Source organism: Mannheimia kashgarensis (genome assembly GCF_041807705.1).
GTDB lineage: Bacteria > Pseudomonadota > Gammaproteobacteria > Enterobacterales > Pasteurellaceae > Mannheimia.
Genome location: NZ_JBGTYY010000021.1, coordinates 1 through 42,328, shown reverse-complemented (window position 1 = coordinate 42,328; position 42,328 = coordinate 1). Strand labels below are relative to the sequence as shown.

Annotated in this window: 36 protein-coding genes, 1 tRNA gene and 1 pseudogene; 16 read left to right on the top strand and 22 right to left on the bottom strand. The window is 40.0% G+C overall.

Annotation, left to right across the window (positions count from 1 at the left end):
• Nucleotides 1–189: EF-Tu C-terminal domain-related protein (locus ACERCF_RS08945; protein WP_456152434.1), on the top strand; the 189-nt coding region annotated here is incomplete at its 5' end.
• 168 nt (nt 190–357) lie between these two features.
• Here the strand turns inward: ACERCF_RS08945 and pdxY are convergent.
• Nucleotides 358–1,218: a pyridoxal kinase PdxY gene (gene pdxY, locus ACERCF_RS08940; protein WP_373625361.1), complete on the bottom strand. Its 861-nt coding sequence runs from the start codon at nt 1,216–1,218 to the stop codon at nt 358–360.
• Nucleotides 1,219–1,329: 111 nt separating this feature from the next.
• On the opposite strand from pdxY, the gene ACERCF_RS08935 reads away from it, so the two are divergent.
• Nucleotides 1,330–1,405: transfer RNA gene (locus ACERCF_RS08935), tRNA-Thr, on the top strand.
• A 98-nt stretch (nt 1,406–1,503) separates the two neighbouring features.
• Here ACERCF_RS08935 and accA read toward each other — a convergent pair.
• The 3 genes from accA to ACERCF_RS08920 are packed head-to-tail and all read right to left on the bottom strand — an operon-like array spanning nt 1,504 to nt 4,668.
• Nucleotides 1,504–2,457, bottom strand: coding sequence for an acetyl-CoA carboxylase carboxyl transferase subunit alpha (gene accA / locus ACERCF_RS08930; protein ID WP_373612017.1), 954 nt, complete (start codon nt 2,455–2,457; stop codon nt 1,504–1,506).
• 53 nt (nt 2,458–2,510) lie between these two features.
• Nucleotides 2,511–3,935 (bottom strand): multicopper oxidase domain-containing protein, encoded by a 1,425-nt coding sequence (locus ACERCF_RS08925; RefSeq protein WP_373625360.1) that lies wholly within the window; start codon nt 3,933–3,935, stop codon nt 2,511–2,513.
• Between the two features lies 1 nt (nt 3,936).
• A complete protein-coding gene (locus ACERCF_RS08920) occupies nt 3,937–4,668 on the bottom strand; it encodes a 1-acylglycerol-3-phosphate O-acyltransferase (RefSeq protein ID WP_373612019.1) in 732 nt (243 codons plus the stop codon).
• A gap of 220 nt (nt 4,669–4,888) precedes the next feature.
• Here ACERCF_RS08920 and tpx point away from each other — a divergent pair, with 220 nt between their 5' ends.
• Nucleotides 4,889–5,386, top strand: coding sequence for a thiol peroxidase (tpx, locus tag ACERCF_RS08915; RefSeq protein WP_373625359.1), 498 nt, complete (start codon nt 4,889–4,891; stop codon nt 5,384–5,386).
• A 121-nt stretch (nt 5,387–5,507) separates the two neighbouring features.
• Here the strand turns inward: tpx and yidC are convergent, their stop codons facing one another.
• From yidC to ydiJ, 3 genes are all read right to left on the bottom strand, one after another.
• Nucleotides 5,508–7,136, bottom strand: a complete 1,629-nt coding sequence (gene yidC, locus ACERCF_RS08910) for a membrane protein insertase YidC (RefSeq protein WP_373625358.1) — start codon at nt 7,134–7,136, stop codon at nt 5,508–5,510.
• A 152-nt stretch (nt 7,137–7,288) separates the two neighbouring features.
• Nucleotides 7,289–7,714, bottom strand: a complete 426-nt coding sequence (locus ACERCF_RS08905; protein ID WP_373612022.1) for a hotdog fold thioesterase — start codon at nt 7,712–7,714, stop codon at nt 7,289–7,291.
• Nucleotides 7,715–8,047: 333 nt separating this feature from the next.
• Nucleotides 8,048–11,140, bottom strand: a complete 3,093-nt coding sequence (ydiJ, locus tag ACERCF_RS08900) for a D-2-hydroxyglutarate dehydrogenase YdiJ (RefSeq protein ID WP_373625357.1) — start codon at nt 11,138–11,140, stop codon at nt 8,048–8,050.
• 422 nt (nt 11,141–11,562) lie between these two features.
• Here ydiJ and ompA point away from each other — a divergent pair, with 422 nt between their 5' ends.
• Nucleotides 11,563–12,660 (top strand): porin OmpA, encoded by a 1,098-nt coding sequence (ompA, locus tag ACERCF_RS08895; protein WP_373625356.1) that lies wholly within the window; start codon nt 11,563–11,565, stop codon nt 12,658–12,660.
• Nucleotides 12,661–12,727: 67 nt separating this feature from the next.
• Here the strand turns inward: ompA and matP are convergent, their stop codons facing one another.
• The gene (gene matP / locus ACERCF_RS08890) at nt 12,728–13,174 is read right to left on the bottom strand and encodes a macrodomain Ter protein MatP (protein ID WP_373612025.1); all 447 of its coding nucleotides are present in this window, start codon (nt 13,172–13,174) and stop codon (nt 12,728–12,730) included.
• A gap of 93 nt (nt 13,175–13,267) precedes the next feature.
• On the opposite strand from matP, the gene ACERCF_RS08885 reads away from it, so the two are divergent.
• From ACERCF_RS08885 to ptrA, 8 genes are all read left to right on the top strand, one after another.
• Nucleotides 13,268–14,905, top strand: coding sequence for an AAA family ATPase (locus tag ACERCF_RS08885; RefSeq protein WP_373612026.1), 1,638 nt, complete (start codon nt 13,268–13,270; stop codon nt 14,903–14,905).
• A 112-nt stretch (nt 14,906–15,017) separates the two neighbouring features.
• Nucleotides 15,018–15,548: a bifunctional 3-hydroxydecanoyl-ACP dehydratase/trans-2-decenoyl-ACP isomerase gene (gene fabA / locus ACERCF_RS08880; protein WP_373625355.1), complete on the top strand. Its 531-nt coding sequence runs from the start codon at nt 15,018–15,020 to the stop codon at nt 15,546–15,548.
• A gap of 95 nt (nt 15,549–15,643) precedes the next feature.
• Nucleotides 15,644–16,165 (top strand): pilus assembly FimT family protein, encoded by a 522-nt coding sequence (locus ACERCF_RS08875; RefSeq protein ID WP_373625354.1) that lies wholly within the window; start codon nt 15,644–15,646, stop codon nt 16,163–16,165.
• Nucleotides 16,125–16,823, top strand: a complete 699-nt coding sequence (locus ACERCF_RS08870; protein ID WP_373625353.1) for a hypothetical protein — start codon at nt 16,125–16,127, stop codon at nt 16,821–16,823. The genes ACERCF_RS08875 and ACERCF_RS08870 overlap by 41 nt, the downstream gene beginning before the upstream one ends.
• A gap of 2 nt (nt 16,824–16,825) precedes the next feature.
• The gene (locus ACERCF_RS08865) at nt 16,826–17,509 is read left to right on the top strand and encodes a DUF2572 family protein (RefSeq protein ID WP_373612029.1); all 684 of its coding nucleotides are present in this window, start codon (nt 16,826–16,828) and stop codon (nt 17,507–17,509) included.
• The gene (locus tag ACERCF_RS08860) at nt 17,502–17,795 is read left to right on the top strand and encodes a DUF5374 domain-containing protein (protein WP_373612030.1); all 294 of its coding nucleotides are present in this window, start codon (nt 17,502–17,504) and stop codon (nt 17,793–17,795) included. Before ACERCF_RS08865 ends, ACERCF_RS08860 begins: the two co-directional genes overlap by 8 nt.
• Before the next feature lie 47 nt (nt 17,796–17,842).
• Entirely contained in the window at nt 17,843–21,127 is a 3,285-nt protein-coding gene (gene recC, locus ACERCF_RS08855; RefSeq protein ID WP_373625352.1) for an exodeoxyribonuclease V subunit gamma, read from the top strand.
• Between the two features lie 114 nt (nt 21,128–21,241).
• On the top strand, nt 21,242–24,193 hold the full coding sequence (gene ptrA, locus ACERCF_RS08850; protein ID WP_373625351.1) for a pitrilysin: 2,952 nt from the start codon (nt 21,242–21,244) through the stop codon (nt 24,191–24,193).
• A 44-nt stretch (nt 24,194–24,237) separates the two neighbouring features.
• Here ptrA and ACERCF_RS08845 read toward each other — a convergent pair whose 3' ends face one another.
• From ACERCF_RS08845 to coaBC, 11 genes are all read right to left on the bottom strand, one after another.
• Complete coding sequence (locus ACERCF_RS08845) at nt 24,238–25,881, bottom strand: ABC transporter substrate-binding protein (RefSeq protein WP_373612033.1); 1,644 nt, start codon at nt 25,879–25,881, stop codon at nt 24,238–24,240.
• A 175-nt stretch (nt 25,882–26,056) separates the two neighbouring features.
• Nucleotides 26,057–26,818 (bottom strand): biotin--[acetyl-CoA-carboxylase] ligase, encoded by a 762-nt coding sequence (locus ACERCF_RS08840; RefSeq protein WP_373625350.1) that lies wholly within the window; start codon nt 26,816–26,818, stop codon nt 26,057–26,059.
• A gap of 11 nt (nt 26,819–26,829) precedes the next feature.
• Nucleotides 26,830–27,858, bottom strand: coding sequence for a UDP-N-acetylmuramate dehydrogenase (murB, locus tag ACERCF_RS08835; RefSeq protein ID WP_373612036.1), 1,029 nt, complete (start codon nt 27,856–27,858; stop codon nt 26,830–26,832).
• Nucleotides 27,859–27,963: 105 nt separating this feature from the next.
• The gene (gene crp, locus ACERCF_RS08830) at nt 27,964–28,638 is read right to left on the bottom strand and encodes a cAMP-activated global transcriptional regulator CRP (protein ID WP_373611544.1); all 675 of its coding nucleotides are present in this window, start codon (nt 28,636–28,638) and stop codon (nt 27,964–27,966) included.
• A gap of 62 nt (nt 28,639–28,700) precedes the next feature.
• Complete coding sequence (locus tag ACERCF_RS08825; protein ID WP_373625349.1) at nt 28,701–28,919, bottom strand: YheU family protein; 219 nt, start codon at nt 28,917–28,919, stop codon at nt 28,701–28,703.
• Between the two features lie 2 nt (nt 28,920–28,921).
• A complete protein-coding gene (slmA, locus tag ACERCF_RS08820; RefSeq protein WP_373625348.1) occupies nt 28,922–29,527 on the bottom strand; it encodes a nucleoid occlusion factor SlmA in 606 nt (201 codons plus the stop codon).
• Nucleotides 29,528–29,541: 14 nt separating this feature from the next.
• On the bottom strand, nt 29,542–29,997 hold the full coding sequence (gene dut, locus ACERCF_RS08815) for a dUTP diphosphatase (protein WP_373611541.1): 456 nt from the start codon (nt 29,995–29,997) through the stop codon (nt 29,542–29,544).
• A gap of 59 nt (nt 29,998–30,056) precedes the next feature.
• Nucleotides 30,057–30,800 carry a hypothetical protein gene (locus tag ACERCF_RS08810; protein WP_373611540.1) on the bottom strand — a complete coding sequence of 248 codons (744 nt, stop codon included), beginning with the start codon at nt 30,798–30,800 and terminating at the stop codon, nt 30,057–30,059.
• A 24-nt stretch (nt 30,801–30,824) separates the two neighbouring features.
• Entirely contained in the window at nt 30,825–31,391 is a 567-nt protein-coding gene (locus ACERCF_RS08805; RefSeq protein ID WP_373611539.1) for a hypothetical protein, read from the bottom strand.
• Between the two features lie 52 nt (nt 31,392–31,443).
• On the bottom strand, nt 31,444–32,052 hold the full coding sequence (locus tag ACERCF_RS08800) for a YcxB family protein (RefSeq protein ID WP_373625347.1): 609 nt from the start codon (nt 32,050–32,052) through the stop codon (nt 31,444–31,446).
• A gap of 8 nt (nt 32,053–32,060) precedes the next feature.
• Nucleotides 32,061–33,263, bottom strand: a complete 1,203-nt coding sequence (gene coaBC / locus ACERCF_RS08795) for a bifunctional phosphopantothenoylcysteine decarboxylase/phosphopantothenate--cysteine ligase CoaBC (protein WP_373625346.1) — start codon at nt 33,261–33,263, stop codon at nt 32,061–32,063.
• Between the two features lie 161 nt (nt 33,264–33,424).
• Between coaBC and radC the strand changes: the two genes are divergently transcribed.
• The 3 genes from radC to rpmG all read left to right on the top strand — a co-directional run bounded on the left by radC (nt 33,425) and on the right by rpmG (nt 34,801).
• Nucleotides 33,425–34,150: a RadC family protein gene (radC, locus tag ACERCF_RS08790; RefSeq protein WP_373611536.1), complete on the top strand. Its 726-nt coding sequence runs from the start codon at nt 33,425–33,427 to the stop codon at nt 34,148–34,150.
• A gap of 232 nt (nt 34,151–34,382) precedes the next feature.
• Nucleotides 34,383–34,619, top strand: a complete 237-nt coding sequence (gene rpmB / locus ACERCF_RS08785; protein ID WP_006251446.1) for a 50S ribosomal protein L28 — start codon at nt 34,383–34,385, stop codon at nt 34,617–34,619.
• Between the two features lie 11 nt (nt 34,620–34,630).
• Nucleotides 34,631–34,801: a 50S ribosomal protein L33 gene (rpmG, locus tag ACERCF_RS08780; RefSeq protein WP_005613503.1), complete on the top strand. Its 171-nt coding sequence runs from the start codon at nt 34,631–34,633 to the stop codon at nt 34,799–34,801.
• Between the two features lie 89 nt (nt 34,802–34,890).
• Here rpmG and ACERCF_RS08775 read toward each other — a convergent pair whose 3' ends face one another.
• The 3 genes and pseudogenes from ACERCF_RS08775 to ACERCF_RS08765 all read right to left on the bottom strand — a co-directional run.
• A complete protein-coding gene (locus ACERCF_RS08775) occupies nt 34,891–35,646 on the bottom strand; it encodes a DeoR/GlpR family DNA-binding transcription regulator (RefSeq protein WP_373625345.1) in 756 nt (251 codons plus the stop codon).
• A gap of 488 nt (nt 35,647–36,134) precedes the next feature.
• A complete protein-coding gene (locus ACERCF_RS08770; protein WP_373625344.1) occupies nt 36,135–36,263 on the bottom strand; it encodes a four-carbon acid sugar kinase family protein in 129 nt (42 codons plus the stop codon).
• Between the two features lie 47 nt (nt 36,264–36,310).
• Nucleotides 36,311–36,544: pseudogene (locus ACERCF_RS08765) on the bottom strand (2-keto-3-deoxygluconate permease); the annotation flags it as partial.
• A gap of 472 nt (nt 36,545–37,016) precedes the next feature.
• Between ACERCF_RS08765 and ACERCF_RS08760 the strand changes: the two are divergent.
• A partial coding sequence (locus tag ACERCF_RS08760) for an ESPR-type extended signal peptide-containing protein (RefSeq protein ID WP_373625343.1) occupies nt 37,017–42,328 on the top strand: 5,312 nt, incomplete at its 3' end.

The window sequence follows — 42,328 nt, the reverse complement described above, 5'->3', positions numbered from 1 at the left end:
TTCCGTACAACTGACGTAACCGGTACTATCGAATTACCGGAAGGTGTTGAGATGGTAATGCCAGGCGACAACATCAAAATGACTGTAAGCTTAATTCACCCAATCGCAATGGACGAAGGTTTACGCTTCGCTATCCGTGAAGGTGGTCGTACAGTAGGTGCGGGCGTTGTAGCGAAAATCATCAAATAATATTTGATAGTAATAAACGAGAAGAGAGGCATATCGAAAGATATGTCTCTTTTTTATTGCCTTTATTTCAGAAGGCAAAACCGATTTGCAAAGTTTTGAGAAAAAAACAACCGCTTGTAAATTTATTTTTACAAGCGGTCGAATTTTATCAATATTTTACAATTTCAATTAAGCAATTTTTACAGCTTTATAATTACATTGTGGATTAACGATTAAATCCCGTGAGCGAATAATTTGGAGTTCGTACAAGCCTGATTTTGAGGTTTGTTCCATTACTTCATTTACGGCATTGGCAGTATGCTCAAAGGCTTCCAGATCTGATTTCCCATTTAATAAGTTCGCTACAAATAAGCCGGCAGTTAAGTCGCCTACGCCCACCGGTTCTTTGTCGAAATGATAGAGCGGACGGCTAATGTGCCAAATACCGTCTTGGTTGGCAAATAACATCTCGAATTTGTTGCTATCTTTACCTACTCGACTTAAATGTTTAACCAATACTTTTTTCGGGCCTTTAGTTAAAATCACTTTTACCGCTTCTAAGGCTTGTTCAAAATTTTCTACTGTTAAGCCTGTCAGTTCTCGCAATTCCACTAAATTTGGCGTGATGATGTCGGCTTGTGCCATCGCCAGATTGATCAAGCCCTCTTTTACCCCGTCTGCCACAATGCAGCCTTTATCGGGGTGTCCCATTACAGGGTCGCACACATAAATTGCGTTTGGATTTTCCGCTGTGACTTTATGGAGTGCGTTGATGATCTCTTCAACTTGTTCAGCAGAGCCGATATAGCCTGATAATACGGCATCGCAACGATGCAGTTCACCGATATTGTGAACTCCCTCTACAATGCTGCCAATCTGTTCTTTTGGCATTACCATTCCGCCCCATTTCCCATATTGAGTATGGTTAGAAAATTGCACGGTGTTTAATGCCCAAACATCCACTCCTAAAAGCTGCATTGGAAAGGTTGCCGCTTTGTTGCCAGCGTAGCCATAGACAACGTGGGATTGAATAGAGAGTATGTTTTTCATTCGCTTGCTCCTTTAAAAGCTTAATGTGTATTATTTTTTAGTCATTTGAATGACTTGAGGGTTGAAGGTGGGAAAGAAATTGCTATAATTCTCCCTCGTTAAATCTTATATGCCGACTTAGCTCAGTAGGTAGAGCAACTGACTTGTAATCAGTAGGTCACCAGTTCGATTCCGGTAGTCGGCACCACTTTCAAATCTCTTTTATCTTTTTATTCCCTTAATGCAAAACAGCAAGATTTTGCAAATTTTTACAAAAATCTTACCGCTTGTTCTATTTAAAACCGATTAAACGTAGCCGTAGTTCATTAGGCGTTGATAACGACGTTCTAATAAATCGTCTTTGTTAAGTTGATCTAACTCCGTTAAATCTTCCACAATACGTTGTTTTAGATTTTGTGCAATTTCCTCAACATTTCGATGAGCCCCACCCAATGGTTCCGGCACGATGTTATCGATCAGTTCTAACTCTTTTAAACGTGGCGCAGTTAAGCCCATTACTTCTGCCGCAGTTGAGGCTTTATCGGCACTTTTCCATAGAATTGAGGCACAGCCTTCAGGAGAAATCACCGAGTAAGTTGAATATTGCAACATATTGACTTTATCACCCACTCCGATGGCTAATGCACCGCCTGAACCACCTTCGCCAATTACGGTACAAATTACCGGCACAGAGAGTTGCGACATTTCACGCAAGTTGCGTGCGATTGCTTCTGATTGACCACGCTCTTCAGCCCCAATTCCTGGGTAAGCTCCTGGTGTATCAATAAAGGTAATAATCGGCATATTAAAACGTTCAGCCATTTCCATTAAGCGTAACGCTTTACGATAACCTTCTGGTGCAGGCATACCGAAATTACGTTTTACCTTCTCTTTTACCGTACGACCTTTCTGATGACCAATAATCATCACTGGGCGACCATCAAGACGGGCAATACCGCCAACAATGGCTTTATCATCAGCGAATGCACGATCACCTGCTAATTCATCAAACTCAGTGAAGATATGTTCAATATAGTCTAAAGTGTATGGGCGATTTGGGTGGCGTGCCATACGGGAAATTTGCCACGCATCTAAATTTGCAAAGGTCTTTTTGGTCAATTCTTCGCTTTTCTTTTGTAAACGCTTGATTTCATCATCAAGGTCAATTTTGTCATCTTGCAGACTGACCGCTTTTAAAGACTCAATTTTAGCTTCAAGTTCGGCAATCGGCATTTCAAAATCTAAAAATTCTTGGCTCATTATTTTTTCCTTTTTATGGGCAAAATTATGGGGCATTATCGCCTATCGAAGGGTTATTGTCCATTTTCAATTACACTAAATTGACCCATCGTACCTCTATCACGCAACATAAAATCGCTCACGCCAAAGGTAAAAGGCAATTGCTCAGAAGCGGTATTATCGAAGCGAACTAAAAGTGTTACCTCTTGTTCTGCCTCTAGCCAAACCGTATCTCGCCAAGCAAGTTGCTTAATCGGAAATGGTTTACGGTTTTGAGTCTCAATAATAAATTTTGCACCTTGTAGGGTAAATCCGACCGCTTGTGTGCTGTGTAAATACCAACGCTCAACACTGCCTTTTTGAGCGGTAAAATCAACTCGTTTTGGGTCAAATCGCTTTTGGTTGATTAAGTAATCAGACGGACTAAGCATAAATCGGCGTTCTTGGCTGATTTTCAAATTAAATTCATCTAATGAAAAGGCTGGTAAACTTGGTTTTGTATTGAGTACCGCAGCCATTCCTTCAGGTCTGAGTTCTAAAATCACATTGTCGATTAATTCATCATCGCTTGAGAAAACTTGCCCGATTTTGTAAAAAATATCTCTTTTTTGACCGCTTATCAGTGAAACTGTTTTGCCGTCACTTAAATCAACCAGAACTTCCACTCGCTCACTTGGAGCAAGGCGGATAACGTCCATCTCCACAGGTTCGGCTAACATTCCTACACCTGTTGCAATAAGTCTAAGTGGTTGGTCATTATCTAGTCTTAAGTCATAAGCACGGGAGAGGGAGGCGTTGAGAACACGCAATCTGATCCAGCCGCGAGGCACATTGAAATAAGGTGATTCTTGTCCGTTTACAAACAGGCGTTTGCCTAAAAATTGGGGCGTGTTTTTATCTAAAACTTGTACACCTTCTTTATTGAGAAGCTGGTCTTGCAAAATCAGTGGAATATCATTCACACCGTATTTATTCGGTAAAGAGGTATTTTTGCTATGTTGATCTTCAATCATCCACAATCCAACCAATCCTCGATAAATTTGGAACGCTGAATTGAGCATCGTATCGGCGTGATACCAACAAGTACAAGCGGATTGATTAATTGAAACAATTGGCGACCAACTGCTTTTAGGGTCAAGAGAACGATGCACCGAGCCGATAATATCGCTTGAGGCTTGTAGCCCCTGAATATTCATTGAGATTTTTTGTGGCAAATTATTGAGATAAGTTAATTTAACAAAATCTCCTGATTTTACCCGTACAGTAGGAGCAAGATACTGTCCGTTCACGCCCCAAACATCGACCAACTTACCTTTATCAAATTGGGTTTGAGCAGGGCGTAAATCAAGCCGAACAGGTCTACCACGTCCAATATCCATAAGGGGTGGAATATTAAGGGCAGAGCGATCAGCTGCTAATGCAGCGTGAGGCAATGTCGCTAATGCACCTGCTAGGGTTGAACCTTGTAAAAATTGGCGTCGGGTTATCGCTTTTTTCATATTAGGCGTTTTTCGTTTTTTCTAGTTCTTTAACTTCTTGATTAAGCTCTTCAAATTTAGCGAGCATAATTTGGTGGCATTTTTCCATTAGTTCTTTCACGTTTTCACGGCTGTAACCTGATGTATCAATAGGCTCAAGCATTTCGCAGATCACAACGCCATTATCCCAACGGTTCAAATCAATTTTATTGTGTAAGTTAGAACAAACAACAGGCACAATCGGCACACCTGCGGAAATCGCTAAATGGAAAGCTCCGGTTTTAAACGGCAGTAAGCCACGTCCACGACTACGAGTGCCTTCAGGGAACATCCACACAGATACTTGACGCTCTTTGACGATTTGCCCTGCTTTATTCATTGTTTCAATGGCACTTGAACGCTTTTCACGATGAATAAAAATATTACCTGTTGCCCAATAAACTAAGCCGAAAAACGGAATCCAAATCAAGCTTTTTTTGCCGATACTCACGGTGTTTTCTGCTACCATTGAAGAAATCGTTGCCATATCGTAGTTGTTTTGATGGTTGCCGATATAGACAACAGGGTAGTTAATTTCAGGTTTTTTGCGGGTAATCAGTGTTACGCCCATCAATTTATGCAATGAGCCGAACCAACGAGCCACAACGCCCACACTGCTTGGGTGGCGTAAACGCACTAACGCATAAAGTGTGCCGACAATAGAAATGAAAATAGCCGCGAGGGCAACAAGCAAAATACGAAAAATTTTTAACATAATGGGAATAACCTTAGAAATAAATTGTCTAGAAGTATAGCAAAATCAGGCTAGTTTCTAAAGATTATCATAATTAAATTGATAGTTTCCTATTTTGCAAAAAATCGGTATATTTCTATTTATAATCTTTCGTTGGATTATTACAGTTTTACTTTAGGGTAGAACAAATTTGCAAAAAGCGGAGATTTTTCGACCGCTTGTTATTCATAAGGAGAAAAGAATGAGTAAAGTAACTTTAGCAGCGAACCCAATTGATGTTGCAGGTAGATTTCCACAACAAGGCGATGTGGTTGCAGATTTTACGTTAGTAAACAGTGATTTAGAGGACGTATCACTGTCTGATTTTGATGGTAAACGCAAAGTGTTAAACATTTTCCCAAGTATTGATACAGGTATTTGTGCGAAGTCTGTGCGTGTGTTTAACGAAAAAGCAACAAGTTTAGATAACACGGTTGTATTATGTATTTCAGCTGATTTACCTTTTGCTCAAGCACGTTTCTGCGGAGCAGAAGGAATCGAAAATGCCAAAGTATTATCAACATTCCGTAGCCGTGATACTCACGAAGCATTAGGGGTAAATATCGTTTCTGGCCCGTTAGCAGGATTAGCTTCTCGTGCGGTTATCGTGTTAGATGAGAACAACGAAGTATTACACAGCCAATTAGTACCGGAAATCAAACAAGAACCAGATTATGATGCGGCTTTAGCGGTATTATAATTTGTAATGTTTTAGTAAAATTGTAATGAGCAAAATAAAAGCCCGTTGAGTTAAACCAATGGGCTTTTTGCTATGTAGGGGCAAATTGTAATTTGCCCTACGAATGTTCTCGTTGTAAAAATTATTTCTTACGAGAATGTAACCCTTTTTTCTCAAGGTTACGGTAAATTAGCCATTGTTGTGCAATGGTAATTAAGTTTGAGGTTAGCCAGTAAAGCACTAAGCCTGACGGGAACCATAAGAAGAAAACCGTAAAGATTACTGGCATAAAGTTCATTACTTTTTGTTGCATTGGGTCAGCCACTGGTGTTGGCGACATTTTTTGTAACAAGTACATTGAACCACCCATTAATAGTGGAAGAATGTAGTACGGATCTTGTGCCGATAAGTCGTTAATCCAACCAAAGAATGGGGCGTGACGTAATTCTACCGCTTCCATAAATGTCCAATATAATGCGATGAAAATCGGCATTTGGATTAAAATTGGTAAACAACCACCCATTGGGTTTACTTTTTCTTCTTTGTAGAGCTTCATCATCTCTTGGCTCATACGTTGGCGGTCATCACCGAAACGCTCACGCATTTCTTGAATGCGAGGTTGTAACATACGCATTTTAGCCATTGAGGTGTATTGCGCTTTCGTTAATGGGTAAAGTAGTGTTTTAACTACAATCGTTACGCCAATAATTGCTAAGCCCCAGTTGCTCACAATTTTCTGGATCGCTGTTAATAACCAGAATAATGGTTTCGCAATAAACCAAGCCCAGCCATAATCTACGGTTAAATCGAGGTTATTTGCCGCTTCTTCCATCTCTTTTTGGTCTTTAGAACCCGTCCAAAGTTTGCTGTTTAAATTCGCTTCAGAATTTGGTGCGATGGTTGTTAATGGACCACGGTAACCAATTGTTGCCACACCGTTGTTTGTGCGAGAGTAAAGATTATTTTCCGCATCTTGATTTGGCACCCAAGCAGACACAAAGTAGTGTTGTAATACCGCAATCCAACCTGCTTTGGTATCAATGCTTAAGTTAGCTTTTTCCATATCTTGGAAGCTGTATTTTTTGTAGTTGGTCTCTGAAGAAGAGTAAGCACCGCCTGTATAAGTTGGCATTGTTAAGCTACCTGAACTTTCAACCACAGAATGTTTTAACTGACCATAAGGTTGAACTTCAATCGCTTCTGCAGTGTTATTTTTGATATTGAAGTTTACGCCAATATCATAGCTACCTCGTTTAAGTGTAAAAGTTTTGGTGTAGACTACGCCATCTTTCTCAAATGTTAATGGTACAGAAAGTTCGTTTTGCCCATCAGCTAATTTGAAATTGTCAGCCGTTACCGAATATTGTGGGCGACCAGCGTTAGTATCAATCCCGTTTTTACCCACTAAGCCACTTTGTGCGACATAAACTGTTTGCCCATTTTGCTGTAATAGCTTAAATGGCGTATTAGAATTTAATTCAGCATTATGTTTTAACAAATCTGAACCTACTACATCACCACCTAATGTATCAATGGTTAAGCGTAATACATCACTTTCAACAGTAATGGTTTTGCCTTGAGTAGCGCTGTCTGTAATTGGATTATTAGCATTAGAGGCAGCTGGCACATCGCCTGTTTGTTGTTGGGTTTGAGCCGCTACTTGAGCTTGTTTTTGAGCTTGAATTTCAGGGTCGAAATCTTGTTTCCATTGCATAAAAATCAGCATAGACACAAGAAGAAAACCCATTATCAGTAAGCCACGATTATTCATTTTGACATTCTCTTGTTAGTAATGGATAAAAAGAAAGGTATTTTATAATAGGTTAGCTTGTTTTCCAAACGCCTTTTATACACAAGCGGTCGGATTTTCAAAGAATTTTGCAAAACTTTGATCAAATCCGACCGCTTGTTATGGATAATAAATTAACGTTTATCTAATTTTTTGGTTGAAAGGCGAGCTACCGCACAAAGATTGTCTTGCTCGTCTTTGATATCAATATTCCAAACCTGCACTTCACGCCCTAATTTTAGGGGGAAGGCTCGGGCAATCGCTTTTGTGCCGGCAGGGATTGATTTTAAATGGCTGATATTCAGCTCCATTCCCACCGCAATTTGCGTTTCTTCACACACCATTAATGCACCTGCATTTGCAGTGGTTTCGGCTAAAGCGGCTGAAACACCGCCGTGCAACACACCAAAGGGCTGCTGAGTTCGTTCGTCCACCATAAGCTGTGCTTCAATCCAATCTTCACCGATTGCAGTAAATTCGATCCCTAAGTGCGATACTGCCGATTTTTGGCTAAGTGCATTTAATTGTTCGCAAGTTGCGGTTTGTTTCCAAATGGTCATTATGATTTCCTGTCTAATAAAAAAGCTGTCTATTTAGACAGCTTCTTTGGTATAATTCAACTCGTGCTATGGGCGAACAGTATGCTACGCCAATAGCACATTGTCTGATCGCCTTAGTATATAGCACTAAGGAGGTGATTTATGTGAAAAAATCAGAAATTTTCTTTCTGGTTGCGTTGCTAGTCTTAATAGCAACGTCCGCTAGCATTAAAGTATTAGCTGTACTCAATTTGCTAGCCAGGTTATTAGCTAGATAACCTATGTACTAGACAGAGGCAGGATAGCTACCTGTCTCACTTTTTATTCTAAGCCCTTTCTGCTGATATTTCAACCTTAAATCACTTCCAGCAATGCCTGAACAGGGTGCTTAATACCTTGTTGCTCAAAGCGTTTGACTTGTGAACGGCAAGAATAGCCTGTGGCTAAACAGCGTTCAAGCGGTTTGCCGTTGATTTTTTGCTGCCACGATTTCTCGTAAATTGCTTTTGACATCGCAAAATGTTTGGTCTCGTGCCCGAATGTGCCTGCCATTCCGCAACAGCCAACCGCTTCGGTGACTAATGTTTCGCCGAAGTAGGCAAAAATAGCTTGCCACTCTTTTGGTGAGCTAGGGAGTGCGGTAGATTCCGTACAATGGGAGAATAAATGCCATTGCAAGCGGTCAGAATTTTCTGATTTTTTGCAATTTTCTAACTCGCCGTTTTTGATTACTTCACTTAACCATTCGTGGGCTAGTAAAACTTTGAAATCGCCACGTGACTCTTTCAATACATCTTTATACTCTTCACGATAAATTAAGGTAAGAGCAGGATCGATAGATACCATCGGTAAGCCTAATTTCGCTACACGGTTTAAGAAATCCGACTGATTTTTCGCCGTTTTCGCAAATTTATGTAAGAAACCTTTTACTTGCTGTGCTTTTCCGCTTGGTTTAAACGGCAGAACAATCGGCTTGAAGCCTAATTTTTGGATTAAGGCGACAAAATCCGTAACTACTTTCGCATCATAATAAGAAGTGAATGGGTCTTGTACAATAAATAGCGATTTGCAATTTTTTGCGGAAAAATCACCGCTTGCAGCTTGTTGCTCAAGGTTTTCTAAACTCTCGCCTTGGTAGCCGATTTCGACTAATTGTTGTTGCAAATTCGGCACGGATAAAGCCGGCAAATAAGTCATACCGATGGTTTTATTAGCCACTTTTTCGGCGAGTGTGGAGGTGCTGAACAAGTTAAAGAACTTAGGCTGTTTTGCCATTGTTGGGGCGATAAACTCTAAATTCGCCACCACATAATCTTTGAACGGGCGTAAATAGCGGCCGTGATAAAGCTCGTTAAATTGCGATCTAAAGGTCGGCACATCAATTTTTATCGGGCATTGGCTGGCACAGGCTTTACAGGCAAGGCAGGTATCCATTGCTGCTTTTACTTCGTGCGAGAAATCGTACTCTTTCTTTTTATTGAGCGTATTGCGGACTTTCGCCACAAAATCAGTGAGTTTTGCCGTTTTTGGCTGTTTACTAAAAATCAAATCATCGGGTTTAACATTTTGCTCGGCTAATAAACGTAGCCATTCACGCATTAAGGCTGCTCTGCCTTTCGGCGAATAAAGACGGTTGCCTGACACTTTCATTGAAGGGCACATTGTACTGTGTACATCAAAGTTAAAGCACAAACCGTTGCCGTTACAGTTCATCGCTCCTTTAAATTCCTCTCGCACTTGGATTGGAATTTGGCGGTCAAAATCAGCTCGCATTTGCGAATCAATCGGGTAGAGGCTGGTTTTACTTTCTAATGGCGTACAAATTTTGCCCGGGTTGAGGCGGTTGTGTGGGTCAAATAATGTTTTGATGTAGCGAAGCTCTTGCCATAAGGTGTCTCCGAAGAAATGCTCGCCATAATAAGAACGCATTCCTTTACCGTGTTCACCCCAAATCAAACCACCATATTTGGCGGTGAGTTCAACCACTTGGTCGGAAATCTGTTTAAAGGTTTCTACTTGGGCTTTGTCGCATAAATCTAAGGCAGGGCGAACGTGTAACACACCAGCATCAACGTGCCCGAACATACCATAAGGCAAGTTATGGCTATCTAACAAAGCTCGGAACTCTGCGATGTAATCCGCTAAGTGTTCAGGCGGAACAGCGGTATCTTCCACAAAGGCAATCGGCTTTGCCCAGCCTTTTGCGTTGCCGAGTAAACCTACCGCTTTTTTCCGCATTGCGTAGATTTTTTCGATGGAATTTACATCGCTTGTAAGTTGGTAGCCGATAATCCCTGCTTCATTATTTGCAATTTTTTGATCAAGGCTTTCACATAATGCTCGAACCTGTGCCTCAATTTGGGCTTGGTCGCTTGAGGCATATTCCACAATATTAATGCCTAAAATCGGGTTGTTTGGATCTTCGGTTAATAAATCAGCCACCGAATGCCAAACAATATCTTGTTTAGCAAGGTTCAGCACTTTGGAATCAACGGTTTCAACCGATAACGCTTTTGCCTCTAACATAAAAGGAGCAGAGCGGAGGGCAGAATCAAACGAATTATATTTAATATTAATTAAGGTGCGATATTTAGGAATTGGGAGCAAATTTAGCTTCGCTTCACAAATAAAAGCAAGCGAACCTTCTGAACCCGTTAGAATGCGAGTGAGGTTAAATTCACTTTCATCATTATTAAACACATTTTTGAGATCGTAGCCAGTAATAAAGCGGTTAAGTTGCGGCAATTCACTTAATATGGTTGGGCGTAAGGTTTTACAGCGACTAAAAATTTCACGATGTAGCGTTTTTCCTAATGCCGATAAATTAAGATGTTCAACATTTGCAAAAAAATCATCAGATTTGACCGCTTGCGTTTCTAGAATATCCCCGTTAATAAGAACGGATTTAATCGCTAAAATATGATCAGAGGTTTTGCCATATTGCAATGAACCTTGCCCTGAGGCATCAGTATTAATCATTCCGCCTAAGGTTGCACGGTTACTGGTAGAAAGCTCTGGCGAGAAAAATAGCCCGTGAGGTTTGAGGAATTGATTGAGCTGATCTTTCACTACGCCTGCCTGCACTCGCACCCATCTTTCTTCTACATTCAATTCTAAAATCTGGTTCATATGGCGGGAGAGATCAACAATAATATTATTGTTAAGTGATTGGCCATTAGTGCCAGTACCGCCACCACGAGGGGTAAAGGTTAAATGTTGATATTCATGCTTTTGAGCAAGTTTAGTGAGAATCACCACATCAGAAACGGATGTCGGGAAAATAATTGCCTGTGGAATTTGTTGATAAACGCTGTTATCCGTTGCCAGTGAAAGTCTATCGGCGTAGTGGGAAGCGATATCGCCACTAAAATGCTGATTGACTAGCTCATCTAGGTAAGATTGCGTTGCCGGGTTGAGTTGTGGTACTTCAGAAAGTCTAGGTATCATAGCTGTGCTTGGTTTTATAAAATAATAAGATTAAACTTTAGCTATCTTAACAAGATTTCACACAATTTAAAATGGAATCAGAAGGCTCAAAAATTGTCCAAAAATACTTTAATTGATTAAAAATTGATCTGATATATGCATTTCTATACATTTTCTTAGGAAAAAATATTGATTTTTCGTAAACGAAGAAAGATAATGATGATATTCTTGCTCAAGCTAGAATTAGAACAAGAATGTGCCTCAGTAGATAATTTTTATACAAAAAATACTTTTTTAGAATATTTTTTATTGTATAATATCGCTGACATTAGCTATCTTGCTTCTTAATTATCATTGTTGAAGCATAAAGTTAAAGTTTTAATACCTAATTTAGGTGTTAATAATATATTTAACCGATGACAATATTTAAGAGGATCATCAAAATGAAAAAAACATTGGTTGCATTAGCAGTATTATCTGCTGCGACAGTAGCTCAAGCAGCTCCACAAGCTAACACTTTCTATGCAGGTGCTAAAGCTGGTTGGGCATCATTCCACGACGGTTTAACTCAATTTGACCATAAAGATAATGGTCATAATGGTCAATTCGGTATCAACCGTAACTCTGTAACTTACGGTGTATTTGGTGGTTACCAAATTGCAAACCAAAATAATGTTGGTTTAGCAGTAGAATTAGGCTATGACTACTTTGGTCGTGTACGTGGTAACGTAGGTGAAGATAAAGCAGTTAAACACGTAGCTCATGGTACTCACTTAAGCTTAAAACCAAGCTATGAAATTGCTCCTAACTTAGATGCTTATGGTAAAGTTGGTGTTGCATTAGTTCGTAATGACTATAAAGGTTACAATAACGGTTCTAACGTTAATTATGAAAAACAACGTGCTCACAACTTAAAAACTTCATTATTATTAGGTGCTGGTTTAGAGTATGCAATTACTCCGGAATTAGCAGCTCGTGTTGAATATCAATACTTGCATGCTGCGGGTAACTTAGACAGAGCTCGTCAGAAAGCAAATCTTGATTGGATTAATTCACAATATAGTCCGAAGATCCACTCAGTATCTGCAGGTTTATCATACCGTTTCGGTCAAGGTGCAGCACCAGTTGAAGCTCCAGAAGTTGTAACTAAAAACTTCGCATTCAGCTCAGACGTTTTATTTGATTTTGGTAAATCAAGCTTAAAACCGGCAGCGGCTTCTTCTTTAGATGCAGCTCACGCAGAAATCAGCAACTTAAACTTAGCTAATCAAGCAGTTCAAGTTAATGGTTACACAGACCGTATCGGTTCAGAAAGTTTCAACTTAAAACTTTCACAACGTCGTGCAGAAACAGTAGCTAACTACATCGTTTCTAAAGGTACTAACCCAGCTAACGTAACAGCTGTAGGTTACGGTAAAGCAAACCCAGTAACTGGCAACACTTGTGATGCAGTTAAAGGTCGTAAAGCATTAATTGCTTGCTTAGCACCAGATCGTCGTGTTGAAATCCAAGTTCAAGGTTCAAAACAAGTAACTATGTAATATAGTGCTTCAATTGTAAAATTGAACGAAAAAATGCCCGCTTGTTAGCGGGCATTTTACTTTTTGTTCACTTTAATAAATCTTTTAAACTAGATTTCATTTTTGCAACTTGTTCTAAATAAAGCTGTTTATTTTCAACCTCATCAGTTAATTTATTTATGGCTTCCGATAAAGTGAGGTTTTGGCTTTTCGCATATTTAGAGAGCTTTAACCAACTAGCGTATTCTAAATCAATAGACTTTTTCTTAGTTGTTTGTTTTTCTGCATTGAAAAAACGTTTTCGTTTTGCTCTAACAGATTGGCGCATTTTTTTACGTTGTTCGGCGGTCATTTCTGACTTGATCCATTTTTCTACTTCTTCAGGGGAGTCTTGCAAAGTGGAGAGAAATTGAACCTTTAAATCAATCAAACTTTGTTCTTCGTGTTTAGTAATGTTTTCCCCTTCCCGATGTTTTTTGAGAAGATATTGCCATTTCCAAGTGGTTTCTTGAGTGATGAGTTTTTGGTATCGCATAATCGTAAATAATGTTGGAAAAGATAAGCTATATTTAGCAAGTATAACGGAATTCTGTATAATAAACCAAATTTTCGATAACGAGGCAAATTTGTGACTATTTTTTTACTTAATAGCCCAGCATTAACTGTGGAATATCCTTTTTCTGATTTAACTAAGAAAGCCAATTTCTTAGATTTCCAGCCTAAAGCAAAACAAGCTCTAGATCAATTTATGCACGCTAAATTTGGCTCTTTATTGATACTGAAATCTGAGCTTTTTCCTGAATTTATTGATGAACTTGCCGATTATTTAAAACAAGATAATTTAACAAATTCTGTAGTAATAAAAATGGATTCTAATAAAAATAATTTGTTTGGATATTATATATTTTTAGAAAGAGAGCAGAAAACCGAATATGTAAAAGGGGCAATTCAAGAAGCGAATAATGGTATTTTAATTGTGAATATTAATTCATTATTATTGGATATTACCCAATGGGATAAATTAAAACAGGCATTATTATTTGGAGAATACGAACCTCATTCTGTTAATTATCCACCACATTTTTTAGCTAAAGAAAAATCAACATTTAAATTAATTCTAGTTGGCGAAAGAGAAGATATATCAACTCTTTCTTCTTATGATGACAGCTTATATCAAGTAGCACAATATACTGAAATTAAATCGTATTTATCGCTAAATAATAATGTAGATGAATGGGCAAATTATGTACAGACTTATGCGGAAAATATAATAAATAAAAGATTATCGCCACTTGCTCTTAATCAATTTTTACAGGCTTATATTCGAGAAAGTGAAAGCAGAGATTTAATTTCTATTTCACCTACATTATTAAGAAAACATTTATTAGGCATTCAGAATTTCTATCCAAATACAATAGAAATTAATGAAGTAAAAAGCTATTTTGATTATTTAGAGCAACAATCTTCCATTCTAAATGAATATACCGTAGAAGATATTCTCAGTAATCAGCTCTATATTGAAACGGAAGGCGAAGAAATTGGGCAAATAAATGGCTTATCGGTCATTGATTTTGAAGGTGTTCCACATAGCTTTGGTGAACCTTTGCGTATTAGCTGTAATGTGCAATACGGTGATGGTGAAATTCACGATATCGAGCGAAAAGTCGAGCTAGGGGGAAATATTCACTCAAAAGGAATTATTATTGCTCAATCTTGCTTGGCTAATTTACTGGAATTACCAACGCAATTGCCGTTTTCTGCCTCTGTTGCCTTTGAGCAATCTTACGGCGAAATTGATGGCGATAGCTCTTCTTTGGCGATTTTTAATGTGTTAGTCAGTGCATTATCTAAAGTTGCCCTGCCACAATCTATTGCGGTAACAGGGGCAATCGACCAGTTTGGAAATGTGCTAAGTGTCGGCGGCGTAAATCAGAAAATTGAAGGCTTCTTTAATATCTGTAAAGCTCGCAACTTAACAGGTAAACAAGGTGTGATTATTCCTGCTACTTGTTTAAGCCATTTGAGCTTGAAATCTGAGGTGGTGGAAGCTGTAGCCCAAGAGAAATTTAAAATTTGGGCGGTTGAAAATGTATTTGATGCGATGGAAATTTTATTCAATCGCCATTTCTATGATGATGAAAAATTACCAGTATCTGAACAAACATCGCTCTTCTCGCTTATTCATCAGCAATTAGAAGATCGTGATAATCAGGATACAAGCGGTTCATTTTTTAGAAAAATTTGCAAAAAATTAGGGTTTAACTGATCCGACAAGTTAGCGTACATCTGTTCACTGAGTTAAAAGTCTGTTACTATCCGACTAGTTTATCAGGTATTGATATAACAGGCTTTTTTCTATTTACAGGATTTTAAAAATAATGAACACTTGTACACCAATCATTAAACCAAGCTACACTTACGAAGAACTTTTACTTTCTGGCAAAGGTGAGTTGTTCGGCGAAAAAGGTCCTCAGTTACCTGCTCCTCCAATGTTGATGATGGATCGCATCATCGAAATGAATCAAGAAAAAGGCAATTTTGAAAAAGGTTATATTGAGGCAGAATTTGATATTAAGCCTGATTTGTGGTTTTTTGATTGTCATTTTATTAATGATCCTGTAATGCCGGGCTGCTTGGGTTTAGATGCAATGTGGCAGCTGGTCGGCTTCTATCTTGGCTGGATTGGTGGCGAAGGCAAAGGGCGTGCGTTAGGCGTTGGCGAAGTGAAATTCACGGGTCAAATTTTACCAACAGCGAAGAAAGTAACCTATCGCATTCATATGAAGCGTGTTGTAAACCGCAAATTAGTGATGGGGGTGGCTGATGGCGAAGTTGAAGTTGATGGTCGTGTAATTTACACGGCAACAGATTTAAAAGTTGGCTTATTCCAAGATACAACCTCATTCTAAAACTAATTTTGCGATCTGCATCGAAAAACTAACTTTTTTCCATTTACAAAACCTTCTTAAATTATAAGATACCTTCTGTTAAAGAGGGTATTTTTATGTATAAAGCAATAACATTAATTGAAATGCTAACCGCTATGGCAATTATGGTGATTGTTATTTATTTTATCTCGCCTGTTATTTTTACTTTTCAAGATAGAATTGCTTTAAATAGCGAAATTGAAAATATCCAATCTTTTATTTATCAAATCCAAACTAAGGCTCGTTATAGCAAACGAAATTACACATTAACGATTTCTCAGCGGAATAATCAATGGTGTATGGTAGCAGTAATTAAACCACGAAACAGTTCTAAACAAGTAATTTGCGATTGCTTAATAAAAAACAGCTGTGCTTCTAATGAAGAGCATCATCTTTATAGATCAAATAATCAAAATATTATATTGAGAAATAAGAGTTTATATCCAAAATCCTTTATTAATATTGATGGGGTGAGCGGTCAGTTAGAATCTAAATGTATTAATATTAGCTTAAATAATGAGAATGATATTCTACAATTTGAACAATTAGGACGAGTTTATGTGGCAGCCAAAAATAAACGTAGTACCTGTAAAGATTAACTTATCAGCATTCAGTTTGATTGAAATTTTAATTACTACCGCATTCGGTGCTTTTGTTTTATTTGTTTTCGCTTCTAGCTATACCGATTTTTATCGCTCTCAAACTAAACAACGAGCGTTATTGGCTCTACAAGCAGACGCTCACCAGCTAATAAACTACTTACAGCAGCACTTGCAACATAGTGGCTATCAAGGAAGTAAGCGAGCAGGCAGTAACTTTGATTTATTTCAGTTTGCTGGGAAAAGTATGAATATACCGAAGAAAAATTGTGTAATAAGTTTTTATGATTTAAACCAAGATGGTTGTTTGGGAAAACGTAGAACAAAAACGACCGCTTGTAAGTTGGGCGAAATTAATAATACCCGTGATGTGTTGAAAGAGATATTTGCCTTTAAACTAGAAAATAATGAGATTTATGTTTTTTCACAGAATTTAGACATTTGTACAAAAGAAAACTGCTCAAAAGTATTAGAAAATTGTAGTGGCTCTTGGAGTAAATTTACTGAAATAAATAGTGTGAAGGTAAATAAACTTGATTTTAGTTGGGAGCAACAAGATAAGTTAATTAAAGTAGAAATAGAATTAGAGTCAGTAAACGAGAATAATATTACTTATTCCACAAAAAGTTATATTTCCCTATTAAATCATTCGAGGTGACAGTGAAGATAGGTAAAAATGCTAGTGCATTATTAATTTCATTAATATTAATTTCCTCTATTCTAGCTACATTATTTCTAACAAAAGAGAAATGGATTGCTCAGCAGAATATAATTCATTTTTATAGCGAGAAATATCTTAATGATAAATATCATCTACTTTCTTTATATAAAGAAGATAAAAATATACTTTGCCAACAGGTAAAGAAGGAAAATGTTACTCAAGTAGATTTTTCATCGAATAAATTGATGTTTTTACAATATCAATTTGAATGTCAGTTTAATAGTGTATTTAAACAAGGAAGACCAACAAGGGAAAAATATATTCCTTTTACTCGAATATCCGATCATCTTGATTTCACTAATGTGCCTAAGAACGAAATTTATACTATCCAAAACTTATCAGAACTGCCCCTAAGTCGTGAAGATAACCCTAAAATCGTGATAGCTAAAAATGATATTAATGAAAGCTTGCCGAAAGATTTTTACGGCATTGTTATTACCGATTATCTATTTGATATTACAGGGAAAAAAATGTATGGCATATTGTATTCCTCCTTTAATAATGCACGAGAAGAACGCAATTTAACCTTTAAAAGAGAGGTTATCGCAAAACTGGAAGAAAAATATTCCTATTGGAAATATTTGACTCATTCTGAAAATATTATCGGAGCGGTAGATGAATAAATATAAAGCAGAAAGCACGATTTCGCTGTTAGTAGCTGTGGCTTTGTTTGCGATTGTTGTATTGAGTTTTAGTTATTGGCAATCTGAGCAGAATAGACGGGTGAATACTCACTTCCAACAGCAACAGGCAGCAGTAATATTAGAAAACCAAATTGCGTTACAGTTGGCAGGATTAGCTTGTGAAAAGCAGATAGAGCAAAATAACATTCGTTATGAAATTCAATGCTCAGAAAATAAGCTCAGCATTCGTTTTCCACTTGGGAAAATTGAGCTGAATAAGGATTGAATCCCCCCTCGCTTTATTGGACAATAATTCATTAGCGAGGCGTTATTATGTTTACACTTTACCAATCTAACCAAATTTCATCACTGGCTGAAATGCTGGTGAAAGTTCAGCAAGTTAATCCGCTTGAAGATCCGTTTGCGCCAGAAACCATCCTTATCCAAAGTCAGGGAATGGCACAGTGGCTGCAAATGCAGATTGCCGAACTAAACGGCATTATGGGCAACTGCCATTTTCTCTACCCCACCACGTTTTTATGGCAACAGTATCGTGTGCTGTTTCCCGAATTGCCAAAAGAGAATATTTTTGACCGTAGCTCAATGACTTGGCGCCTGATGCGTTTACTCCCAAATTGCCTGACTCAAGCGGAATTTGAACCGCTTCAACGTTATTTAGCAAATCAGCCGAGCGAAGAGCAGTATCAACTTAAACTTTATCAACTTTCTACCAAAATTGCTGAATTGTTCGATCAATACTTGGTTTATCGCCCGCATTGGCTAGTACATTGGGAAGAAGGCAACTTACAAGCGGTCGAAAATGAGCTAAAAATTGCAATTAAGGCAAAGAATGTTGATCCAAATTTGATTGCAGCCGATATCAAATGGCAAAGCCACCTATGGCAGCAAATTGTTCAAGATCTGCAAGCAGGGGCAGATGATCGCGTATTTACCACCTCGCACCGTGCTTATTTGCAGCAAAATTATTTTGAAAAGCTGGATAATCTCACCGAAGCGGAAAAAGCAAAATTACCAAAGCGTATCTTTATTTTTGGGATTTCTGCCTTCTCGCCGTTGCAGTTAGCGGTATTTAAAAAGTTGAGTGAGCATTGTGATATTCACATCTTTTTCTTTAACCCAAGCGAAAAATATTGGGGCGATAGTGTGGAAGATAAGGTATGGCAAGAGCTCGCTTTAACACGCAAAATTTCGCCAGAGGATCTGGAAAATTTATTAGCAGAGCAGAGCAATAAACTGCTCAATCTTTGGGGCAAACAAGGGCGTGATTTCTTAGCACAGCTAATGGAATTTGAGCCGCATACTATTGATGTGTTCGCTGAACCTGAAGAAAACAACAATCTTAACAAGCTCAAAAAGCAGATTTTTAATTCTGCAAATAATGCCACTATTGAGGATTTAACTGACGATCACTCCATTCAAATTCACGCTTGCCACAGCCCAATGCGTGAAGTGGAAGTGCTGCATAACCAACTGTTGAATTTATTTGAGAAAGACAAAACCTTACTGCCGAAAGACATCATTGTGATGTCGCCAGATATCAATAAATACGCCCCTTATATTGATGCGGTGTTTTCTCGCAATAAAGGCAGTCGAGATCCTCGCTATATTCCGTTTTCCTTATCGGATCAGGCGTTTACCAAAATTGATCCGATTATCCACAGTTTTTTACAACTGCTTGCGATGAAAGAGAGCCAATTTAACGCCGAAGATCTGTTTGATTTATTGGAAGTTGGGGCAATTCAAACTCGCTTCGCTTTTAGTGCAGAAGATATACATACGCTACGCATTTGGGCGAAAAATGCAGGAGTGCGTTCAGGCATTGAGATTCAGCAACCTCATTGGCAGAATTATAATTCGTGGGAAAACGGTTTAAATCGGTTACTGCTTGGTTCAAGCCTAAAAGAAGCTCACGGCATTTGGGAAAACACGTTGGCATTTGGCGACAGCTACGGCTTAAATGCTGAATTGGTCGGACGGCTTGCCTCGTTTATTTCGACTTTATTGGAATGGGTAAAACTGATTCAATCGCCACAATCCTTAGAACAATGGCACTTGGCAGTAAAAACGCTGATTGCTGATTTATACCAAGAAAATGCGGAAAATGCGGCCTCTATTTTGTTACTCAATACAGTAAACGATGAAATTTTAGCGCTGATTTCTACCACTCATTTTGCTGAAAATCTGCATATTGATATTGTCGAGCTGATGTTTAACCAGCAGCTCAATCAACATTCGCAACAGCTTAACTTCTTGGTTGGACGAGTAAATTTCGCCACACTGTTACCAATGCGGGCGATACCGTTTAAAGTGGTTTGTTTACTGGGAATGAACGAGGCAGATTTCCCACGCCAGCAGCAGATCAACAGCTTTGATTTAATGCAGTATGCTCCACAAAAAGGCGACCGAGCGAAGCGTGATGATGACCGCTATCTCTTTTTGGAAGCCTTACTTTCGGCACAAAATGTGTTTTACATCAGCTACATCGGGCAGTCGCAAAAAGACGGCAAAGAGATGTTACCTTCTATTTTAGTTTCTCAGCTTTTAGATACGATTAACGACTATTTAGAACCTGAATTTAAAGAACAGCTTGGAATAGAGGCTGAGAAAATTTTAGTAAGAAAACAACCGCTTACCGTATTTAGTAAGAAGAATTTTACGCACCCGAGAGATTATGCTTACAACGCAGAGTGGATTATTATCCCGACTTCTTCTACGCAGGATTTCTTAAGTGAGCCATTAAATACAGAAACGGTTGAGGAGATTGAGATCGGAAATCTTATTCGTTTTGTACAAAATCCGATTAAATTTTTCTTCGTTAGTGTGCTAGGCATATCTTTCAACACCTATGATGACACCATTGATGAAAGTGAAATTTTTGCGATATCGGGGTTGGATAACTACGCCATCTTAAACGAATTATTAACAGTTTCACCTGAACAACAAGAACAGTTTTTTGAGAAAGAACAGCTTAAAGGCAACTTACCAGCCTCTAATTTTGCTACCACAACCAAGCAAGATTTAATCAGCAAAATCAGTGATATGCGAGCAACTCTAGCGGAGTATTTAACAAAAGACAGCACGATTTTAACGCTTAACCAAAATCTTGCTATTGATGAAATAACGATCAACCTAAATGGTAATTTAGAGAATGTATTCAATGAAGAAATAGTGCTATGGCGAGTGGGTGGTCTGCGAGATAAAGATAAGATAGCAGTTTGGATTTACCATTTATTCCTCTGTGCTTATTTCCCGCAAAAAAACGTGAAATTCTATTACCGTGAGGCTGAGCAAACAGGCTTATTGAGTTTTGAAAAAATGTTACCCGAAGAGGCTCTATCTCAATTAACGATTTATGTGAAGGACTACTTAGCAGGCTTATCGCAAGCACAACTTGTGGTTTATCAAGGCATTGACGATTATCTCAAAAAAGGCAGTGAAAACAGCGAACAGGCGCTTTCTAACCTTGCCGAAGATAGAGAGGGTAGTTACATCAACCGTATTCTTTCGCAAACAAGCACACTCAATTCGGAAGAAATTTACCAACATACGGTAAATTGGTTTGGCGTGATGAATGAGAAAATAACAGCGAATAGTTAAGCAAAACTTATAGGGGTGAAATATTTTTCGCCCTATTTTACACATCACAAATAGAATTTTCCCCTCATTTTACTGTCAATTAACCACAACCTATTTAATTTCAAAAGGAGATATATGGAATTATCTATGCTAACCAAATTAGTTACGGTAGCTTTTGCTCTCAATGTAATGGCTTATCCTGCTTTCGCAGAAGTTGCAAAAAATTCGGAAAAAACGACCGCTAGTCAAACTCAGCAGCAGAGCCAAAAAGGCTTTGAGTTAATTAAACAGAGCATTAATAAAAGCCCGAATGATAAGGCGATTTATCAAGGCATCAAACTGGATAATGGTATGGAGGTACTGCTGATTTCAGATAGCCAAGCGAATAAATCCTTGATGTCTGCCATTATTCCGATTGGCTCGGCGGACGATCCTGTTTCTCAGCAAGGGTTGGCTCACTATCTTGAACATATGATTTTGATGGGCTCAAAAAACTATCCTGAAACGAACAGCTTAGACGGCTTTTTAACTAAAAATGGCGGAATGAATAATGCCTCTACCGCTTCGCATCGCACGGCTTACTATCTTCAAGTGAATAATGAAGCCTTTAGTGAGGCGGTTGCTCGTTTGGCAGATACGCTCGCTTTCCCGCTTTTACTTGAAAAGAATGCGAAGAAAGAGGTAAATGCAGTGAATGCCGAGATGGTGCGAGCAAAATCGCATGATGGACATTTATTACACAGCGTGAATTTAGCTACCTCAAATCCAGCTCACCCTGCTACCAAATTTGCGGTGGGGAATAAAGAAACCTTATCAGATAAGCCAGACAGTAAGTTACAAACTGAGTTAGAGAAGTTTTATAAAGAACATTATTCAGCGAATTTATTTAAAGTAGTGCTTTATTCAAATCAGTCGATTGAGCAGATGGTGAAGTTGGCAGTAAATACTTTAGGCAAAATGGAAAATAAAAACCTCAGCGTACCACAAACGGCTGAGCCACGTTACCGAGCAGAAGATAAATCTGTTTTCATTCAATACAAGCCGGTGAAATCGACCAAAATGCTCGCTATTGGGTTTGATTTCCCGAACGATGAAATGCACTTTAAGCACAAAACAGGTGAGTATATCGCTTATGTGCTAAACAATAATACCGATGGTACTTTATCAGATTATTTAATCAAGCAAGGTTTATCTGATGGCGGTGTTGAAGCGGTAAGTATAGCTAACATCGGGCGTGATCGTAGCTCGTTTGATATTTATATTGAGCTAACCGATAAAGGCTTGGCTGAACAAGATAAAGTAATTTCCCTCGTGTTCCAACAAATTGAAAAAATTAAGCAAGAGGGCATTCAAGAGAGTTATTTCAATGAAGTAAAAGAGAGCCTGAAACAAGATTTCCAACACTTACAAGTTGAAAAAAGTATGGGCTTTGTTGAGTTCATTACCGACCAAATGCTTTATTTTCCATTAGAACACGTTATCGACCAACCTTATGTGGCGGAAACGATGGATAATGATGCAATTAAAGCAAAATTAGCACAGATGAATATCGACAATGCTCGTATTATATTAGTGAGTGATAATGCGATAACGGATAAGAAAACGCCACATTTTGAGGCGGACTATTCTGTGGCAAAAATCACAGAACAGCAAAAACAAAAATGGCTTGATTTCAGCCAAAATCCACAACTTAATTTACCAGAGCTCAACCCTTATTTCACCACAGATTTTTCATTAAATGTGGTGGAGAAAGGGCTAACTAAGCCAAAATTATTAGCTGAAAAGCAAGGCGAACTGATTTATGCAATGCCGAGCGTGAATTTTGCGACCGATCCGAAAGCAAAAATCAGTATGGCATTTAACATTCGCCCAAGACAGGACGATTTAAAAACTGCGACTGCTGCCGCCATTTTAGGTTATATGAACAATTTGGCACAAACCAAGCTCGATTTCCAATCTTCCATCGCAGGAATGAATTTAAGTTTAGCCCCAGCAGCTAACGGTTTGATTGCAAGTGCGGAGGGTTATACCCAAAACCTCAGCAAATTGATTTTAGACAGTATCAAACAGTTCAGCACTTTTAAGCTTAATGAAGAGGTATTAGCTCAAGCTAAACAGCGTTTGCACCAAGCCTTAGATCGTAGTGAGAAAGAAAATAGTCTCAATCAAGCGAATACAGCATTAGTGTATTTTGCGAGTTACCCTTATTTTGAGATAGTCAAACAGCGTGAGATGATCGACCAAATCAGCCTTGCTGATGTGCAAAAATTGCGTGATCGCATTTTGAATGACTCTACAGGCTTTAAGTTGCTTTCAGTGGGTAATTTATCGAATGAGCAGGTCTCTGAAATTGCTAAGCAAGTGCAAGCGGTTATAAAAAACAAAAAATTTGCAAATTCGACTGGACGGTATATTGATGTAAATACAAGCCAACGTAAACTCAATTTCATTAAAAACGTACCGAATGAAGACAATGCCTTGCTAATGGCATTCTTACCGAACGGCTATACAGAACTTGAGGGTGTAGTAAGAGCAAGATTGCTGAGAGATATTGTTTCTCGTTGGTATTTTGATGATTTGCGTACTGACAAACAACTGGGCTATGTGGTTTATGCCACCCAAACAGCCATTGGCAAAACCTCAGGCATTCAGTTTATGGTACAAAGCCCGAATACCACACCAGCAGGGATTTTAGAGCATAACAAACGTTTCTTTAAAGAGAGCTTTGAGCGTTTACAGAATCTATCTGATGAGGAATTTGTGAAATATCGCAATAGCTTGGTGGAAAAATTGCGATATAAGCCTGAATCTTTAGCGGAAGAATTTGCTGAGTTCGGCTCAGACTTTAGCAGAAATAATGCAAAATTTGACCGCTTGCAACAGGTTATTGAGCTAACCAAAGGCTTAACCAAAGCTGATATTGTGGCGTTTTACCAAAAAGCAGTAATCGATCAGCAAGCGTTTGTGTTTGTGAGTCAAGCAATAGGTACAAAAACCAATACAGAAGATGTAGCGAAGTTTGATAACTTTGAACAAGTTGAAAGCATTGAAAAGCTACAACGAGAGTTTGAGGTGAAGGATTATTGATAGATACAAAATGGGCGAACTAATTAGTTCGCCCATTGTTTATATTATTCCACAATCTTCACAGGATATAAGTAAGTATATCCGAATGGACTTTGTTTGTAGCCTTCAACACGTTTGCTGGTTGGAGCAAAGTTAATTGAGTGAGCCACGTTAATCCACGGAGCTTGCTCTCTTAAAATCACTTGAGCCTGTTCGTATAGCTTTGTACGTTCTGCTTTATCAGATGAGCCTAATGCTTTTTCTAATAAGGCATCTAACTCAGGGTTAGTGAAGCGGGCATAGTTACTGTTACCTACATTTTGTGTACCGAATAATGGCGATAAGAAGTTATCAGGGTCGCCATTATCGCCAGACCAACCGTAAGTCCCTGCGGTTAATTCGCCTGCTTTGGTACGTTTGATATAATCGCCCCATTCATAGGTAACTAAATTCGCTTTCACGCCGATTTTTGCCCAGTCTGCTTGAATAATTTCAGACATACGGCGTGGATTTGGGTTAGACGCGCGTACTACAGGCTGTACCCATAATTCAGTTTCAAAACCATTTGGGAAGCCGGCTTCAGCTAATAGCTGTTTCGCTTTCTCAATGTTATATTCTGACTCTGATAAGCTGTCGTTATAACCCCAAATTGTTGGCGGAAGCGGGTTTTTCGCTGCGAAACCATTACCTTGATACACAACATCAATAATCGCTTTTTTATCTACCGCTAAGTTTAATGCTTGGCGAACTTTCACATTATCAAATGGTGCTTTCTCGGTATTGAATGCCACATACGCAATATTTAAACCCGGTTGAGATAATAAGTTGATCTTCGGATCATTTTTCATTTTCTCAATATCGGTCGCATTCGGGAAGTCCATTAAATCACATTGACCAGATTGTAATTTCGCATAGCGGGTGGTTGCATCGGGCACGATCTCAAAGATTAAACGGTCGATATCCGGTTTGCCCTTCCAATACTCTTTATTTGCCACATAACGGCTTGCTTGGTCTAATACATAGCCACTAAACACAAACGGGCCTGTACCGATTGGGGTGGTATCTACCGCTTCTGGAGTGCCTGCTTTCATCATTTTATCGGCATATTCAGCAGAATAGATTGAGGTAAAATCCATACCTAGACTTGATAAGAATGACGCATCACGCTTAGTTAAAGTGATACGCACCGTACTATCATCTACTTTTTCTACCGATTTTAATAAGGTTGGGAACTTCATAGCGTTGAAGTATGGATAAGTCCCGTTTGAAACCGTGTGATATGGGTGGTTTTTATCTAATTGACGATTAAATGAGAACACCACATCATCTGCATTGAACTCACGGCTTGGGGTGAAATCTTTATTTGAGTGGAATTTCACGCCTTGACGTAATTTAAAGGTATAAGTTAAACCATCTTCGCTGATTTCCCAGCTCTCAGCTAATGCAGGTTCAATATCCGTTGTTCCCGGCACGAACTCTACTAAGCGATTATAAATTTGCTGTGAACTTGCGTTATAAGATAAACCGTCCATCATTAAAATTGGGCTAAAGCCTGTTGGCGAACGGCTTACGCAGTTTACAAAGGTTTTTTCTACCGCTGGTTTTGCGGCTGAAGTTGTTGTTTTATTTTCGCTTTTATCATCACAAGCTGCTAACGCTAATGCTGCTAACACACCTGCGCTGACTTTGGTTAAGGTTGATAATTTCATATATTCTCCGATGAGTCTTAGAGTTAATTGGCGAAGAGTACCCTTTATTATATAAAGAGTAAATAACAAAAAGTGTGCTGATATAACAAAATGATATAACAATAGGGTAAATAAGATGGTATTTGGCTGCGAAATATATTGAGAGAGGTCGCACGTAGTGCGACCCTACGGTAAGCTAATCCGCCCTTAACGACATTTCGCCAATGCCGAAATATTGAATGGTTTCGCCTTGTCGGAGAATTAACTCGCCTTGTTCGTTAATGCCGAGTGAAGTACCGTGAATTTCACTGTTTTCTGTAACCAATTTCACGGGTTTATTATAGAAAATATCGAATTTTTGCCAGCGTTCGGCATAGTGAGAGAAACCGACAAGCGGGTAAATTTTGAGATTTTTTTGCAACTCAAATGCTAAATGGCAGACTAGCTTGTTGCGGTCGAAATGGTATTGCGATAAATCCGCCCACGCTTGGGTAACAATGGTCTCATCAACTTTCGTCATACCTAAATTCAAGCCAATCCCAATCACTAAATTCAAGCCATTACGAGTGGCTTGGCTTTCTAGCAAAATACCGCCCATTTTTTTGCCTTTGTAGTAAATATCATTCGGCCACTTGATTCGAATATCTTCCACATTTTGTGCCGAGAGACTTTCAGCAATAATTAACGCCACCACAAGACTAAGTGGAGGCAGATTGGCGGCTTCTTCATTTGGGTAATGCCATAAAATCGAGAAATAGAGATTTTCACTCTCTGGCGAATACCACGTTCGCCCGCGTCTGCCACGCCCTGCAGTCTGTTTTTCCGCAAGGCAGACTGAGCCATTTTCTAAGGTTTGATGATGTGTGAGTAAATATTCATTGGTTGAGCCAATTTCATCAAACACAATGGCTTGTCCGCAGAGTAAGGCTTCTTGAATTTGCTTCTGGTTGAGCTTCATTGTTATCTCACTTAGCGAGTGATCTGCTCGCTATCTACTTCACCATTTTTGCCGATAAAACGCACTTCAGGCTGGATTTCTACGCCAAATTTTTCACGCACACGTTGGCGAACGGTTTTTGCCAATTCAGCAACGTCTCTTCCTGTAGCATTTTCTTTATTAATTAAGACTAAAGCTTGCTGGGTATGCACTGCCGCACCACAAATTTGTAAGCCTTTTAAACCAGCTTGGTCAATCAACCAACCTGCGGCTAATTTGATTGTTCCATCAGGCTGTAGATAACTTGGAATGGTTGGGAATTGGGCTTGTATTTCCGCAAATTGTTCTGCCGAAATAATCGGGTTTTTGAAAAAACTGCCTGCGTTGCCAAACTCATCGGGGTTTGGCAATTTTGAGGAGCGAACTTCGCACACCTCGTCAAAAATTTGTTGAGGCGTAACGGTTTGTGGGTCAAGTTGCGTGAGTGAGCCATAAGTCAGCACAGGTTGCCACGCTTTAGCAAATTTTAAGCCAACAGAAATAATCGCAAATTCATCACGATATTGATGTTTGAACACACTTTCACGGTAGCCAAAACCGCACTCTTCTTTTGAAAGCGTAAAGTGTTCGCCTGTGCGTAAATTTAACACTTCGACAAAATCACACACTTGCTCAAACTCTACGCCATAAGCACCGATGTTTTGAATAGGAGCAGAACCAGCGACACCGGGAATTAACGCAAGATTTTCAATGCCTGCAATGTTATGGGCTAATGTCCACTTCACTAGCTCGTGCCAGTTTTCTCCACCTTGAACGTGCAAATAGTGGAATTGATCATCTTCACGATGTGTAATCCCTTTCAGTTTATTCACTAACACTACACCGTCAAAATTTTCTAAAAATAAGACGTTAGAGCCTTGCCCTAGAATCAAAATCGGCATTTGAGCATTAAAGGCTTTTTGCCATTCGGTAAGTAGTTGTTCAACGCTGGTAAATTCAATAATTTGCGTTGCTTTTGCTGGCAAATGGAAAGTATGAAAAGGGGTTAAACTGTGTTTCATCATCAAATTAGTTAGTTAAGAAGTGGAAATAACAAGCGGTGATATTTTTACAAAATTTTGCAATTAAGATTTGAGCAGGCACAGGACCTGCCCCTACATTCGGAATTACCTTGCGCCGAACACCACAATGGTTTTGCCGTGTGCGGAAATTAAACCTTCGTCTTCCAGCATTTTCATAATACGACCAACGGTTTCACGGGAACAGCCCACCATTTGCCCAATTTCTTGACGGGTGATTTTGATCTGCATACCTTGTGGGTGGGTCATTGCATCAGGCATTTTGGCTAAGTTTAGCAAGGTTTGAGCAATTCGCCCTGCCACATCTAAAAAGGCAAGATTGCCTACTTGGCGTGAAGTTTGACGTAAACGGCGAGCCATCTGTGCCGACAAATACATCAAAATATCAGGGTTTAAATGCACCAGTTGTTTAAATTTTTTATAGGAAATTTCTGCAATCTCGCAAGGGCCTTTGGTGCGAACATAAGCGGTGCGTTGCTGTACTTTTTCCTCAAAAAGGCTTAATTCGCCCACAAATTCGCCGGTGCCCAAGTTAGTTAATAGCATCTCTCTGGTTTCATCATCTTTGATGTAAACCGATACCGAACCGTTCACGATGTAAAAAAGCGATTCGGCATCTTCTCCCGCGTGGATTAACGTATATTTCGCAGGATAACGATGGATATGACAATGGGTTAAAAACCACTCCACCGCAGGGTCGTGAATAGAGGGCGGAGGAGTTACATTTTCCAGAGGAGCTGTTGAAAGTGTCATATCTTGCATAGTATTTCCTATAACTCTTTATTCTAGGTTAAATTTTCGAAATTTTAACACGAAATTAACTATTAGCCTAAAAAAGATTTTTTGTCTTTAATATCAAGGCTTTCGTGAAATTCAGACCAAACGATAACGACTTTATCGGCTTTCAATTGGGCGAGTAAACGTTCTCTTTTTTCTTCCAAAGAAAGTTCTGTTTCGCCATAGTCCGTGCCTTCTCGTAAAATGAATGAATCCAGCACATTATGTAATGTGGATTCTGCTAAGTCTTGCCAAGGTATAATCATAATTAATCGAATAAGGGCTTAATAAATGCCCACTGTTTTTCAAAATGTTGATGTTGGTTATAGCTGAAATTTGAACGAACTAAGCGTAAAAATTGCCCTTCACAGAAATTCACCAAATAACCGGCTAAGGCTCTTTCATCTTCAAAACTCTTGCGTTCGCGTAGTTTGCTGAGCTGTAAAATATTAGCAAATTGCAATTCTAAATTATCGAAGAATTTTGCCACGCGAGCTTTCAAAACATCATCTTCAAACATCAAGGCGTGGCCTGTCAGAATACGGGTTACGCCCGGGTTTTTGCGTGCAAATTCTAAAATCACATATAAAATTGCTCGCACCGAATTGGCACTGCTGTCTTGGCGTTTATTGGCGTGAATATAGCTGGTGAGGGTTTGCTCGATTTTCTCGATTAACGCCTCAAACATTTTGGTTTTGCTTGGGAAATAGCGATACAACGCCCCTTCCGATACCCCCACCGCCGCAGCTAAACGCTCGGTGGTTACACGCTGCATTCCATCTTCAGAATTTAATAAGCCGATTAAAACCTCCAGCACCTGCTGGCGGCGTTCCACCACTGATTTTTTCGGCATTTTAATTTTAGGTTCTGTCATTGCTCATCCTACTACTATTGCTTACCCGAATGCCCGAAACCGCCTTCGCCACGTTCGGTTTGCTCAAAATCTTGCACAATATTAAAACTTGCTTGAACCACTGGCACGAAAACAAGCTGAGCGATACGGTCGCCCACATTCACGGTAAAATCGGTTTGGCTTCTGTTCCAAACTGAAACCATTAACGGGCCTTGATAGTCGCTGTCGATCAATCCAACTAAGTTACCTAATACGATCCCGTTTTTATGCCCTAAACCTGAGCGAGGTAAGATCACTGCGGCTAAGTTGGGATCGGCAATATAAATTGAAATCCCTGTTGGGATCAAAACCGCTTCGCCTGCTTTAACGGTAAGTGGCTCGTTGATTAACGCTCTCAAATCCAACCCTGCTGATCCTTCGGTTGCATAAGTTGGTAGTGGAAATTCACTGCCGATACGGCTATCTAAAATTTTTAAATCGATCTGTTTCATTGTCTGTCCTTTTGTAAAATTTTGTTCATTTTTGACCGCTTGCGATAAAAGCAAATTTTCTAATCTTCCTCATCATCGCATAATGCTTGCACGTTACATTTATCAAACGGCATTACAGTGTTCGTCCACTCTTTGAGCTTACGCGGTTTTTTGTCTGTAGAATGCTGCTCTGTTTGCGTATAGGTTAAATGCCATTGGTAGTAAGGTTTGCCGATATCTTGATAGCGAATTTTTAAAATGGTATCTGCGGTGTCGTGGCATTGGTGTAATTTTTGCACATCTTCTTCTCTAAAGCAGGCTCTAATCATCTCGCCTTCATAAAAGTAAATAGATTGTAATGCCAGTTGGTAACTGTTGTCCTCATTGATTTGCAAGAAATCGGCAAAACTGGCACTACGAGAACCGCCCGAATACATTTCAGACCATACTTTCTCTAACGCAATCGCCCATTTCCCTTCTGCCAAAGGATAAAGTGCCGGAGCAATGCTATAATAGGGTTCTGCTTCCAGCTCATTAAAATTACCTGCCCGATGTTGATAATTGGAAAAATCCCAATGATTTTTCAGTTTATAACCATTACTTTTCGGGAAAAAGGCTAATTGAGGCGTGCCATCGCTCAAATAGAGGTCGCCATTTGCTGCTTGGTATAACCTTACTAAATCTTCACATTTCGGTAACTGGCGGCAAAGCTCCAGCCTTTTCGCCTCATTATCCACCAATTTCATTGTTTGTGCTTTAATCGAACTATTCGCAATTCCGGTTGATGAAAGCATAAGTAGCGAAATGCTGATGATTTTTTTCATTGATGATATTCCTTATACAAGCGGTTACTTTTCTGCTGTTTTTTGCAAATGTTGCCAGGCTTTGATCATTTCCTGCATTTTCGGCGAGCCAGCCTTAAAATTTTCATTAAAGCCACAGCCAAATTCAGGTGAAACCTCAAAATTTTGAGGGTTAAACTGCCAACTTGCGTTATCTTTCACACGAAAGGCAAGATCATAATTACATTCACGCCACAGCTCAAAAAAGCAGTGGTTTGGTTTAATTTCCGCATCCCAAATTGGGCTGATAAGCAGATGCGTATTGTAATCCGAGAAGTCTGTTACGGGCATTTCGCCCCACATCAAGGGTTCAGATAAATGGATACTTGTAATCGTACTCTCTTTTAACGGCTTTTCCTGCTTATATTTTGCCCTTGTTTTATTACCATCGTAGAAAATTGTCGTTTCCACAGGTAATGGCAGATATTTGGCTGTCATCGGCTCAGTTGTGATAAATTTCGGTGTTGGATCGGCTTTCCCCAAACTTTGTCCAAGCAGGTGAAAAAATACTATCATAGCAAGTGCTACCAAGACAAAAATAGCCCCTAAGATTATCAAAATCTTTTTCGCCATTTGAAGCTCCATCTTTTATTCAATTTGCAAATTTTTAGTGGTTTTTGACCGCTTACAAGCGGTTATTTTTTGTGTTTTTTTGCGACATTTTACTGCGGATTATCGCCAAAAATTCATCAATCTGAGCCTGCCCCCCAAAGGCACTTTTCGGAATAACGTGGCTGACAGCACCTCTATCAAAAAAGATTAATACGAAATCTTTGCTCTGTTCAACGGCATAGAATTTTTCATAAAGGCTGAGGCTTGAACCCATATCACTTTGGTGAAACAGCTCTTTCTCACGTAGCTCAATACGATTATTCATCAGTAAGGCATAATAGTGCTCGAACGCTTTGATCCTATGCAATGCCATTTCAATATACGGCTTAACACCAGCAACAATCGCTAAAATTACCGCAGAGATCACTAACCAACGATTGGTTTGCTTAACATCATTGAGAAACTCATCGAGAGTTTCACCATAATCATCTCCAAGTATTTCTAAAATAACGCTTTGCTGTTCAAAAAACGTAATCCACCACCAAAGAATAAAACAGATGAATGGAAATATGAGCAGAGCACGAATAAGGTGAGACTTCAAAGTCCATTTGCTAAAAATGAGATTAGCTTGCAGTAACCCTTTAATATAACTTTTGGGGGTTAATTCGTAGTTTAATTGCATTTTTATTCCTATGTTGCCTGAAATCGAGCCACAATTTCCTGCACCAAACTTTCCGCCAATTTCCCTTTATCCGCAAGTGGGAGCGTTTTCTCACCGTTTTTCCAGAACAAGTGCAACGCATTTTGGTCTTGTCCGAATACTTGCCCGCCTGACACATCGTTGGCACAAATCATATCGAGCTTTTTACGTTCAAGTTTGGATTTCGCATATTCCGCCACATTTTGCGTTTCGGCGGCAAAACCAACCACGAACGGACGATTTTGGGTAAGATGAGCGACGTTAGCGATAATATCGGGGTTTTTTACCAATTTTAGCGTGAGTTCATTACTGTCATCGGTTTTCTTGATTTTCTGGTCGGAAATTTCCGCCATTCGATAATCCGCCACTGCCGCACAGCCGATAAAAATTGCAGATTTTTGGGCAAATTTGACCGCTTGTTGCTCCATCTCAACCGCAGATTCCACATTGATTCGTTCCACATTATCGGGCGTAGGTAAATTCACCGGGCCGCTAATCAGCGTAACGTTCGCCCCACGTTCGGCAAAGGCTTTGGCGATGGAGTAGCCCATTTTGCCTGAGCTGTGGTTGCTAATATAACGCACAGGGTCAATAGCTTCACGGGTTGGACCTGCGGTAATGGTTACATTCAAGCCTTGTAAATCTTGGTTTTTGCAGAAATGAGCCAATACTGCTTGGTAAATTTCTTCAGGCTCAGACATTCTGCCTGCCCCCACATCGCCACAGGCTTGGAAACCACTGTTCGGGCCGATAAATTGCATTCCACGAAAAATGAGGGTGGTGATATTTTCTTGCACCGCCAGTTGTTTATACATTTGTTGGTTCATTGCAGGGGCAAGCAGAATAGGGCTTGCAGTGGCAAGGCAGAGGGTGGAGAGCAAATCGTTCCCCATTCCCACACGCAAGCGAGCAATAAAATCAGCACTTGCCGGGGCGATAACCACTAAATCCGCCCATTTCGCTAACTCAATATGCCCCATTGCCAGCTCGGCTTGAGGGTCGAGTAGGGAAGTAGAAACGGCATTGCCTGAAATGGCTTGTAAGGTTAAAGGCGTTACAAAAGCCTCTGCGGCGGGGGTTAAAACCACTCTAACTTCCGCATTCGCCTTTTTCAAATGGCGGATAAATTCAATGGTTTTGTAGGCCGCGATCCCACCGGAAATGCCGACTAAAATTTTTTTGTTTTGTAACATCTTTACTATCCTTAAAGCGTGGATTTATTTTGCATATTTTAGCGGAATAAGGAATTGCTCACAACTTCACTATTTTTGCGATCTAGCTCGAAAAATTGAATAAATCCTTTTGTCTGCAAAGGTTGGCTCTTTTATGCTTAACGAAATTGATGGAGGAAAAAATGAACGATTTTTTTGATGAAGATTCTCAAGAGCCAACAATAATGCCGCGAGAGAAATTATTAACACAGGGGGCAGCCTCATTAACTGATGCCGAATTATTAGCAATTTTTTTACGGACGGGCACGAAAGCTGTGCCTGTGTTGGCATTGGCAGAGAGTGTATTGATGGCATTTGGCTCGTTACGCCAATTACTGAATGCAAATATTGATGATTTTTGCAAAATTTACGGTTTAGGCAAAACCAAATACATTCAGTTACAAGCCTCTAAAGAGATGACCAAACGCTATTTGGCTCAACAAATGGAATTTAGCGAGATGATTCAAGCCCCTTATATGGCGATTATGTATTTCCAAACCGAGCTAGAGGAAGAAGATCGAGAAGTCTTTATGGTGCTGTTTTTGGACAACCAAAACCGATTGATTTATAAAGAAAAAATGTTCTTTGGTACGATTAACCAAACCGCTGTTCACCCCCGAGAAATTATTAAAAGAGCGTTAAAATATAATGCCGCAGCGATTATTGTGGCTCATAATCACCCCTCAGGTTCTTGTCTGCCGAGTGAGTCGGACAGAAGTTTAACTAAAAAGATCGAAATGGCGTGCGAATTGGTTGATATTCGCTTTGTGGATCATATTATTGTCGGCAAAGGGGACTACTTTTCCTTTGAGGAAGAGAAATTAGAAATGCAGGAACATTCATTTTTGCAAATTTCTGATAGAAAATAACCGCTTGCTTTATTTAACCTTTAACATTTCTCCTGAAATAGTAAAAAAATACGCATATAAATTCTACTTGAATATAACAAATGAAATCGGTATAATCCGCAGTCTTTATTACATAGACTGTGGTCGGGTTAATGCCTGACGAGGCAATCAAAATCGGAGGGGTTGGTTGAGCAACGCCTTTTGTGAGATCGCCCGAACCATTTTTAAGCTTAAAATTATTGGAGAAATTCAAATGTCAAGAGTTTGCCAAGTAACCGGCAAGCGTCCAGCAGTTGGTAACAACCGCTCACACGCAATGAATGCGACAAAACGTCGTTTCTTACCAAACCTTCACACTCACCGTTTCTGGGTTGAGAGCGAAAACCGTTTCGTAACCTTACGTTTAACAGCGAAAGGTATGCGTATTATTGATAAAAAAGGCATTGATGCAGTATTAGCTGAAATCCGTGCTCGTGGCGAAAAAATCTAAGGAGCTAAAAAATGGCAGCTAAAGGTGCTCGTGAGAAAATCCGTTTAGTTTCTACAGCAGAAACTGGTCACTTCTACACAACAGATAAAAACAAACGTAATATGCCTGAAAAAATGGAAATCAAAAAATTTGATCCAGTTGTGCGTAAACACGTTATCTACAAAGAAGCAAAAATCAAATAATTTTGCTTTAAGATTCAAAACCCGGTGAATGCTGGGTTTTTTTATATGTGGTTTTGTAAAAGATCAAGAAAAAACAATCGCTTGTATCATTAAACTAATGATAGCTTAAAGTCATTGCCTGATAGGGCTTGGCAAGATTCATTGGGTAGCCCTTTATCTGTGATAATTTGCGTAAAGTTATTTAGCTGAGTTGCACAAAACAGGGAATATTTCCCATATTTGCTACTATCGGCAACTAAGATTTTTTGTGTTGCATTCTGTTGAAGCATTCTTTTTAGAGTAGCTTTCTCTTCTGTTGGTGCGGTAACACCTTTTTCTAAGCTCCAAGAGTTACAACTTACAAAAGCAATATCAGGATTAATATTTTCTAATAAATTTAGGCTATGATTGCCAATGCAGGATTGGCTGCTGTTATCTACTCTTCCTCCCGTAATAATTAATTCTATTTGCTTATATTCAGAGAGCAATAAAGCGATATGTAGATCTGCTGTAATCACACGAAGCGGCATATGAGCGATTTTTTTTGCGATGCACAATGTTGTAGTGCCGGCATCTAATACAATAGAATTTCCCGGAGAAATGAGTGAAACGGCATATTCAGCTATGCGTTCTTTTTCGACAATTTGCTTAAGCTGCTTTTCATTTGTCGTTGGCTGGAACGGGATAAATTGGTTCAAATTGACTCCTCCGTGTGTGCGAATTACCACACCTTCTTCATCTAATTTTATTAAATCACGGCGAATAGTTGCGGGAGAAGCCTCAGTTACTTTTACCAGTTGCTCTACGGTAGCAATATGGTGGCTTTTTAGAAATAGTAAAATTTGTTCTAGACGGTTTTTAGACATATAAACTCTCTTATTTTTGGCTACTTTTACTATAAGTAATTTTTTAAAAATAAGATAGCTAAAATTAAAGAACCTAAAACATTGCTGCTTTAGGTTCTTTGTTATTAGCAGTTTCCGTGATATTGGCAGATTTTGCATTTACGACTTTTGCTGGATTTGCCTGAATAATCACATTATCTTTACTAAAACGTATTAGAGCATTTAATTGTAGTTTGAGTGAATGTTCAGACTGCGAGTAGTTAATTAGCTGCGAAGGAGAAGGATTAAATACGATAGATTTTCCACCTAAAGTTGAAATATATTCATCAACTTGCAGCTGACTTGTTTCGTGAATTGAGGTTACAACAATTAATGCTCTACCTAATTTAAGAGCTTGCTCTGGTTTCGGTTGGTTTTGGATCGTATTGTTAATTGCAATTTGAGTTTGTTCTTTTGCTTTTTCGCCAATAGCTCTTGAATCTGTAGAAACAGAAATTACTTGAGCTTTATCAGAGTGAATTTGTGCTAATGCTGAAATTTTTTTTTAATCTAGTATTAAATCCTGCTTCAGCAAACATAACGGCAGTATCATTTGCACCAGTAAGATCATCTGCAATAACTAAGAGTGTTTCTTTCATAGGTTCTCTCCTTTTACAGGTTCTTGTACTAATCCACCTTGACGTTTTAATGCAAAAGCAAAGAAAGGAATAACGATTGCACCTGTTGGTTTCATTAGCTCTGTCCATTTAGGATCTAAATTACCAATAACCATACCAACAATCAGAGGAATAACAGCGGCAAGCATTAATGAGAGAGGAATACCTGCTAATCCTGATACACCTAAAAATAGTAAAACAAAGAAAGGACCGTCATTAACAGCAGAGGCAACATAAGCTCCTTTATCTCTATAGTCACCATATTAAATCAATAACAAATCAACAACAAAACAAATTCTCAATCGTTGCTTTTCTTTATTATAACTATTAAAATCGTTGCGTCTATTTTTTGTAATTGTTAAATAAATTACAAGATCAAGCAATAGGTTTTAAAAATCAAGCCTTTATGATAAATCTTGTTTTTGATTTATTTGAATTTATTTGAAAAAAGTGTTTGTTGTAACTGCGTATTTGTGATTGCAGTATTGATAAATAAATAAATAAATAAATAAATAAATAAATAAAATATGGCGAAAAACAAATACAAACAAACATCAAGTTCTCATATGGTAATATTGGAAAAATTACCAAAAAAGACTTTCAAAGCTTCTTCTCTAAATTTTGCATATTGGTTGCTTGTTTAGGGAGGGGCTTTTTCTTGTTGATTTTTTATAAACTTTATGTTTTTTCAATATAAATTATTAAACTCTAATTGTTAAACTTTAGGAATCGTGTATGAACCATATTTATAAGGTGATTTTCAACAAAGCAACCGGCACTTTTGTGGCTGTGGCAGAATTTGCAAAATCACACACTACCGCCTCAAGCAAAACAAATGCCAGTACAGCATCTGGCTTTTTGATGCCAACAAAAGTATTTGCTTTGTCTGTATTGGCATCTTGTGTTTGGAGCATGTCGGCTGTGGCGGCCGAGTCAACAATCGTCAGTCCTAGGGGCGGCACGAAAGCAACATCCAACTTAGGCGGCTCTGTGGTGATTGGTGATGGTGCTAATGCCAGCGGCACTTTGACCACGCATTTTTATTATAAAAACCCAAGCAATCCGCTTGACAACGATGGCAAAGTTGTTTTATCAAACGGTAAAAGTTTGGTGAGCTCTGCGGTTTCTATCGGTGCTTCTGCTACTGTGAAGGAAGCGGGGATTGCCATTGGTGATGCAACCAGCGCAAACAGACTTGGTGCGATTGCTATCGGTCCTGGCGCACAGGCTGACAATCACGGCATTACATTGGGTGCAGCGGCTTATGCCACAGGTCAAAACGCTATCAGTATCGGGCGACAATCTGCGTCACTAGGCAAAGGTTCTGTGGTGCTTGGCGTGGCTGCAGGCACAAGTGGAGACCAAAACATTGTGATTGGTAGCTCGGCACAAACCAAAAATAACGCAAAAGATTCAGTGGTGATTGGTTCGTCTCAATCAGGTGCAAGCTATGATGATCAAAACAATTCTTATGTAGCAGCCAACAAAGGTGTGGCTTTGGGTTCAAAAGCGCGTGTTCTGGCAGCAGCGGAAGGATCTTTGGCGCTGGGCGCAGGCTCAACGGCTTCAACTTCAAATTCTGTGGCGTTAGGTGCAGGATCCACCACGACAGATGCACAGGGCAGATCGAGCAATACTGCCGGTGGATTAACTTTTGATCGATATGCAGGCGCAACAGTCAATGGCGTGGTGAGTGTTGGTTCAGATACTCAAAAAAGACAGCTACAAAATGTAGCAGCTGGACAAGTGAGTGCAAACAGCACTGATGCGGTGAATGGTTCACAATTATTTGAAACACAGCAGATGATCGGAACAGCCATTACTGGCGTTAAAAATTTGATTGGTGGCAGTGCTAAACTTAACCAAAACACGGGTGAGATTACCAGCAATAACATCGGTACAACTAGAAAAAAAACCGTTGATGAGGCAATCAAGTTTTTAAATGAAACGAAAATCACATCATTTAGTTTGACTGCTGATGGAGCGGGCTCTGTGACCGTTGATAGCGGCAAAGGAGATGGTGGCGGCCCAACCAATCAAAACACTGCCAAGATTAAAGGTGGAAAAAATATCACCACAGCCGTCAAGGGCAGAGAAATTGAGGTGAAGTTAAATGACAGTTTGACTGGCTTGCAGGATGTTCAAACAGCAGCTTTAACGGCAACTGGTAGAACAACATTAAGTGGTGCGGTAACCGCAACACAAGAGGTGACGCTTCAAAGATCAGGAACTGTAACAGATGGTAATAACAAAGCGGTGACAGGTGATGCTGTTTTTGATGCCATCGCCCCTGTTAAAACCAAAGCAGAAAAAGCTGAAAGAGATGCGGCGACAGCTGACACAAAAGCGACGCGCGCTCAAACCAAAGCAGAAAAAGCTGAAAGAGATGCAGCGACAGCTGACGCAAAAGCGACGCGCGCTCAAACCAAAGCAGAAAAAGCTGAAAGAGATGCGGCGACAGCTGACAGAAAAGCGACGCACGCTCAAACCATTGCTGACACGGCGGTGACAGATGCTGCACGTGCTCAAACCACTGCTCTTGGAGCAAGATTGGCTGCAGACAATGCCAAGACGGCTGCTGATAACGCCCAAAGGGTTGCTGATGACGGTGTGAGAAAGGCGGATGCTGTCCAGCTTTTAGCGAATCAAGGCATCGCTGATGCAGCGCAAGCTGACAGAAAGGCTGAGGCAGCTCAAACCACAGCCGATACGGCGGCGGATTATGCTTTACGCGCTCAAACCACTGCTGATGAGGCCAATATAAAAGCGGATGCTGCACAAAATACGGCGAATACAGCGGTGGCGAATGCTTTACGCGCTCAAACCACTGCTGATAATGCACAAACCACTGCTGATAGAGCGCAAGCGACTGCTGAAAGCAAATTGGAGGGCTTTACTGTCACTGCCAATACAGGCGAAACCAGACGAATTGATAAAAACGCGCCTCAATTTAAAATTGAAGGCCAAGACAACATTGAAACCCAAGCCAATGATGGCACAGTGGTTGTTAAATTAAGTAAAAATCTAACAGATCTGACTTCGGTTCAAACAGGCAGTCTAAATACCGACACACTAGAAACCACAGGCAATGCCACAATTGGTGGAGCGCAAACGGTTAAAGGCAATCAAATTGTCAATGGAACACAAACCGTGGACGGTGCTTCAGAGATTAGAGGTGGTCTTACTGTCACAGGTGGTGCAACCACTGTTCAAGCTTTAACAGCAAACGGTCAAGTCACTGCTGGCGCTGGCCTTGCTGTCACAGGCCCTACCAATTTAAATGGTGATACCACCATCACAGGCACACAAACTGTAGCTGGCTCACAGACCGTAACAGGTACTTCAACCATTGAAGGCAAGCAAACGGTAAACGGCGGTCAGGATGTGACAGGTGGTCAAACCGTAGCAGGCGGCCATACTGTAACAGGTGGTACAACAACCGACACGCTAACAGCAAGCGGTGCATCAAATCTAAATGGCGGTGCGACTGTTAAAAATGGTTTAACGGTGACTGGAGCAACAAGCGTTGAAGGTTTAACCGCCAGTGAAAAAGTGACGGCTGGGGCTGGCTTGGCTGTAACAGGAGGCACAACTACTGACACAATCAATGTGACAGATAAAGCCACAGTTGGTAACGGCTTAGATGTGACAGGCCCTACCAATTTAAATGGTGATACCATCATCACAGGCACTTTATCTGCAACTGAAACCATCACCGCAAGCCAAGGTGTTGATCTAAAAACAGGATCAGGCGCCGTTACAGAAGGTGACAATAAAGCCGTCAGCGGTGATGCAGTTCACACAGCGATTGAACAATCAGCAAACAGCCTTGCGATGCAATACACAGGCGACAATGGCGTAATTGTCTCTCGCACCAAAGATCAAGTATTAAAGGTTAAAGGCGGTGCAACAGGCGACGCTACTACCGCTAAAAACATCAAAACCAGCACAGAAGATGATGGCACCATTGCAGTTGAATTGGTGAAGAATGTGGATTTGGGCACAGATGGCAGTCTAAGCACAGGCACGCTCACAACAGCAGGCGATGCAACCATCGGCGGTGATCAAATTGTGACTGGCTCACAAACTGTGACAGGTGAATCAAATCTAAATGGCGGTGCAAGAGTTACTAATGGCTTAAATACCGACACACTAGAAACCACAGGTGATGCAACCATTGGTGGAAATCAAACTGTTAATGGTACATCTACCATTAATGGTGATCAAACCGTGACTGGTACTTCTACATTACAAGGTCAAGTCAATGCTCAAAATGGTTTGGGAGTAACAGGCGGTACAACCACTGATACCATCAATGTAACAGGCAAATCAACGCTAGCAGGCAAAGTCACCGCCCAAAATGGCCTTGATGTGACAGGCCCTACCAATTTAAATGGTGATACCACAATCACAGGCGCACAAACTGTTAATGGAACATCTACCATCAATGGCGCACAAACCGTAACAGGTGAATCAACCTTGCAAGGCAAGGTGACTGCTGAACAAGGTCTTGCTGTCACAGGTGGAACGACAACCGATACATTGACCGCAACAGGTGAAACCAATTTAAACACCTTAAACACCACAGGCGATGCCACAATTGGTGGAGCGCAAACGGTTAAAGGCAATCAAATTGTCAATGGAACACAAACCGTGGACGGTGCTTCAGAGCTTAGAGGTGGTCTCACTGTAACAGGTGGTGCAACCACTGTTCAAGCTTTAACAGCAAACGGTCCAGTCACTGCTGGCGCTGGTCTTGATGTGACAGGTGAGACAAGTACAGATACGCTTAGAACAACAGGTGATGCAACCATTGGTGGCACACAAACTGTGACAGGCGCATCAAATCTAAATGGCGGTGCGACTGTTAAAAATGGCTTGGATGTGACAGGAGGCACAACTACTGACACATTGACGGCAACTGGTGCGACTAATCTTCAAGATTCTTTGACTGTGACAGGAAAAACCACTGCAAACGGCGGTTTGGATGTGAAGGGTAACACCACTGTTGAAACCATGACTGCAAGCGAGGTTATCACTGCCCAAAAAGGCGTTGAGCTTGTAGAATCTGGTGTTGTTGCTCAAGGGGATAAAAAAGCCGTTACTGGTGATGCAGTTCACACAGCGATTGAACAATCTGCAACCAACCTTGCGATGAAATACACTTCTGACGATGGTAGAGAAATCACTCGCACCAAAGATCAAGTGTTAAAGGTTAAAGGCGGTGCAACAGGCGACGCCACTACCGCTAAAAACATCAAAACCATCACAGAAGATGATGGCACCATTGCAGTTGAATTGGTGAAAAATGTCAATTTAGGCGATGATGGCAGTCTAAGCACAGGCACACTTGCTACTGCAGGCGATGCAACCATCGGCGGTGACACCACCACGTTAGGCAGCAGCCTAACTGTTGGCGACAGCACCACGCTGGGCAATTCATCCACAGCAGGCGACTCTTTGGTGGGTGGCTCACAAACTGTGGTGGGTGATCAAACAGTCCACGGCACTTCAAACTTAAAAGACACCAACATTGAGGGTGATTTGACCACCATTGGCGACCAAACCACCTTTGGTAATTCAACCACTTTAGGTGACAGCCTAACTTCAGGCAACTCAAGTGTGGGCGGTGACTTGGCTGTGGTTGGCTCATCAACCATCGGCGGTGACAGTCGTGTCAAAGGCAGTCAAACAGTCGATGGCGACAGCACCACGTTAGGCAGCAGCCTAACTGTTGGCGACAGCACCACGCTGGGCAATTTATCCACAGCTGGCAACTCTTTGGTGGGTGGCTCACAAACTGTGGTGGGTGATCAAACAGTCAACGGCACTTCAAACTTAAAAGACACCAACATTGAGGGTGATTTGACCACCACTGGCGACCAAACCACGTTAGGCAGCAGCCTAACTGTTGGCGACAGCACCACACTGGGCAATTCATCCACAGCAGGCAACTCTTTGGTGGGTGGCTCACAAACTGTGGTGGGTGATCAAACAGTCCACGGCACTTCAAACTTAAAAGACACCAACATTGAGGGTGATTTGAC

Coding starts and splice junctions, on each gene's coding strand:
- pdxY (WP_373625361.1), bottom strand. CDS start 1,218: ATGAAAAACATACTCTCTATTCAATCCCACGTTGTCTATGGCTACGCT.
- accA (WP_373612017.1), bottom strand. CDS start 2,457: ATGAGCCAAGAATTTTTAGATTTTGAAATGCCGATTGCCGAACTTGAA.
- ACERCF_RS08925 (WP_373625360.1), bottom strand. CDS start 3,935: ATGAAAAAAGCGATAACCCGACGCCAATTTTTACAAGGTTCAACCCTA.
- ACERCF_RS08920 (WP_373612019.1), bottom strand. CDS start 4,668: ATGTTAAAAATTTTTCGTATTTTGCTTGTTGCCCTCGCGGCTATTTTC.
- tpx (WP_373625359.1), top strand. CDS start 4,889: ATGAGTAAAGTAACTTTAGCAGCGAACCCAATTGATGTTGCAGGTAGA.
- yidC (WP_373625358.1), bottom strand. CDS start 7,136: ATGAATAATCGTGGCTTACTGATAATGGGTTTTCTTCTTGTGTCTATG.
- ACERCF_RS08905 (WP_373612022.1), bottom strand. CDS start 7,714: ATGACCATTTGGAAACAAACCGCAACTTGCGAACAATTAAATGCACTT.
- ydiJ (WP_373625357.1), bottom strand. CDS start 11,140: ATGATACCTAGACTTTCTGAAGTACCACAACTCAACCCGGCAACGCAA.
- ompA (WP_373625356.1), top strand. CDS start 11,563: ATGAAAAAAACATTGGTTGCATTAGCAGTATTATCTGCTGCGACAGTA.
- matP (WP_373612025.1), bottom strand. CDS start 13,174: ATGCGATACCAAAAACTCATCACTCAAGAAACCACTTGGAAATGGCAA.
- fabA (WP_373625355.1), top strand. CDS start 15,018: ATGAACACTTGTACACCAATCATTAAACCAAGCTACACTTACGAAGAA.
- ACERCF_RS08875 (WP_373625354.1), top strand. CDS start 15,644: ATGTATAAAGCAATAACATTAATTGAAATGCTAACCGCTATGGCAATT.
- ACERCF_RS08870 (WP_373625353.1), top strand. CDS start 16,125: ATGTGGCAGCCAAAAATAAACGTAGTACCTGTAAAGATTAACTTATCA.
- ACERCF_RS08860 (WP_373612030.1), top strand. CDS start 17,502: ATGAATAAATATAAAGCAGAAAGCACGATTTCGCTGTTAGTAGCTGTG.
- recC (WP_373625352.1), top strand. CDS start 17,843: ATGTTTACACTTTACCAATCTAACCAAATTTCATCACTGGCTGAAATG.
- ptrA (WP_373625351.1), top strand. CDS start 21,242: ATGGAATTATCTATGCTAACCAAATTAGTTACGGTAGCTTTTGCTCTC.
- ACERCF_RS08845 (WP_373612033.1), bottom strand. CDS start 25,881: ATGAAATTATCAACCTTAACCAAAGTCAGCGCAGGTGTGTTAGCAGCA.
- ACERCF_RS08840 (WP_373625350.1), bottom strand. CDS start 26,818: ATGAAGCTCAACCAGAAGCAAATTCAAGAAGCCTTACTCTGCGGACAA.
- murB (WP_373612036.1), bottom strand. CDS start 27,858: ATGAAACACAGTTTAACCCCTTTTCATACTTTCCATTTGCCAGCAAAA.
- crp (WP_373611544.1), bottom strand. CDS start 28,638: ATGCAAGATATGACACTTTCAACAGCTCCTCTGGAAAATGTAACTCCT.
- ACERCF_RS08825 (WP_373625349.1), bottom strand. CDS start 28,919: ATGATTATACCTTGGCAAGACTTAGCAGAATCCACATTACATAATGTG.
- slmA (WP_373625348.1), bottom strand. CDS start 29,527: ATGACAGAACCTAAAATTAAAATGCCGAAAAAATCAGTGGTGGAACGC.
- dut (WP_373611541.1), bottom strand. CDS start 29,997: ATGAAACAGATCGATTTAAAAATTTTAGATAGCCGTATCGGCAGTGAA.
- ACERCF_RS08810 (WP_373611540.1), bottom strand. CDS start 30,800: ATGAAAAAAATCATCAGCATTTCGCTACTTATGCTTTCATCAACCGGA.
- ACERCF_RS08805 (WP_373611539.1), bottom strand. CDS start 31,391: ATGGCGAAAAAGATTTTGATAATCTTAGGGGCTATTTTTGTCTTGGTA.
- ACERCF_RS08800 (WP_373625347.1), bottom strand. CDS start 32,052: ATGCAATTAAACTACGAATTAACCCCCAAAAGTTATATTAAAGGGTTA.
- coaBC (WP_373625346.1), bottom strand. CDS start 33,263: ATGTTACAAAACAAAAAAATTTTAGTCGGCATTTCCGGTGGGATCGCG.
- radC (WP_373611536.1), top strand. CDS start 33,425: ATGAACGATTTTTTTGATGAAGATTCTCAAGAGCCAACAATAATGCCG.
- rpmB (WP_006251446.1), top strand. CDS start 34,383: ATGTCAAGAGTTTGCCAAGTAACCGGCAAGCGTCCAGCAGTTGGTAAC.
- rpmG (WP_005613503.1), top strand. CDS start 34,631: ATGGCAGCTAAAGGTGCTCGTGAGAAAATCCGTTTAGTTTCTACAGCA.
- ACERCF_RS08775 (WP_373625345.1), bottom strand. CDS start 35,646: ATGTCTAAAAACCGTCTAGAACAAATTTTACTATTTCTAAAAAGCCAC.
- ACERCF_RS08770 (WP_373625344.1), bottom strand. CDS start 36,263: ATGAAAGAAACACTCTTAGTTATTGCAGATGATCTTACTGGTGCAAAT.